The organism is Streptomyces sp. NPDC026515, assembly GCF_055567595.1.
In genome coordinates, this window is the sequence record NZ_JBVHQD010000001.1 from 1 (window position 1) to 57671 (window position 57671).

At 71.5% G+C, this 57671-nt stretch carries 48 protein-coding genes (1 of these 48 running past the window's edge); 22 read left to right on the plus strand and 26 right to left on the minus strand.

What is annotated here, in order from left to right:
* Positions 1 to 288: 288 nt before the first annotated feature.
* From ACZ4O3_RS00005 to ACZ4O3_RS00025, 5 genes are all read right to left on the minus strand, one after another.
* Positions 289 to 864 carry a TetR/AcrR family transcriptional regulator gene (locus tag ACZ4O3_RS00005; protein WP_467720619.1) on the minus strand — a complete coding sequence of 192 codons (576 nt, stop codon included), beginning with the start codon at positions 862 to 864 and terminating at the stop codon, positions 289 to 291.
* 86 nt (positions 865 to 950) lie between these two features.
* Positions 951 to 1436 carry a peroxiredoxin gene (locus ACZ4O3_RS00010; RefSeq protein WP_362727914.1) on the minus strand — a complete coding sequence of 162 codons (486 nt, stop codon included), beginning with the start codon at positions 1434 to 1436 and terminating at the stop codon, positions 951 to 953.
* Positions 1437 to 1622: 186 nt separating this feature from the next.
* A complete protein-coding gene (locus ACZ4O3_RS00015; RefSeq protein ID WP_467720620.1) occupies positions 1623 to 1973 on the minus strand; it encodes a response regulator transcription factor in 351 nt (116 codons plus the stop codon).
* Positions 1974 to 2309: 336 nt separating this feature from the next.
* Positions 2310 to 3104 carry an SDR family NAD(P)-dependent oxidoreductase gene (locus ACZ4O3_RS00020; RefSeq protein ID WP_467720621.1) on the minus strand — a complete coding sequence of 265 codons (795 nt, stop codon included), beginning with the start codon at positions 3102 to 3104 and terminating at the stop codon, positions 2310 to 2312.
* A gap of 179 nt (positions 3105 to 3283) precedes the next feature.
* Complete coding sequence (locus ACZ4O3_RS00025) at positions 3284 to 6037, minus strand: SpoIIE family protein phosphatase (RefSeq protein ID WP_467720622.1); 2754 nt, start codon at positions 6035 to 6037, stop codon at positions 3284 to 3286.
* Positions 6038 to 6448: 411 nt separating this feature from the next.
* Here ACZ4O3_RS00025 and ACZ4O3_RS00030 point away from each other — a divergent pair, with 411 nt between their 5' ends.
* The 9 genes from ACZ4O3_RS00030 to ACZ4O3_RS00070 all read left to right on the plus strand — a co-directional run bounded on the left by ACZ4O3_RS00030 (position 6449) and on the right by ACZ4O3_RS00070 (position 20975).
* Positions 6449 to 11908 (plus strand): HAMP domain-containing protein, encoded by a 5460-nt coding sequence (locus ACZ4O3_RS00030; RefSeq protein WP_362718121.1) that lies wholly within the window; start codon positions 6449 to 6451, stop codon positions 11906 to 11908.
* A gap of 274 nt (positions 11909 to 12182) precedes the next feature.
* Entirely contained in the window at positions 12183 to 12863 is a 681-nt protein-coding gene (locus ACZ4O3_RS00035) for a response regulator (RefSeq protein ID WP_362718118.1), read from the plus strand.
* 124 nt (positions 12864 to 12987) lie between these two features.
* Complete coding sequence (locus tag ACZ4O3_RS00040; RefSeq protein WP_467720623.1) at positions 12988 to 15759, plus strand: DNA translocase FtsK; 2772 nt, start codon at positions 12988 to 12990, stop codon at positions 15757 to 15759.
* A 275-nt stretch (positions 15760 to 16034) separates the two neighbouring features.
* Entirely contained in the window at positions 16035 to 16877 is an 843-nt protein-coding gene (locus ACZ4O3_RS00045; RefSeq protein WP_362726713.1) for a helix-turn-helix domain-containing protein, read from the plus strand.
* 91 nt (positions 16878 to 16968) lie between these two features.
* The gene (gene rimO, locus ACZ4O3_RS00050) at positions 16969 to 18441 is read left to right on the plus strand and encodes a 30S ribosomal protein S12 methylthiotransferase RimO (protein WP_467720624.1); all 1473 of its coding nucleotides are present in this window, start codon (positions 16969 to 16971) and stop codon (positions 18439 to 18441) included.
* Complete coding sequence (gene pgsA / locus ACZ4O3_RS00055; RefSeq protein ID WP_362722049.1) at positions 18438 to 19274, plus strand: CDP-diacylglycerol--glycerol-3-phosphate 3-phosphatidyltransferase; 837 nt, start codon at positions 18438 to 18440, stop codon at positions 19272 to 19274. Before rimO ends, pgsA begins: the two co-directional genes overlap by 4 nt.
* The gene (locus ACZ4O3_RS00060; RefSeq protein ID WP_362722046.1) at positions 19271 to 19816 is read left to right on the plus strand and encodes a CinA family protein; all 546 of its coding nucleotides are present in this window, start codon (positions 19271 to 19273) and stop codon (positions 19814 to 19816) included. The genes pgsA and ACZ4O3_RS00060 overlap by 4 nt, the downstream gene beginning before the upstream one ends.
* A 109-nt stretch (positions 19817 to 19925) precedes the next feature.
* Positions 19926 to 20300, plus strand: coding sequence for a helix-turn-helix domain-containing protein (locus tag ACZ4O3_RS00065; protein WP_046730366.1), 375 nt, complete (start codon positions 19926 to 19928; stop codon positions 20298 to 20300).
* A gap of 204 nt (positions 20301 to 20504) precedes the next feature.
* The gene (locus ACZ4O3_RS00070; RefSeq protein WP_362722043.1) at positions 20505 to 20975 is read left to right on the plus strand and encodes a Dps family protein; all 471 of its coding nucleotides are present in this window, start codon (positions 20505 to 20507) and stop codon (positions 20973 to 20975) included.
* Between the two features lie 328 nt (positions 20976 to 21303).
* On the opposite strand, the gene ACZ4O3_RS00075 is transcribed toward ACZ4O3_RS00070, so the two are convergent.
* The 3 genes from ACZ4O3_RS00075 to ACZ4O3_RS00085 all read right to left on the minus strand — a co-directional run bounded on the left by ACZ4O3_RS00075 (position 21304) and on the right by ACZ4O3_RS00085 (position 27990).
* On the minus strand, positions 21304 to 22068 hold the full coding sequence (locus ACZ4O3_RS00075) for an SDR family NAD(P)-dependent oxidoreductase (protein WP_467720625.1): 765 nt from the start codon (positions 22066 to 22068) through the stop codon (positions 21304 to 21306).
* 32 nt (positions 22069 to 22100) lie between these two features.
* On the minus strand, positions 22101 to 22943 hold the full coding sequence (locus tag ACZ4O3_RS00080) for an Fpg/Nei family DNA glycosylase (protein WP_467720626.1): 843 nt from the start codon (positions 22941 to 22943) through the stop codon (positions 22101 to 22103).
* 94 nt (positions 22944 to 23037) lie between these two features.
* Complete coding sequence (locus tag ACZ4O3_RS00085; protein WP_467720627.1) at positions 23038 to 27990, minus strand: ATP-dependent helicase; 4953 nt, start codon at positions 27988 to 27990, stop codon at positions 23038 to 23040.
* Between the two features lie 185 nt (positions 27991 to 28175).
* Between ACZ4O3_RS00085 and ACZ4O3_RS00090 the strand changes: the two genes are divergently transcribed.
* Genes ACZ4O3_RS00090 through ACZ4O3_RS00100 form a run of 3 tightly spaced genes read left to right on the plus strand, consistent with a single transcriptional unit; the run spans position 28176 to position 30116 of the window.
* On the plus strand, positions 28176 to 29054 hold the full coding sequence (locus tag ACZ4O3_RS00090) for an AraC family transcriptional regulator (RefSeq protein WP_384993208.1): 879 nt from the start codon (positions 28176 to 28178) through the stop codon (positions 29052 to 29054).
* 10 nt (positions 29055 to 29064) lie between these two features.
* Positions 29065 to 29811 (plus strand): AzlC family ABC transporter permease, encoded by a 747-nt coding sequence (locus tag ACZ4O3_RS00095; RefSeq protein WP_362728821.1) that lies wholly within the window; start codon positions 29065 to 29067, stop codon positions 29809 to 29811.
* Positions 29808 to 30116: an AzlD domain-containing protein gene (locus ACZ4O3_RS00100; RefSeq protein ID WP_362728823.1), complete on the plus strand. Its 309-nt coding sequence runs from the start codon at positions 29808 to 29810 to the stop codon at positions 30114 to 30116. Before ACZ4O3_RS00095 ends, ACZ4O3_RS00100 begins: the two co-directional genes overlap by 4 nt.
* Positions 30117 to 30156: 40 nt before the next feature.
* On the opposite strand, the gene ACZ4O3_RS00105 is transcribed toward ACZ4O3_RS00100, so the two are convergent.
* Positions 30157 to 31101, minus strand: a complete 945-nt coding sequence (locus ACZ4O3_RS00105) for a hypothetical protein (protein ID WP_467720628.1) — start codon at positions 31099 to 31101, stop codon at positions 30157 to 30159.
* An 80-nt stretch (positions 31102 to 31181) separates the two neighbouring features.
* On the opposite strand from ACZ4O3_RS00105, the gene ACZ4O3_RS00110 reads away from it, so the two are divergent.
* Both ACZ4O3_RS00110 and ACZ4O3_RS00115 read left to right on the plus strand, forming a co-directional pair.
* The gene (locus tag ACZ4O3_RS00110; protein ID WP_362728827.1) at positions 31182 to 31376 is read left to right on the plus strand and encodes a DUF3046 domain-containing protein; all 195 of its coding nucleotides are present in this window, start codon (positions 31182 to 31184) and stop codon (positions 31374 to 31376) included.
* A gap of 60 nt (positions 31377 to 31436) precedes the next feature.
* A complete protein-coding gene (locus tag ACZ4O3_RS00115; RefSeq protein ID WP_467720629.1) occupies positions 31437 to 32690 on the plus strand; it encodes an AI-2E family transporter in 1254 nt (417 codons plus the stop codon).
* Positions 32691 to 32741: 51 nt separating this feature from the next.
* On the opposite strand, the gene ACZ4O3_RS00120 is transcribed toward ACZ4O3_RS00115, so the two are convergent.
* The 4 genes from ACZ4O3_RS00120 to ACZ4O3_RS00135 all read right to left on the minus strand — a co-directional run bounded on the left by ACZ4O3_RS00120 (position 32742) and on the right by ACZ4O3_RS00135 (position 36192).
* Positions 32742 to 33551, minus strand: coding sequence for a hypothetical protein (locus tag ACZ4O3_RS00120; protein WP_467720630.1), 810 nt, complete (start codon positions 33549 to 33551; stop codon positions 32742 to 32744).
* A gap of 88 nt (positions 33552 to 33639) precedes the next feature.
* Positions 33640 to 34800 (minus strand): oxygenase MpaB family protein, encoded by a 1161-nt coding sequence (locus ACZ4O3_RS00125; RefSeq protein WP_362720684.1) that lies wholly within the window; start codon positions 34798 to 34800, stop codon positions 33640 to 33642.
* Between the two features lie 71 nt (positions 34801 to 34871).
* Positions 34872 to 35927 (minus strand): polyprenyl synthetase family protein, encoded by a 1056-nt coding sequence (locus ACZ4O3_RS00130; protein ID WP_362720681.1) that lies wholly within the window; start codon positions 35925 to 35927, stop codon positions 34872 to 34874.
* Entirely contained in the window at positions 35917 to 36192 is a 276-nt protein-coding gene (locus tag ACZ4O3_RS00135) for a polyprenyl synthetase (protein WP_467720631.1), read from the minus strand. The genes ACZ4O3_RS00130 and ACZ4O3_RS00135 overlap by 11 nt, the downstream gene beginning before the upstream one ends.
* A 430-nt stretch (positions 36193 to 36622) precedes the next feature.
* On the opposite strand from ACZ4O3_RS00135, the gene recA reads away from it, so the two are divergent.
* Positions 36623 to 37753, plus strand: a complete 1131-nt coding sequence (recA, locus tag ACZ4O3_RS00140; protein WP_384993185.1) for a recombinase RecA — start codon at positions 36623 to 36625, stop codon at positions 37751 to 37753.
* Positions 37754 to 37757: 4 nt separating this feature from the next.
* Positions 37758 to 38618, plus strand: coding sequence for a recombination regulator RecX (recX, locus tag ACZ4O3_RS00145; RefSeq protein ID WP_362731097.1), 861 nt, complete (start codon positions 37758 to 37760; stop codon positions 38616 to 38618).
* Between the two features lie 39 nt (positions 38619 to 38657).
* Here the strand turns inward: recX and ACZ4O3_RS00150 are convergent, their stop codons facing one another.
* The 8 genes from ACZ4O3_RS00150 to ACZ4O3_RS00185 form a co-directional block, all read right to left on the minus strand.
* Positions 38658 to 39059 (minus strand): rhodanese-like domain-containing protein, encoded by a 402-nt coding sequence (locus ACZ4O3_RS00150; protein WP_362731095.1) that lies wholly within the window; start codon positions 39057 to 39059, stop codon positions 38658 to 38660.
* Positions 39056 to 39610, minus strand: coding sequence for a cupin domain-containing protein (locus ACZ4O3_RS00155; protein WP_467720632.1), 555 nt, complete (start codon positions 39608 to 39610; stop codon positions 39056 to 39058). Before ACZ4O3_RS00155 ends, ACZ4O3_RS00150 begins: the two co-directional genes overlap by 4 nt.
* A gap of 76 nt (positions 39611 to 39686) precedes the next feature.
* Complete coding sequence (locus ACZ4O3_RS00160; protein ID WP_350779852.1) at positions 39687 to 39773, minus strand: putative leader peptide; 87 nt, start codon at positions 39771 to 39773, stop codon at positions 39687 to 39689.
* Between the two features lie 63 nt (positions 39774 to 39836).
* Positions 39837 to 41462, minus strand: a complete 1626-nt coding sequence (locus tag ACZ4O3_RS00165; protein WP_467720990.1) for an FAD-dependent monooxygenase — start codon at positions 41460 to 41462, stop codon at positions 39837 to 39839.
* A 237-nt stretch (positions 41463 to 41699) separates the two neighbouring features.
* Complete coding sequence (locus ACZ4O3_RS00170; RefSeq protein ID WP_362721500.1) at positions 41700 to 42611, minus strand: amino acid ABC transporter permease; 912 nt, start codon at positions 42609 to 42611, stop codon at positions 41700 to 41702.
* Positions 42608 to 43273 (minus strand): amino acid ABC transporter permease, encoded by a 666-nt coding sequence (locus ACZ4O3_RS00175; protein ID WP_362721520.1) that lies wholly within the window; start codon positions 43271 to 43273, stop codon positions 42608 to 42610. Before ACZ4O3_RS00175 ends, ACZ4O3_RS00170 begins: the two co-directional genes overlap by 4 nt.
* Positions 43274 to 43422: 149 nt before the next feature.
* Positions 43423 to 44262 (minus strand): glutamate ABC transporter substrate-binding protein, encoded by an 840-nt coding sequence (locus ACZ4O3_RS00180; RefSeq protein WP_362721503.1) that lies wholly within the window; start codon positions 44260 to 44262, stop codon positions 43423 to 43425.
* 59 nt (positions 44263 to 44321) lie between these two features.
* Positions 44322 to 45098, minus strand: coding sequence for an amino acid ABC transporter ATP-binding protein (locus ACZ4O3_RS00185; protein ID WP_362721506.1), 777 nt, complete (start codon positions 45096 to 45098; stop codon positions 44322 to 44324).
* A 319-nt stretch (positions 45099 to 45417) separates the two neighbouring features.
* Between ACZ4O3_RS00185 and ACZ4O3_RS00190 the strand changes: the two genes are divergently transcribed.
* Both ACZ4O3_RS00190 and ACZ4O3_RS00195 read left to right on the plus strand, forming a co-directional pair.
* Positions 45418 to 46104 carry a response regulator transcription factor gene (locus tag ACZ4O3_RS00190; protein WP_362721509.1) on the plus strand — a complete coding sequence of 229 codons (687 nt, stop codon included), beginning with the start codon at positions 45418 to 45420 and terminating at the stop codon, positions 46102 to 46104.
* A gap of 9 nt (positions 46105 to 46113) precedes the next feature.
* On the plus strand, positions 46114 to 47511 hold the full coding sequence (locus ACZ4O3_RS00195) for a sensor histidine kinase (RefSeq protein WP_467720633.1): 1398 nt from the start codon (positions 46114 to 46116) through the stop codon (positions 47509 to 47511).
* Between the two features lie 9 nt (positions 47512 to 47520).
* Here ACZ4O3_RS00195 and ACZ4O3_RS00200 read toward each other — a convergent pair whose 3' ends face one another.
* Entirely contained in the window at positions 47521 to 48519 is a 999-nt protein-coding gene (locus ACZ4O3_RS00200; RefSeq protein ID WP_467720634.1) for a TAXI family TRAP transporter solute-binding subunit, read from the minus strand.
* 91 nt (positions 48520 to 48610) lie between these two features.
* Between ACZ4O3_RS00200 and ACZ4O3_RS00205 the strand changes: the two genes are divergently transcribed.
* Positions 48611 to 49021 (plus strand): pyrophosphohydrolase domain-containing protein, encoded by a 411-nt coding sequence (locus tag ACZ4O3_RS00205; RefSeq protein WP_467720635.1) that lies wholly within the window; start codon positions 48611 to 48613, stop codon positions 49019 to 49021.
* Positions 49022 to 49029: 8 nt separating this feature from the next.
* On the opposite strand, the gene ACZ4O3_RS00210 is transcribed toward ACZ4O3_RS00205, so the two are convergent.
* Entirely contained in the window at positions 49030 to 50475 is a 1446-nt protein-coding gene (locus tag ACZ4O3_RS00210) for a hypothetical protein (RefSeq protein WP_467720636.1), read from the minus strand.
* A 192-nt stretch (positions 50476 to 50667) separates the two neighbouring features.
* Entirely contained in the window at positions 50668 to 51216 is a 549-nt protein-coding gene (locus tag ACZ4O3_RS00215) for a histidine phosphatase family protein (RefSeq protein WP_467720637.1), read from the minus strand.
* A 104-nt stretch (positions 51217 to 51320) separates the two neighbouring features.
* Here ACZ4O3_RS00215 and ACZ4O3_RS00220 point away from each other — a divergent pair, with 104 nt between their 5' ends.
* Both ACZ4O3_RS00220 and ACZ4O3_RS00225 read left to right on the plus strand, forming a co-directional pair.
* Positions 51321 to 52205: an isocitrate lyase/PEP mutase family protein gene (locus tag ACZ4O3_RS00220; protein ID WP_467720638.1), complete on the plus strand. Its 885-nt coding sequence runs from the start codon at positions 51321 to 51323 to the stop codon at positions 52203 to 52205.
* Positions 52206 to 52534: 329 nt separating this feature from the next.
* Positions 52535 to 53287, plus strand: a complete 753-nt coding sequence (locus ACZ4O3_RS00225) for an SDR family NAD(P)-dependent oxidoreductase (protein ID WP_467720639.1) — start codon at positions 52535 to 52537, stop codon at positions 53285 to 53287.
* A 46-nt stretch (positions 53288 to 53333) separates the two neighbouring features.
* Here ACZ4O3_RS00225 and ACZ4O3_RS00230 read toward each other — a convergent pair whose 3' ends face one another.
* Together ACZ4O3_RS00230 and ACZ4O3_RS00235 are read right to left on the minus strand one after the other, a co-directional pair.
* Positions 53334 to 54233 carry a LysR family transcriptional regulator gene (locus tag ACZ4O3_RS00230; protein WP_467720640.1) on the minus strand — a complete coding sequence of 300 codons (900 nt, stop codon included), beginning with the start codon at positions 54231 to 54233 and terminating at the stop codon, positions 53334 to 53336.
* 208 nt (positions 54234 to 54441) lie between these two features.
* Positions 54442 to 55797, minus strand: a complete 1356-nt coding sequence (locus ACZ4O3_RS00235; RefSeq protein ID WP_467720641.1) for a beta-1,3-glucanase family protein — start codon at positions 55795 to 55797, stop codon at positions 54442 to 54444.
* A gap of 485 nt (positions 55798 to 56282) precedes the next feature.
* Between ACZ4O3_RS00235 and miaB the strand changes: the two genes are divergently transcribed.
* Positions 56283 to 57671: the 5' portion of a tRNA (N6-isopentenyl adenosine(37)-C2)-methylthiotransferase MiaB gene (miaB, locus tag ACZ4O3_RS00240; RefSeq protein WP_384993140.1), read on the plus strand. Its footprint extends 141 nt past the window's final position; only the first 1389 of its 1530 coding nucleotides appear in the window; the start codon lies at positions 56283 to 56285; its stop codon lies beyond the right edge, outside the window.

Consider the following 57671-nt stretch of genomic DNA (forward strand, 5'->3'; position numbering starts at 1 on the left):
CAGCTCCACCGCGCTGAGAAGGGTCTTGGAAGCCATGAAGCCGAGGCCCAGCTGAAGGAACGGCTCAGGGGTGATCGGGTCGTTGACCGACATGTGTGTCTCCATTGGTATTGGAAGTTGAATGCTAAACAGATACCGGTGCACGTCGAGCCGTTGAGCCGTTGCGTGAGAGCCGGCGGGGGACGGAAAGAGCGCCCTGACCACCTCGGTTGCCTTTTCGGGCAGTGTCCGGAAGGGGCGCGCTCCGGTCCCGTGGAGACGGCGTCGACGCGGGCGTGCCCCTGGTGGTCAGTCCAGAGCGCGCATCGCGGTGGCCAGGGCGTCCTCCGCGAACTCCCGTCCCATGCGCCCCCGGCCGACGACGCGGAGTCCCTGCATGAACGTGGTGAGGAACCGGGCCAGCTTCCTCGGATCCTTGTCCGCGGCGATCTCGCCCCGCACCTGCGCCTGCTCCAGGGCGCCGGCCAGGGCGGACTCGATCTGCCGGAGGGCGGCGGTGACGCGGTCGGCGGCCGTCGGCTGGTCGCCGCACTGTGTGGAGGCGTTGACCACGAGGCAGCCGCGTGTGGGGTCGGTCAGATCGGCTTCGACGAGGGAGGTGAGCACTTTGCGGATCGCGACCCGGATCTCGGTCGTCCCGTCGACAGCCTTCTCCAGGTCGGCGGCCTGGAGAGAGGCGTAGCGGTCCAGGGAGCGGATGTAGAGCTGTTCCTTCGAGCCGAAGGCGGCGTAGAAGCTGCCGCTGCCGATGGACAGCTCCTGCAGCAGGTCCTGCAGGGAGGTCTCGGCGTAGCCGCGGCGCCAGAACAGGTCCATGGCGCGGTCCACGGCCTGGTCGATGTCGAACTCCCTGGTACGTGCCATGGAGTCAGCCTAACGCGCTATGTGGAATAGTCAATCAACTATGGTCGGCCTCGCGGTGCCCGGCCTCGCGGGGGCGGCGCCGGCGGTCAGCGCCGGGTGAGCGCCGCCAGTTCCCTCGTGATCGTTTCGGTGTCCTGGTAGGTGAGTCCGATACGGGCGACGTGCTTCCAGCGCACGATGCCGTCGGCGTCGATGACGAACACCGAGCGCTTGAGGCCCAGGCCCGGCATCTGGATGCCGTACGCCTGCACGACCGAGCGGTCGGTGTCGGCGAGCAGCGGGAAGCGCAGGTCGCGCTTGCGTGCGAAGCGCTCGTGGCTGTCGAGGTCGCTGAAGTTGACTCCCCACACGTTCGCCCCGAAGTCACGGAACCGGTCCAGGTCCGAGGTGTAGGAGCACAACTGCTTGGTGCAGACCGCCGACTCGTCGCCGGGGTAGAAGGCGAGCACGACGGGGTGGCCACGGTGTGCCGACAGTGAGTAGTCCTGTCGTTCGACAGTGCCACCGTCTCCCAGCAGTACTCCGCGGAGGGTGAAGTCGGGGGCGGGCGTACCGATCTCGGGCACGGGCATGTCGGGTCCTCTCGCAAGGGGGTGAGGCCGGGCGGCGGGCGCCCGGTGAGCTGTCCCACGAACTGTATAGAACGTTCTATCTCGCCGGAAGGGCTGTACCCCGGACTCGCCTGTAATGACGGTCACGCCGCGGGAGCCGGGGCGGGCGTGGGCCGGGGCCGCATGACGTGCGCCGTGCTCGGCCGCTCACAGAAGGCCGTGGCGCAGGGCGTAGGCAACCGCGTGCACTCGGTTGCGCAGGCCGTGGCGTGCGGTGACCTCGTGGATGACGTATTTGACGGTGCGTTCCGAGTAGTGCAGGGCCGCGGCGATCTCCGTGGTGCTGAGACCCGCGGCCAGTTGCCGCAGGACCGCGATTTCCCTGGCTGAGAAGGACGGCGGTTCGTCGGCGGTCTCGGCTGCCGCGGTGTCCCGTGGGCCGGCACGGCTCCGCTCGGGGTGTGGTCCGGGCACGGGCGGCGGCGGTGGCGCCGCGCCGCGTGCCGCGGTGCACGGCATCTCGGTGATGTCCGCGAGGGTGGTCCGCTCGCGGGACATGAAGGCCACGAGCCCCAGCCCCGCGGCGCGGACGAGTTGTGCGGCGGTGGGCCTGTGGGCCCACCAGGACGAGCCGCGGCGCCTCGGCGGGCCCCTTGGGGCAGTAGCGCCCGAGTGTCGCGAAGGTCTTCTCCTCCAGCTCGCCGGTGATGACCAGCAGGACGTCCGGCGGTTGCTCGGCGCCCGCCGCCAGGACGCGCACCCGTTCGTCGGCGGCGAGGTGCGCTTCGACGCCTTGAGCGGTCAGCCCGTCTTCCGCCAGGACGGTCACGTACATGGGGTGCGACGGTTCCGGGCCGCTCACCGGGCGTCCTTCCGGGTGTCCGCGGGGCCGCCTCAGAGCGTCTTGGTCTGGCCGCCGTCGATGACGACCTCGGCTCCGGTGATGTTGGCGGCGAGGGGGGAGGCGAGGAAGAGGGTGAGGTCGGCGACCTCGTGCGGTTCGGTGATCCGGCCGGTGGTGATGCCCATGCTCTGCGGTACGACGGTGTCGAGGGCTTCCTGCGCGGTGGTGCCGGCGGCGCTGGCGGTGGCGTCGGCGAAGCCTCCGGGTGCGGTCCAGAAGGGGGTGCGGACGGGCCCGGGGGAGACGGCGTTGACTCGGACGCCCTGGGGGGCGAACTCCTCGGACAGTGCCTTGTTCAGGTTGGTGAGCGCGGCTTTGGCCGCCGAGTAGTCGACCACCATCGGGAAGGGCAGCCGGGCGTTGATCGAGCTGATGTTGACGATCGCCGCGTCGCCGGCGGCGATCAGGTGGGGGAGTGCGGCACGGCTGGCGCGCACGGCGCTGAAGAAGGTCAGGCCGAAGACCTTCTGCCAGTCGTCGTCGGTGACCTTCAGGAAGGACTCGCGGGGCGCGGTGGCGCCGACGTTGTTGACGAGGATGTCGACACGGCCGTGGCGTTCCACGGCCCGCCGGACCAGGGTCTCGGCGCCTTCCGGGGTGGACAGGTCGACCGACACGACCGTGACGTCGTGTTCGGCTGCCAGCGTGTCCAGCTCGGGGGTGGAGGTGCGGCTGCCCGCCACGACCTTGGCGCCTTCGCGTACCAGGCCCGCGACGACGGCCAGGCCGATGCCCTTGCTGGCTCCGGTGACGACGGCGACCTTGCCCTTGAGGTGCAGTTCCATGACGAATCCTATTCTGGAGTGATCATTACACAATTTCGGTACGACAGGGGCGGGCAGTGTTCTGCCGGGCCGGAGCCGCTGTCGATGAAAGGAGCGTAGCAGGCAATCTTGAATGGGCAATCCAGAATCGGGATGGTGTCGCTCACTCGTCGGGGCGGAAGGTCCTCCCGCCCGTTCCCTCAGTCGTTCTGGAGACCGGGGACCCGCATCGCGAGAATCGCCATGTCGTCCGACGGGGCGTCGGACGCGAAGCGCTCCACCGCGCGCATGATGCGCGCGGCGACCGCACCCGCCGTCAGGCCCGTGCAGGTCGTGAGGACCTCCGCGAGGCCGTCGTCGCCGAGCATGCGCGTGCCCTCACGGCGTTCGGTCACGCCGTCCGTGACGCAGAGGAGGACATCACCGGGGTCGAGGGTGATCGTCTGCTCGTAGAGCTCAAGGTCCTCGATGACGCCGAGGAGCGGCTGGGGTTCGGCGGCGGCTTCCACCGTGCCGTCCTGGCGCAGGCGCAACGGCAGCGGATGGCCGGCGCACACCACCTTCATCTCCGCGCTGCCGTCCTCCCGCGGGCGCATCTCGCCGTACAGGAGGGTCAGGAATCGGCTGCGGGACCCCTCGTCCAGGATGGCCGAGTTGAGGCGCTCCAGGACCGCCGGGCCGCTGAGGCCCTCCCGGGCCAGCAGGCGCAGCGCGTGCCGCGCCAGGCCCGTCACGGCGGCCGCGTTGGGGCCCGTGCCGCAGACGTCGCCGATGGCGAAGCCGTAGGTGCCGTCGGAGATGGGGAAGACGTCGTAGAAGTCGCCGCCGACCTCGTTGCCCTCGCCGGCCGCGCGGTAGATGACCTCGACCTCGACGCCCTCGATGTGCGGGGTGCCCGGGGGCAGCAGGCTGCGCTGGAGGGCCTGGCTGATGGCCGTGCGCTCCGAGTAGAGGCGGGCGTTGTCCAAAGCCAGAGCGGCCCGGCGGGACAGGTCCTCGGCCAGTTCCAGGATCTCCTGGCGGAAGTGTTCGTCGGTGGGCTTGCCCAGGGTGAGCATGCCGATGACCCGGTTGCGCGCCACCAGGGGGAGGACGACGATCTCGCCGCCGACGGCCGAGGCGGTGGCGAGCGTCGGGCCGATGGCGGAGGAGACCTGGCGGGCGGGCCCGCCGGTCAGGCCCAGGCTGCGCATGGAACTGCGCAGGGCGGCCCGGTGAGCGTGCTCGCCGGGAGCGCTCCAGACCCGGGCGCCCGGAGTGGGTACCGGGTCCGGCGGGGGCACCTTGGAGAGCAACGACTTGATGCCGTCGATGAGTTCCTCGTCCTCGTGCAGGACGTACGACAGGTAGGGCTCGGAGGCCTGGTCGGCGATCGTGTATACCGCGCACCAGGTGGCGAGGGTCGGGACCGTCATCTGGGCCATCAGGGCGAGGGTCTGGTCCCTGTCCAGGGTGCCGGCGAGCAGGTCGGAGGCCTCGACCAGGAAGCTGAGCGAACCGCGGCGCAGCCGCTCCAGTTCGCCCAGGCGGGCCGACTCGACGGCCAGGGCGATGCGGTCGGCGGCGAACTGGAGGCGCAGCGCCTCCTCGTTGGAGTACCTGCCCGGGGACTCGGCGGCGACGCCCAGGGAGCCGGTCAGCCGGCCCTCCACCTTCAGCGGGACCGTGACGACCGAGCGCATGCCGGTGCCGCCCAGGAGCGGGACCGCGCCCGGAACGGCCGTGAGGTCGTCGTGGACGGCCGGCATGCGGGCCGAGCCGTAGCGGCCGGGACCGGCTTCGACGGGCACGCGCGCGAAGCGCTGCCGGGCGGACGGCAGCCCCGTGGAGGCGCGCACCTCCAACTCGGTCTCGTCGTCGGTCGCCAGGAGCAGGAACGCGGAGTCGCCGTCGAGCATGTCGCGGGCGCGCTCGACCGTGCGCTGGAGGAGACCGTCGAGGTCGTCGGGGGCCGGCGAGCCGATGAACACCTCGAACGGGTCGGCGCTCTGGCCGTCGGGGGCGCCGGTGCCGTCGGCGGGCAGGCGCAACGGGGTCTGCAGGACCGCGCGTTCGTGGTCGCGCACCAGCAGGCAGACGGTGGAGGGCTCGCCGCCGGTGTCGCGGACCCTCAGGTGCGAGGCGTAGACGGGGGTGACGCGGCCGTCGGCGCCGCGGATGCCGTAACTGCCCTCCCAGCGGGAGAGCTGCAGGGCCTCGGCGACGCCGGTGCCGGTGCCGGGGGTGTGCGGCCAGGCGGCGAGGTCGGTCAGCGGCTTGCCGGTGACCTCGGCCGAGGTGTGGCCGAAGATCTCCTCGGCGTCCTCGTTCCAGGCCGTGATCGAGCCCTTGCGGTCGATCTGGACGACCGCGACCCGGACCCGGCCGTCCGCGAGGGGCAGCAGGTCGGCGGGGAGGGACGGGCCTGCCGCGCGGGTGCCCACCGGACGCTCGGGAAGATCGAGCTGGAACCAGACGTTCTTGTACGTGGACGTGTACTCGACACCCCAGCGGGCGGCCAGGGCCGCGCACAGCTGCAGGCCGCGGCCGCCCTCGCGGTCGGGGCTGCCCATGTTGACGGCGGAGCCCTGGAGCGGGACCTCGCGCTCCGGGTAGCGGTCGGCGACCTCGATGCGTACCCCGTCGTCCGCGCGCAGGCACAGGACGTCGGCGTGGGTGCCGGCGTGCACCACCGCGTTGGTCACCAGTTCGCTGGTGAGGACCACGGCGTCGTCGACGACGTCCGCGAAGCCCCAGCCCTGGAGCGTGTCGCGGACGAAGGCGCGGGCGGTCGCGACCGATCGCCCGACGGGCTCGAAGCTGGCGGCCGCGCGCGCGGTGATCACAGAACTCCTCGACCGTGTCTCGACATGCGGGTTTCCCCGGCCGGCCGGCTCGTACCGCTGCTGCGGCATCCGCTCGCCCGTGGGCCGTGGCTCCGGGGTGTGTCCCCCGGGGATCACTCCGGTGGTCATGGTCTGCGGCCGCCCCTCCGAATGCCCGCTCGTTCTCGTGCCACCGCCCAGGCCGTATGAACCGGCGCGGCTGGACAGCCGCATGCAAGGTTACTTACCTTCGCCGTCCGAGCGGATGCCGGTCGCCAGTGTTCACGCCGCAGGGTGTGCGGACGATGTGCGAAGGTGCCGAACTGTTATGGCCTGGTTCGGCCGGGGTGAAACACTGGGCAAGCTTCTGATGAAGGTACGGGCAGGCTGAGTGCGTCGCGTGTCGGGCGGGCAGCAGCCCCTGGTGTGGCCGGATCCGATCCGGCAGGAATACGCGGCAGTAACGGGTACGCCGAAGTGGACGGTACGCCGACTGCGGCGGTATCCGAGCACAGTGGTACGGGCACAGTGGTGACGGTCGACCCCTGCGGGAGGGACACAGTGGAGTCTGGCGCAGCGACGCGGGGCACTAAGGCGCGCGCGAAGGGCGGACAGTCCCTGAGCGGTCGGCGGGGCGGCGGCGGGACCACGGAGGTGGATTCGGCCGCCCTGGACCGGTTGCTGGTGGCTCTCGTGGCGATGCGCGACGGGAACTTCCGCAAGCGGCTCACGGTGTCCGGTGACGGCGTGATGTCGGAGATCGCGGCGGTCTTCAACGAGGTCGCCGACCGCAATCTCCACCTCACGGGTGAGCTGTCACGGGTACGGCGGGTGGTCGGACGTGAGGGAAAACTCACGGAACGGCTGGAGACGGGAGCCTGCGAGGGTTCCTGGGCGACCGCCGTGGACAACTCCAACGCCCTCGTCGAGGACCTCGTGCGGCCGGTCTCCGAGGTGGGCCGGGTCCTGACGGCGGTGGCCGAGGGTGACCTGTCGCCGCGGATGGATCTGCGGTCGCCGTCGGCGGACGGCGCCGGGCACCCGCTGCGCGGCGAGTTCCTGAAGGTGGGCAGGACCGTCAACAACCTGGTCGACCAGCTGTCGACGTTCACCGACGAGGTCACCCGGGTGGCCAGCGAGGTGGGCACCGAGGGCAAGCTGGGCGGGCAGGCCCGGGTGCGCGGTATGTCCGGTTCGTGGCGGGACCTCACGGACTCGGTCAACACGATGGCGTACCGGCTGACGGCCCAGGTGCGGGACATCGCGCTGGTGACGACCGCGGTCGCCAAGGGTGACCTGTCCCGGAAGGTCACCGTCCAGGTCGCCGGCGAGATGCTGGAGCTGAAGGAAACCGTCAACACGATGGTGGACCAGCTGTCGGCCTTCTCCTCGGAGGTGACCCGCGTCGCCCGTGAGGTGGGTACGGACGGCATCCTGGGCGGTCAGGCGCATGTGCCCGGGGTCGCCGGCACGTGGAAGGAACTCACCGACTCCGTCAACACCATGGCCGGAAACCTCACGGCCCAGGTGCGCGGGATCTCCGAGGTGACCACCGCGGTCGCCAGCGGTGACCTGTCGCGCAAGGTGACCGTGCCGGCCCGTGGTGAGGTCGCGCAGCTCGCCGAGACGATCAACCAGATGACCGAGACGCTGCGGATCTTCGCGGACGAGGTCACGCGCGTGGCCAACGAGGTCGGTGCCGAGGGACAGCTCGGCGGGCAGGCGAACGTGCCGGGCGCGGCGGGCACCTGGAAGGACCTGACGGACTCCGTCAACACGGTCTTCCGGAACCTGACCACCCAGGTGCGGGACATCGCCGCGGTGACGACGGCGGTGGCCAACGGTGACCTCTCGCAGAAGGTCACCGTGGACGTGGCCGGCGAGATGCTGGAGCTGAAGAACACCGTCAACGGCATGGTCGACCAGCTGTCGTCGTTCGGTGCCGAGGTCACCCGCGTGGCGCGGGAGATCGGTGTCGAGGGTGAACTGGGCGGCCAGGCACAGGTGGCCGGGGCCGCCGGTACCTGGAAGGACCTGACCGACTCCGTCAACACGGCGTTCCGCAACCTCACCGGTCAGGTGCGCAACATCGCCCAGGTGACGACGGCGGTGGCCAACGGCGACCTCTCGCAGAAGGTCACGGTCGACGTCTCCGGCGAGATGCTCCAGCTGAAGAACACCGTGAACACGATGGTGGACCAGCTCTCCAGCTTTGCCGACCAGGTGACGCGGATGGCCAGGGACGTGGGCACGGAGGGCCGCCTGGGCGGTCAGGCCCGCGTGGACGGCGTCTCGGGCACCTGGAAGGAGCTCACGGATTCCGTCAACTTCATGGCCGGCAACCTCACCTCGCAGGTGCGTCAGATCGCCCAGGTGACGACGGCGGTGGCGCGGGGCGACCTGTCCCAGAAGATCGACGTGGACGCACGCGGTGAGATCCTCGAACTGAAGAGCACGATCAACACGATGGTCGATCAGCTCTCCGCCTTCGCCGACCAGGTCACCAAGGTGGCCCGCGAGGTGGGCACGGAGGGCCGGCTCGGCGGCCAGGCGCAGGTGCCCGGCGTGGCCGGCGTGTGGCGGGACCTGACGGACTCGGTGAACGGCATGGCCGGCAACCTCACCGCCCAGGTCCGCAACATCGCCCAGGTGGCGACCGCGGTGGCCCGGGGTGACCTGTCCCAGAAGATCACCGTCGACGCGCGCGGTGAGATCCAGGAGCTGAAGAACACCCTGAACACGATGGTCGACCAGCTGTCGTCGTTCGCCCAGGAGGTCACGCGCGTGGCGCGCGAGGTGGGCACCGAGGGCATTCTGGGCGGCCAGGCCGAGGTGCAGGGGGTGGCGGGCACCTGGAAGGACCTCACCCAGTCGGTGAACTTCATGGCGAACAACCTGACCATCCAGGTCCGCAACATCGCCGAGGTCACGACCGCGGTCGCGAAGGGCGACCTGTCGAAGAAGATCACCGTCGACGCGAAGGGCGAGATCCTCGAACTCGTCACGACCGTCAACACGATGGTCGACCAGCTGTCCAGCTTCGCCGAGCAGGTGACCCGGGTGGCCCGTGAGGTGGGCACCGAGGGCATCCTGGGCGGCCAGGCGCACGTTCCGGGTGTCACGGGCATCTGGAAGGACCTCAGCAACAACGTGAACCTGATGGCCAACAACCTGACCATGCAGGTGCGCAACATCTCCCAGGTCTCGGCGGCGGTCGCCAACGGCGACCTCACCCGGCAGGTCACCATCGAGGCGAGCGGTGAGGTGGCGCAGCTCGCCGACACCATCAACACGATGGTCAAGACGCTGAGTTCGTTCGCCGACCAGGTCACCAAGGTGGCCCGCGAGGTGGGCACGGACGGCATCCTCGGCGGTCAGGCGCACGTACCGGGTGTGGCGGGTACCTGGAAGGACCTCACCGAGTCGGTGAACGGCATGGCGTCCAACCTGACCGGCCAGGTCCGCAACATCGCGATGGTCACCACGGCCATCGCCAAGGGCGACCTGACCAAGAAGATCGACATCGACGCGCGCGGCGAGATCCTCGAACTCAAGACGACGATCAACACGATGGTCGACCAGCTGTCCAGCTTCGCCGAGGAGGTCACCCGGGTGGCCCGTGAGGTGGGCACCGAGGGGCAGTTGGGCGGTCAGGCACGCGTGCGAGACGTCGACGGCACCTGGCGTGACCTCACCGAGTCGGTGAACGAGATGGCCGGGAACCTGACCCGGCAGGTGCGTGCCATCGCGCGCGTGGCGACCGCGGTGACCCGTGGCGACCTGAACCTGAAGATCGACGTGGACGCCTCCGGCGAGATCCAGGAACTGCAGGACTACATCAACAAGATGATCGCGAACCTGCGCGACACCACGGTCGCCAACCAGGAACAGGACTGGCTCAAGGGCAACCTGGCGCGGATCTCCGCGCTGATGCAGGGCCGCCGCGACCTGGCGGACGTGGCCTCGCTGATCATGAGCGAGCTGACGCCGGTGGTCACCGCCCAGCACGGCGCGTTCTTCATGGCGATGCCGCTGGTCGACGGCAAGGATCTCGGCGACGAGACGGAGGACGCCTACGAACTGCGCATGCAGGGGTCCTACGGCTACTCGATGGGCTCCATGCCGACCTCGTTCCGGCCCGGTGAGGCGCTGATCGGCACCGCCGCCCAGGAGAAGCGCACGATCCTGGTGGAGAAGGCGCCCACGGGCTACCTGAAGATCTCCTCGGGGCTCGGGGAGGCCCCGCCGGCGCAGGTGATCGTGCTTCCGGTGCTGTTCGAGGGCAACGTCCTGGGCGTGATCGAGCTGGCGTCCTTCACGCCGTTCACGCAGATCCAGAAGGACTTCCTCAACCAGATCGCCGAGATGATCGCGACCAGCGTCAACACCATCTCCGTGAACACCAAGACCGAGGTGCTGCTGAAGCAGTCGCAGGAACTGACCGAGCAGTTGCGGGAGCGGTCGGCGGAGCTGGAGAACCGGCAGAAGGCCCTCCAGGCGTCCAACGCCGAACTGGAGGAGAAGGCCGAGCTGCTGGCCCAGCAGAACCGTGACATCGAGGTGAAGAACACCGAGATCGAGGAGGCCCGGCAGGTCCTGGAGGAGCGTGCCGAGCAACTCGCCGTCTCCATGCGGTACAAGAGCGAGTTCCTCGCCAACATGTCGCACGAGCTGCGCACTCCGCTCAACTCGCTGCTGATCCTGGCCAAGCTGCTCGCCGACAACGCCGAGGGCAACCTCTCGCCGAAGCAGGTGGAGTTCGCCGAGACCATCCACGGCGCCGGCTCCGACCTGCTCCAGCTGATCAACGACATCCTCGACCTGTCCAAGGTCGAGGCGGGCAAGATGGACGTCTCCCCGACGCGTATCGCGCTCGTGCAGCTGGTGGACTACGTGGAGGCCACCTTCCGGCCGCTGACCGCGGAGAAGGGCCTGGACCTGTCGGTGCGGGTCTCCCCGGAACTGCCCGCCACCCTGCACACCGACGAACAGCGGCTCCTGCAGGTGCTGCGCAACCTGCTGTCCAACGCGGTGAAGTTCACCGACTCCGGCTCGGTGGAGCTGGTGATCCGGCCGGCGAGCGGCGACGTCCCGGTGGGGATCAGGGAGCAGCTCCTGGAGGCCGGTTCGCTCAGCGATCCGGACGCGCCGCTGATCGCCTTCTCCGTGACCGACACCGGGATCGGCATCGCGGCCAGCAAGATGCGGGTCATCTTCGAGGCCTTCAAGCAGGCCGACGGCACGACCAGCCGCAAGTACGGCGGTACGGGCCTCGGACTGTCGATCTCGCGGGAGATCGCACAGCTGCTCGGCGGTGAGATCCACGCGCAGAGCGAGCCGGGCCGCGGCTCGACGTTCACCCTGTACCTGCCGCTGCACCCCAGCGAGCTGCCGCCGCAGGGCTACCAGCAGGCCGTGCCCGCGCTGGAGGCGGGGGACCTGGTCGCCTCGCAGAACCACGGCTCGGAGCTGTCCGGTGCGGACGTCGAGACGCCGGCCGAGGTGAAGTCGTACCAGGAGACCCAGAACGGTGCCGCGGCGCTCTTCCGGCGCCGGCGCCGGGCCACTCCCCAGATCGCCGAGTCCTGGCCCGTGCTGGCCGAGCAGGAGGCGACGACCGCGGCGCCGCGCCGGGGCGTACGGTTCGCCGGGGAGAAGGTGCTGATCGTCGACGACGACATCCGCAACGTCTTCGCGCTCACCAGCGTCCTGGAGCAGCACGGACTGTCGGTGCTGTACGCCGAGAACGGCCGCGAGGGCATCGAGGTCCTGGAGCAGCACGACGACGTCGCGGTCGTCCTGATGGACATCATGATGCCGGAGATGGACGGTTACGCGACGACCACGGCGATCCGCCGGATGCCGCAGTTCGCCGGGCTGCCGATCATCGCGCTGACCGCCAAGGCGATGAAGGGCGACCGGGAGAAGGCGATCGAGTCCGGCGCCTCCGACTACGTCACCAAGCCGGTGGACCCCGATCACCTGCTGGCGGTGATGGAGAAGTGGATGCGCGAGGAGTGACCGGAGCGAGCGGGAGTGTTGTGAACGTTCCGGGAACCTTCCGTGTGTACGGGGGGTCGCTGACGCAGGGTTGTCGAGGCCGTGTAGAAGTGCGGGATCGGGGGAACCTTCTGGTCTCCGGCTGCGTTTCTGCTACGTGCACAGTGACATCGCGGTGACAGGGTGTGGCGACAGGCGGGGTGCGGCTACCATGACCGGCACAAGGACGGGCGGCGAAAGGGAGTCGTCCCCTGGGGCGGCGCCCGGTGCACATCCGGGGCGAGGAGGGCGGGCCATGGTGCAGAAGGCCAAGATCCTCCTGGTCGATGACCGGCCGGAGAATCTGCTGGCGCTGGAGGCCATCCTCTCTGCGCTCGATCAGACACTGGTGCGGGCATCGTCCGGGGAGGAAGCGCTCAAAGCACTGCTCACGGACGACTTCGCGGTCATTCTGCTGGACGTCCAGATGCCAGGCATGGACGGTTTCGAAACCGCGGCACACATCAAGCGGCGGGAGCGGACCCGGGACATCCCGATCATCTTCCTCACCGCCATCAACCACGGCCCGCACCACACCTTCCGGGGGTACGCGGCCGGCGCGGTGGACTACATCTCCAAGCCCTTCGACCCGTGGGTGCTGCGCGCCAAGGTCTCGGTCTTCGTCGAGCTGTACATGAAGAACTGCCAGCTCCGTGAGCAGGCCGCGCTGCTCCGGCTCCAGTTGGAAGGCGGCGGCAAGGGCGCGGTCACGGGCAAGGAGTCCGCAGGGCTGCTCGCCGAGCTGTCGGCGCGCCTCGCGGCCGTCGAGGAGCAGGCCGAGGCGCTGTCCAAGCAGCTGGACGACGAGTCCGCGGACGCGGCGGCGGTGGCCACGGCGGCCCATCTGGAGCGCAAACTCACCGGTCTGCGCCGGGCGCTGGACGCCCTCGAACCGGGCACCGCAGGCGGCCCTTCGCCGCTTCCCTCGCAGAACTGACCACGACGGCGGCCCCAGTTGCCCATGAGCGCGCGTCAGTTCCGCGCCCCCGCAAGGGCGACACGAACGGGTGAAGCAGTGGGCACGCGTGTCCCCTGTCGCATCCCCCGGTAATCTCACACCCATGGCCTCACGTCCCTCGGCAGCCAAGAAGCAGCCCCCGAAGAAGGCCGCTCCCTCGAAGGCTCCGGCGAGAAAGGCCGCCGCGAAGAAAGCCCCGGCCAAGAAGGCGCCCGCGAAGAGGGCCGCGGCGAAGAAGGCCGCGCCCGCGCCCAAGCCGGCGCCGAGCCCGACCGGGGGCGTCTACCGCCTGGTGCGCGCCCTCTGGCTCGGTGTCGCGCACGCCGTCGGCGCCGTCTTCCGCGGCATAGGACAGGGAGCCAAGAACCTGGACCCGGCCCACCGCAAGGACGGCGTCGCCCTGCTGCTGCTGGGCATCGCCCTGATCGTCGCCGCCGGCACCTGGGCCGACCTGCGCGGCCCCGTCGGCGACCTGGTGGAGATCCTGGTCACCGGCGCCTTCGGCCGCCTCGACCTGCTGGTGCCGATACTGCTCGCGGTGATCGCCCTGCGGTTCATGCGCCACCCCGAGCAGCCGGAGGCCAACGGCCGGATCGTGATCGGCCTCTCCGCGCTCGTCATCGGCGTGCTCGGCCAGGTCCACATCGCCTGCGGCTCGCCGGCCCGCAGCGACGGCATGCAGGGCATAAGGGACGCCGGCGGCCTCATCGGCTGGGCGGCGGCGACCCCGCTGACGTACACCATGACCGAGGTCCTCGCCGTCCCGCTGCTGGCGCTGCTCACGGTCTTCGGGCTGCTCGTCGTCACCGCCACCCCGGTCAACGCGATCCCGCAGCGGCTGCGCGCGCTCGGCGTCCGCCTCGGACTGCTGCACGACCCCGAACCCGACGAGTACGGCGAGTACGGCGACGACGAGCGCTACGACGAACAGTGGCGCGAAGCGCTGCCCCCGCGCTCCCGGGGACGCTCCGGCGCCCCCCAGCACGCCGACCCGGACATCGCCGAGCAGGAGGCCCTCGCCAAGCGCCGGGGCCGCCCGCGCCGCTCCGCCGTGCCGCAGCCCGAGATGGGCCGTCAGATGGACGCCGTGGACGTCGCGGCGGCGGCCGCCGCCGCGCTCGACGGCGCGGTCATGCACGGCATGCCGCCCTCGCCGCTCGTCGCCGACCTCACCCAGGGTGTCAGCGTCGGGGACCGCGAGGAGACCACGCCCACGCCCGTGCCGGCCCCGAGCGGCGGTCCGACCCCGAGCCCGAGCCCGAGCACGAGCCCCGTCCCGGCCGCGCGTCCCAAGCAGGAGAAGCTCAAGGTCGAGCAGGTCGTCGCAGACCTGACCAAACCGGCCCCCGAGCAGCCCCGCGACCTGCCGCCGCGCGCCGAGCAGCTCCAGCTCTCCGGCGACATCACCTACTCGCTGCCCTCCCTGGACCTGCTCACCCGGGGCGGGCCGGGCAAGTCGCGCAGCGAGGCCAACGACAAGGTCGTCGCCTCGCTCTCCAACGTCTTCTCCGAGTTCAAGGTGGACGCACGCGTCACCGGCTTCACCCGCGGCCCGACCGTCACCCGGTACGAGGTCGAGCTCGGCCCGGCCGTGAAGGTCGAGCGGATCACCGCCCTCACCAAGAACATCGCGTACGCCGTCGCCAGCCCGGACGTGCGGATCATCAGCCCCATCCCCGGCAAGTCCGCGGTCGGCATCGAGATCCCCAACACCGACCGGGAGATGGTCAACCTCGGTGACGTGCTGCGGCTCGCCGAGTCCGCCGAGGACGACGATCCGATGCTGGTCGCCTTCGGCAAGGACGTCGAGGGCGGCTACGTCATGCACTCGCTGGCGAAGATGCCGCACATGCTCGTCGCCGGCGCCACCGGCTCCGGCAAGTCCTCCTGCATCAACTGCCTGATCACCTCGGTCATGATGCGGGCGACCCCGGAGGACGTCCGGATGGTCCTGGTCGACCCCAAGCGGGTCGAGCTGACCGCCTACGAGGGCATCCCGCACCTGATCACGCCGATCATCACCAACCCGAAGCGGGCAGCCGAGGCACTGCAGTGGGTCGTACGCGAGATGGACCTGCGCTACGACGACCTGGCCGCCTTCGGCTACCGGCACATCGACGACTTCAACGAGGCGGTGCGCAGCGGCAAGCTCAAAACGCCCGAGGGCAGCGAGCGCCAGCTCCAGGCGTACCCGTATCTGCTGGTGATCGTCGACGAGCTCGCCGACCTGATGATGGTCGCCCCGCGCGACGTCGAGGACTCGATCGTCCGGATCACGCAGCTGGCACGGGCGGCCGGTATCCACCTGGTGCTCGCCACCCAGCGGCCGTCGGTCGACGTCGTCACCGGTCTGATCAAGGCGAACGTGCCCTCCCGGCTCGCCTTCGCCACCTCCTCGCTCGCCGACAGCCGCGTCATCCTCGACCAGCCCGGCGCCGAGAAGCTGATCGGCAAGGGCGACGGCCTCTTCCTGCCGATGGGGGCCAACAAGCCGACCCGTATGCAGGGCGCGTTCGTGACCGAGGCCGAGGTCGCGGCTGTTGTCCAGCACTGCAAGGACCAGATGGCGCCGGTCTTCCGCGACGACGTCACGGTGGGCTCCAAGCAGAAGAAGGAGATCGACGAGGACATCGGCGACGACCTGGACCTGCTGTGCCAGGCCGCCGAGCTGGTCGTCTCCACCCAGTTCGGCTCCACCTCCATGCTCCAGCGCAAGCTGCGGGTGGGCTTCGCCAAGGCGGGCCGGCTCATGGACCTCATGGAGTCGCGCGGGGTGGTCGGGCCGAGCGAGGGGTCCAAGGCGCGTGACGTTCTGGTGAAACCCGATGAGCTGGACGGAGTCCTCGCTGTGATCCGTGGGGAGTCTGAGGGGTAGGTCTGTCCGAGGGCTTCGGGCGCCCGCAGGCCGGAGGAGGCGTGTCGTGATCCACCCGTTAGAGACCGTCGGGCAACCGTTTCCCTTTGACGCACGTCAAGTTGAGCGAGAGGAAAGGTGTGTACCCCAGCCTGGGGCGGACACCCGACCCGTCATCGGGATGTCCGGCCATACCGATGGCGTACAAAGTCCCGCCGCCCGGTTGCCCCACCCTTTCGTACCCCCCATAGACTGAACTTCCAGCACAGGTGGCTACACGCTCGAAAGGCGCCCCCGTGTCCATCGGCAGCAACTCCCCTGAAGACGAGCGTCCGTTCCCAGACGTGTCCGAGGAAAACCGCCCCTCCGTAGGCCGAGCCCTCAAGCAGGCCCGTATCGCCGCCGGGCTGACCGTCGACGAGATCAGCGGGAGCACCCGGGTCCGTATCGTCATCGTGCACGCGATCGAGGCCGACAACTTCGCCCCCTGTGGCGGCGACGTCTACGCCCGCGGGCACATCAGGACCCTCGCCAGGGCCGTCGGCCTCGACCCCGAACCGCTGCTGGCGCAGTTCGCGGCCGAACACGGTGGTGGGCGGCCCGCGCCGACGCCTGCCGCCCCGCTGTTCGAGGCGGAACGTATCCGCCCCGAGCGTCGCGGACCCAACTGGACGGCGGCCATGGTCGCGGCGATCGTCGTCGTGATCGGTTTCGTCGGCTTCACCGCCTTCAAGGGCGGCGATGGCGACGACGCCAAGCGGTCGGTCGCCGAGGGGGCCACCCCGACGACCAGCAAGCCGGCCTCGCCGACCCCGAAGGAGAGCAAGCCCGGCAAGGCGCCCGCGCCCTCCGACAGCGCGATCGCCGCCGCACCCCAGGACAAGGTCACCGTCCAGGTCAGCGCGGCGAACGGACGCAGCTGGATCTCGGCCAAGGACCACAACGGCCGGATGCTCTTCGACGGGCTGCTGAAGAAGGGCGAATCCAAGACCTTCCAGGACAGCACCAAGATCAACCTGATCCTCGGCGACGCCGGAGCCATCCAGCTCTACGTCAACGGCAAGAAGATCGAGGACCAGTTCCGGCCCGGAGCCGTGGAGCGCCTGACCTACACCAAGGGTGACCCGGAAGTCGGATAACCGTTCGGCCGAGCACGTACACAAGGGGTTGGCCATGATCGGCCAGCCCCTTCGACGTGGGCTGTCGGCGGGACGAAGTAGTCTTGAGCCCATGCCTGAACGCCGTACCGTCGCACTAGTCACTCTCGGCTGCGCCCGTAACGAGGTGGACTCGGAGGAGCTCGCAGGCCGTTTGGAGGCGGACGGCTGGCAGCTCGTCGAGGACGCCGAGGAAGCGGACGTCGCCGTCGTCAACACCTGTGGATTCGTCGAGGCCGCGAAGAAGGACTCCGTCGACGCCCTCCTCGAGGCCAACGATCTCAAGGGCCACGGCAGAACCCAGGCCGTGGTGGCGGTGGGCTGCATGGCCGAGCGGTACGGGAAGGAACTCGCCGAGGCGCTGCCCGAGGCGGACGGCGTGCTCGGCTTCGACGACTACGCCGACATCTCCGACCGACTGCAGACCATCCTCAACGGCGGCATCCACGCCTCGCACACCCCGCGCGACCGCCGCAAGCTGCTGCCCATCAGCCCGGCCGAGCGGCAGGACTCCGCCGCGGCGGTCGCACTGCCCGGGCACGGCCCGTCCGACCTCCCGGAGGGCCTGGCGCCCGCCTCCGGCCCCCGCGCGCCCCTGCGCCGCCGGCTGGACGGCTCCCCGGTCGCCTCGGTCAAGCTCGCCTCCGGCTGCGACCGGCGCTGCTCCTTCTGCGCCATCCCCTCCTTCCGCGGCTCCTTCATCTCACGCCGCCCCAGCGACGTGCTGAACGAGACCCGGTGGCTGGCCGAACAGGGTGTCAAGGAGGTCATGCTGGTCTCCGAGAACAACACCTCCTACGGCAAGGACCTGGGCGACATCCGCCTGCTGGAGTCCCTGCTGCCGGAGCTTGCCGAGGTCGACGGCATCGAGCGGGTACGCGTCAGCTACCTCCAGCCGGCCGAGATGCGCCCCGGCCTGATCGACGTCCTCACCTCCACCCCGAACGTCGTGCCCTACTTCGACCTGTCCTTCCAGCACTCCGCTCCGGGCGTGCTGCGGGCCATGCGCCGTTTCGGCGACACCGACCGCTTCCTGGAACTGCTCGACACCATCAGGTCCAAGGCGCCGCAGGCCGGTGTCCGCTCCAACTTCATCGTCGGCTTCCCCGGCGAGTCCGCCTCCGACCTGGCCGAGCTGGAGCGCTTCCTGACCGGCGCACGGCTCGACGCGATCGGCGTCTTCGGGTACTCCGACGAGGAGGGCACCGAAGCCGCGACGTACCAGAACAAGCTGGACGAGGACCTGGTCGCCGAGCGGCTCGCGCGGATCTCCCGGCTCGCCGAGGAACTCGTCTCGCAGCGGGCCGAGGAGCGCGTCGGCGAGACCGTGCACGTCCTCGTGGAGTCCGTCGGCGACGAGGAGGGCGTCCACGGCCGGGCGGCCCACCAGGCCCCGGAGACGGACGGGCAGGTGCTGCTCACGAGCGGCGAAGGACTGCGGGTCGGCCGTATCGTCGAGGCGAAGGTGGTCGGTACCGAGGGTGTCGACCTGGTGGCCGAGCCGCTGCTGGGCTCGCCCGTGTGGAGTGAGGAGGCCGGCAGATGACCGGAGTCCCGGCGTCCGCCGCGGGCGGCTCCTCCGGCGCACAGGGCGCCCGAGGCTCCGCCGCCACCTCCGGCGCCGCTCCGGATCTCTCCGGCCCGCCGAACGCCGGTGTCCACAACGCCGCTGCCGTGGACCTCTCCGGGCCGGGCAACGCCGGTGCCCCGCAGCCCGGCGCCGGGGATTCCGGTTCCCGTGACGGCGAGCGGTCCGTGCGGGGCGGGAAGATCGCCGCCGCCGCTGTCAACCAGGCCAGCCTGTGGAACGTCGCCAATCTGCTGACCATGCTCCGGCTGGTCCTGGTCCCCGGCTTCGTCGCCCTGATGCTGGCCGGCGGCGGATACGACCCGGCCTGGCGCTCGCTCGCGTGGGCCGCGTTCGCCATCGCCATGATCACCGACCTGTTCGACGGCCATCTGGCACGGACCTACGACCTGGTCACCGACTTCGGGAAGATCGCCGACCCCATCGCCGACAAGGCGATCATGGGTGCGGCGCTGATCTGCCTCTCCTCGCTCGGCGATCTCCCCTGGTGGGTCACGATCGTGATCCTCGGCCGGGAACTCGGGATCACTCTGCTTCGTTTCGTGGTCATCCGCTACGGCGTGATCCCGGCCAGCCGCGGCGGCAAGCTCAAGACCCTCACCCAGGGCATCGCCGTGGGGATGTACGTGCTGGCACTGACGGGGTGGCTGGCGACCCTGAGGTTCTGGGTGATGGCAGCGGCCGTCGTCCTGACGGTCCTGACGGGCCTCGACTACGTGAGACAGGCCATTGTGCTGCGACGGCAGGGAATCGCCGAGCGCGCGGCGGCGTTGGAGGAAACAGAAGCGTGAGTTCCACGGCCGCCGAACTGGTGCGACTACTGACGGTGAGGGGGCAGACCCTGGCCGTCGCCGAGTCGCTGACCGGCGGCCTGGTGGCGGCGGAGATCACCACGGTCCCCGGGGCGTCCAAGGCCTTCCGGGGCTCGGTCACCGCCTACGCCACCGAGCTCAAGCACGAGGTGCTGGGAGTCGATGCCACCCTGCTGGCCCAGCGGGGCGCGGTGGATCCGCAGGTCGCGGCCCAGATGGCGGCCGGGGTGCGGAAGGCGCTGGGTGCCGACTGGGGCCTCGCGACCACCGGGGTCGCCGGCCCCGAACCCCAGGACGGCCGCCCGGTCGGCACGGTTTACGTGGCCGTGGACGGCCCCCTTGCGGCCGGTTCCGGTTCCGCCGCTGGCGGAAAAGTGGAGGCCCTGCGGTTGAACGGCGACCGTGCGGAAATTCGTAGAGAGAGTGTACGGAGCGTACTCGCACTGCTTCTGAGGGAGCTTGCGAGCGAACAGACCGGGAATGAGCGGACACAGGATACGGAACAGAACGGGGGGTTTTGATGTTTGCAGCCCTGAGTGAACACGACATCGCTCCCCGCACGGCCGCGGCGCAAGGCGGTACGGTGGGGCGAGAAGGATGCGGCTACGCGGTCCGAGGAGGGAGCCACCGATGATTCTGCTCCGTCGCCTGCTGGGTGACGTGCTGCGTCGGCAGCGCCAGCGCCAGGGCCGTACTCTGCGCGAAGTCTCCTCGTCCGCCCGAGTCTCACTCGGCTATCTCTCCGAGGTGGAGCGGGGGCAGAAGGAGGCTTCCTCCGAGCTGCTCTCCGCCATCTGCGACGCGCTGGACGTACGGATGTCCGAGCTCATGCGGGAAGTGAGCGACGAACTCGCCCTCGCCGAGCTGGCCCAGTCCGCTCAGGCCACCGAGTCCGTGCCCACGTCGGTTCGCCCGATGCTGGGTACCGTTTCGGTGACCGGTGTGCCACCGGAACGGGTGACCATCAAGGCGCCCGCCGAGGCAGTGGACGTGGTCGCCGCGTGACGCCTGTGCGGGCGTAGACCGACGCGGCGCCGACCCGGCGCCGAAGAAGCGTACGAGGCCCTGGCCGGAGCCTCTCCAGGCAGATCTGGAGAGGCGCGGCCGGGGCTTTCGCGTGCCTGCCGACGGGATGCGTCCATTTGCCGGTATCCGGTCGTGCGGTCATGGTGGGAGGACCGACAGGGGGCGAAACGACCGGAGAGACGCATGTACGTCGTGAAGAGCCCGCTGTCCGACGCGGACCTGAAGACCGTGGCCGAGGCGCTCCAGGGCGCCCTCGTCGATCTCGTGGACCTGGCGCTGATCGCCAAGCAGATCCACTGGAACGTGGTCGGCCCCCGCTTCCGCACCGTCCACCTCCAGCTCGACGAGGTCGTCGCCACCGCGCGGACGCACTCCGACACGGTCGCCGAGCGGGCGTCGGCGCTGGGCGTCTCACCGGACGGACGCGCGGTCACGGTGGCCGCCGGCAGTGGCATCGACACGGCCCCGGCGGGCTGGGTCAAGGACTCGGACGCGGTGGGTGCCCTGGTCGACGCGCTGGGCGCGGTGATCACCCGGATGCGGGAGCGGGTCACGGCGACCGCGGAGCCGGACCCGGTCTCCCAGGACATCTTCATCGGGATCACCGCGGACCTGGAGAAACACCACTGGATGTTCCAGGCGGAGAACACGTAGCAGTGGCCCGGCACCGGCCGTCGGCGGTTGCATCGGTGAGCCCTCAATGCGCCTCCCCGGTGGACCGGGCGGCGTTCTAGCGTCCGGCTGGAGGTGGCGGCCATGATGGGACGGATAGTGCGCTGGGGGGTTGCCCTGGGTTTCGCGGCCGTGTGGTGGTGGGCCGTGCTGCGCATCACCTTCGCCGACGGCGCCGGTGCTCTGGAGGGGACCGTGGCCGCCGGGGGATGGGGGCTGAGCCTGCTGCCGGTGAACTGTGTGCCGCGGACCCGGGCGGCCGGGGCCATGGGCCCGGGGCGGTGGCGGGCCGCCTGGCGGACACCGGGCGCTACCAGGGCATCGCGACCCCTCCGTTCGGGCGCAGGATCTGGCCCGTCGTGAACGAGGAGGCGTCGGACGCCAGATACAGCACGGCGTGCGCGACGTCCGCCGCCTCGCCGACCCGGCCCAGGGGCGACAACCGGGCCATCCACTCCTCCGTCTGCCGCTGCTCCTCGCCGTCGTCGCGCTCTGTCATGGGAGTGCGGGTCCAGCCCGGGGCGACCGCGTTGACGCGGATGCCCTGCCGGCCGACCTCGTTCGCGAGCGTCTTGGTCAGCTGGACCACGGCCGCCTTGGAGGCGCCGTAGCAGAGCAGGCCGGGGCCGCCGGTGTCGATGGCGCCCGACGCCATGGTGATGATGCTGCCTCCGGTCCGGCGGGCGAGCATCAGGCCCGCCGCCTCCTGGCAGGAGTGCAGAACGCCCTTGAAGTTGACGTCCAGCACCCGGTCGAGGTCCTCGTCGGTGGTCTCGAGGACCGGGCTGCGGTGCATGATCCCGGCGATCGCCGCCATGACGTCCAGCCGCTCGCAGGACCGGACCGCCTGTCCCAGCTGCGCCCGGTCGGTGACGTCGACGGTGTGGGTGTGGGCGGTGCCGCCACCGTCCTTGATCATCTTTGCCGTCTCGTCCAGGCCTTCCGCGTTCCGGTCGGCGCAGTGCACGGTCGCACCCGCTTCGGCGAGCAGCACGGCGGAGGCCCGGCCGATACCGCCGGCGGCCCCGGTGACGAATGCGGTGCGTCCGGTGAGGTCGTACGCCTTGAGGGACATGAGGGGACGGTACGAGCGTCTCTGACGGATCGTCAATTCCCTGTGCGGGGGCGGCTTCGCGGGGTGCGGTGGGGACCCGGCGCGGGGGCGGGGCCGGTCTGGCAGGCGGGGCACCAGTAGGTGGGGCGCTCGCGGGAGCCGTCGCCCTGCTCAGCCACGCGGATCGGGGTGTGGCAGCGCAGACAGGGGCGGAACGCGCGGCCGTAGACGAACAGGTCCTGGTCGCGCAGGCCCGTGGTCCGGCGGACCGGACGGTCGCGGTTGACCTCCAGGAGCCGCTTGGCGAGCTCTGGGAGTTTCGCGGCGCGGTCGGCGGGGAGCGCGCCGACGGGGAGCCAGGGAGTGGCGCCGATCAGGAAGCAGAGCTCGCTCTTGTACACGTTGCCGATACCGGCGAGGTTGCGCTGGTCGAGCAGGGCCTCGCCGAGTTGCCGGGTGGGGTCGGCGAGCAGGTTGGCGAGGGCGCGGCCGGGATTCCAGTCGGGACCCAGCAGGTCGGGGCCGAGGTGGCCGACCGCGTGTTCCTCCTCGCCGGTGCGCAGGAACTCCAGGACCTGGAGGCGGTAACCGACGGCCGTGCGGTCGGCGGTGCCGAGGATGGCCCTGATCTGGTGGCCGGGTCCGCCCTTCCAGCGCTCGCCGTTCCCGTAGATCTTCCACGCGCCCTCCATCCGCAGGTGCGTGTGCAGGGTCAGGCCGCCGTCGAAGCGGGTGAGCAGATGTTTGCCGCGCGGGGTGGTGCCGAGCACGGTACGGCCGGTCAGGTCGACGGTGGCGTATGCGGGGACCCGGAAGTCGCTGCGGGTCAGCACCTGGCCGGCGAGTGCGTCGTGCAGGCGCCGGGCGGCCTGCCAGACCGTGTCACCTTCGGGCATGGGTCAAGGGTGACACGGGGGCGTTCGGCATGGGCCGGGAGCAGCGGGGGCGCAGGCGGCGCACCAGGGGCGTGCTGTGCATGTTCCCGCCCGTTCAAGCTCGCAGGCGCAGGCCGCGCGGGGTCGCGATGAAGCCCGCCCCTTCCAGCAGGGCGCCCAGCGGCGAGGTCAGCGCGGTGGCGCCGTTGACGCGCTCCACCGTCACCGTGCCCAGGGTGCCGGCGCGGGCGGCGCCGGCGAGGGCCTCGGCCGCCGTACGCAGCCGGAGGTCGTCGGCCGCGTCCGTGTCCGGGGCGGAGGGCCAGGCCAGCAGGGTCTTGCCGCCGCGCTCCATGTAGAGGGTCAGCTCGCCGTCCACCAGGACGACCAGGGAGCCCGCCTTGCGGCCCGGCTTGTGCCCGGCACCGGTCGGGGGCTCCGGCCAGGGAAGGGCGGCGCCGTAGGCGTTGGCGGGGTCGGCGGCGGCGAGGACCACCGCTCTGGGGTCGGGGTCGACCGTACGGGCGTGCCGGTTTCCGTAGGCGTAGGGGTTGGTGGTGCTGCCGCCGCGGGGTCCGCCGTACCCCGGGGCCGCGAAGGGGTCGGCGGGGGCGAGGTCCCTCGGGGAGACGTAGTCCCCGGGGGCGCTGGGCGGCTCGGGAGGCCAGCCGAAGTCGCCGTCCATGCCCTGGAGATCGGCCTCGTCGATGGGGCCGAGGGGAGTCTCGGCGCCGAAGCCGCCCGGGTGGCCCGGGCCGTCGTGCGCGAAGCCGGCGGACATGTCCCGGGCGCCGTTTGCGAAGGCGGTGCCCGGGAGTGCCTCGCCGCGATCGCGGGCGTTGGAGACCGCGCGCAGCCGGTCCACCGCGCCGTCCATCGCGAACTGGGCCGCGCCGAGCCCCTCGACGACATAACCCCGGCGGGCCTGCCCGCTGTCCTCGAACGCCGACAGGATGCGGTACACCGCCGAGAAGCCGCCCTCGACGCCCTCCGCGGCGACCGCTCCCCGCGTGACCACGCCGTGCCGGTCGAGCAGGGTGCGGGCCAGGGCGTGGGCGCGCACGGTGGTGTCCGGCTCGCGCTGCGGGAGCAGGGACCAGCGGCCGGCGACGGTCGGCGGCCCGGTACGGGAGGCGGTGCGGGCGGCGGCCGTCAGGGAGCCGTAGCGGCCGCGCGGGACGGTGCGCTTGGCGCGGTGCGCGGTGGCGCCCGCGGTCCGGCCCGAGCCCAGCAGGGAGCGCATCGGCGCCAGCGTGTCGTTGGTGAGCCGACCCGACCAGGCCAGGTCCCAGACCGTGTCGGCCAGTTGGGGGTCGGTGGCGTCGGGATGGGTGGTGGCGCGCACCTGGTCGGCGATCTGACGGAAGAACAGGCCGTAGCCGCCGGAGAGGGTGTCCAGGACGGACTGGTGCAGAGCCGTCAGCTCCAGGGGGTGCGGCGGAGGCAGGAGCAGTGGGGCCGCGTCCGCCATGTACAGCGAGACCCAGCCGTCCTTGCCCGGCAGGGCGCCCGCGCCCGCCCACACGATCTCCCCGGCGGCGGTGAGTTCGTCGAGCATCGAGGGCGTGTAGCCGGCCACCCGGGACGGCAGGACCAGCTTCTCCAGCGCCGACGCCGGCACCGACGCGCCCTGCACCTGCTCGACGGCGCGCACCAGCCCGTCGACGCCGCGCAGCCCGTGCCCCTTGCCGATGTGCTGCCACTGCGGCAGGAACTGGGCGAGCGCGGCCGGTGCCACCGGCTCCAGCTCGTGCCGCAGAGCGGCCAGGGAACGGCGGCGCAGCCTGCGCAGCACGGCCGCGTCGCACCACTCCTGGCCGATGCCCGCCGGATGGAACTCGCCCTGCACCGTCCGTCCGCCCGCGGCCAGCCGCTGCAACGCGCCCTCCGTCACCGCCACCCCGAGCCCGAACCGGGCCGCCGCCGTGGCCGACGTGAACGGGCCGTGCGTGCGCGCGTACCGGGCGAGGAGGTCGCCGAGGGGGTCCTTCACCGGCTCGGTGAACGCCTCTGGGACACCCACCGGCAGCGCGGTGCCGAGGGCGTCGCGCAGCCGGCCCGCGTCCTCGATCGCCGCCCAGTGGCCGGCGCCGGAGATCCGGACCCTGATCGCGCGGCGGGCCCCGGCCAGCTCCTCGGCCCACTGCGGTTCGGCGCCCCGCTCGGCCAGCTCGGCGTCCGTGAGCGGCCCGAGCATCCGCAGCACGTCGGCCACGCCTTCCGGGTCCTTGATCCGCCGGTCCTCGGTGAGCCACTGGAGCTCGCGCTCCAACTCGGTCAGCACGTCCGCGTCGAGCAGCTCGCGCAGCTCCGCCTGGCCCAGCAGCTCCGCCAGCAGCCGGGAGTCCAGGGAGAGCGCGGCCGCGCGGCGTTCGGCGAGCGGCGAGTCGCCCTCGTACAGGAACTGCGCGACGTATCCGAAGAGCAGGGAGCGGGCGAACGGGGACGGCTCCGGGGTGGTGACCTCGACCAGCCGCACCTTGCGGGATTCGAGGTCGCCCATCAGCTCGACGAGCCCGGGGACGTCGAAGACGTCCTGGAGGCACTCGCGGACCGCTTCCAGGACGATCGGGAAGGACCCGAACTCGCTCGCCACCTGCAGCAGTTGGGCGGCCCGCTGGCGCTGCTGCCACAACGGGGTGCGCTTGCCGGGACTGCGCCGGGGCAGCAGCAGCGCGCGGGCCGCGCACTCCCGGAAGCGGGAGGCGAACAGGGCCGAGCCGCCCACTTGGTCGGTGACGATCTGGTCGACCTCGCCCTTGTCGAAGACGACGTCCGCCGCGCCGACCGGCGCCTGGTCGGCGTCGAATTCCGTGCCGGCCTTCGTGGGGGCCTGGTCGAGCAGGTCGAGGCCCATCAGATCGGCGTCGGGCAGCCGCAGCACGATGCCGTCGTCGGCGTGCATGACCTGCGCGTCCATGCCGTACCGCTCGGAAAGGCGGGCGCCGAGGGCCAGCGCCCAGGGGGCGTGCACCTGGGCACCGAAGGGGGAGTGGACGACGACTCGCCAGTCGCCCAGTTCGTCGCGGAAGCGCTCCACGACGATCGTCCGGTCGTCGGGGACATGGCCGCAGGCCTCGCGCTGTTCGTCGAGGTACGACAGCACGTTGTCCACCGCCCAGGCGTCCAGGCCTGCGGCGAGCAGGCGCAGCCGGGCGTCGTCCTTGGGGAGCGAGCCGACCTCGCGCAGGAACGCGCCCACCGCGCGGCCCAGTTCGAACGGGCGGCCCAGCTGGTCGCCCTTCCAGAAGGGCAGCCGGCCGGGCACTCCGGGGGCGGGGGAGACCAGAACGCGGTCGCGGGTGATGTCCTCGATGCGCCAGGAACTGGTGCCCAGGGTGAAGACATCACCCACCCGGGACTCGTACACCATCTCCTCGTCCAGCTCGCCGACCCGGCCGCCGCCCTTCTTGGGGTCCGAGCCGGCGAGGAAGACCCCGAAGAGGCCGCGGTCGGGGATCGTGCCGCCGGAGGTGACGGCGAGCCGCTGGGCCCCGGGACGGCCGGTGACCGTGCCCGCGACCCGGTCCCAGACCACCCGGGGGCGCAGCTCCGCGAAGGCGTCGGACGGATAGCGGCCCGCGAGCATGTCGAGGACCGCGGTGAACGCCGACTCCGGGAGCGAGGCGAACGGAGCCGCCCGGCGGACCATGGCGAGCAGGTCGTCGACCTGCCAGGTGTCCAGCGAGGTCATCGCGACCAGCTGCTGTGCCAGCACGTCGAGGGGGTTGGCCGGCACCCTCAGGGACTCGATGGAGCCGGTGCGCATCCGTTCGGTGACCACCGCCGCCTGCACCAGGTCGCCCCGGTACTTGGGGAAGACCACGCCGGTGGAGACCGCGCCGACCTGGTGTCCCGCGCGACCGACGCGCTGCAGGCCGGAGGCGACCGAGGGCGGCGACTCGACCTGGACGACCAGGTCCACCGCGCCCATGTCGATGCCCAGTTCAAGGCTGGAGGTGGCCACCACCGCGGGCAGCCGGCCGGCCTTGAGATCCTCCTCGACCAGGGCGCGCTGCTCCTTGGAGACCGAGCCGTGGTGCGCCCGGGCGATGACCGGCGGAGCGCCCTGGGCGGCGCCCGAGCCGCCCATCAGTTCGGCGGGGGAGTGGTGCTCGTCCAGCGGCTCACCGGTCACGCGCTCGTAGGCGATCTCGTTGAGCCGGTTGCACAGCCGCTCCGCGAGCCGGCGCGAGTTGGCGAACACGATGGTCGAGCGGTGGGCCTGCACCAGGTCGGCGATCCGCTCCTCCACCTGCGGCCAGATCGACGGCCGGTCCCCGGCGTCCTTGCCTTCGGTCGCCGGGGAGCCGCCCAGCTCGCCCATGTCCTCCACGGGGACGACGACGGAGAGGTCGAACTCCTTGCCGGACCGGGGCTGGACGATCTCCACCTTGCGGCGCGGCGAGAGATAGCGGGCCACCTCGTCGACCGGGCGGACCGTCGCCGACAGGCCGATGCGGCGGGCCGACTTCGGCAGCAGCTCGTCCAGCCGCTCCAGGGAGAGCGCGAGATGCGCGCCGCGCTTGGTGCCGGCGACCGCGTGCACCTCGTCCAGGATCACCGTCTCGATGCCGGTCAGCGCGTCGCGCGTGGCCGACGTCAGCATCAGGAACAGCGACTCCGGGGTGGTGATCAGGATGTCCGGCGGCCGGGTGGACAGGGCACGGCGCTCGGCGGCCGGGGTGTCGCCGGAGCGGATGCCGACCTTGATCTCCGGCTCGGGCAGCCCGAGCCGGACGGACTCCTGGCGGATGCCGGTCAGCGGACTGCGCAGGTTCCGCTCGACGTCGACCGCGAGGGCCTTCAGGGGTGACACGTACAGCACCCGGCAGCGCTTCCTCGGGTCGGCCGGGGGCGGGGCCGAGGCCAGCTGGTCCAGGGCGGCGAGGAAGGCGGCCAGCGTCTTGCCCGAGCCGGTCGGGGCGACCACCAGCACGTCCGAGCCCTCCCCGATGGCCTGCCACGCGCCCGCCTGGGCCGCGGTGGGCGCGGAGAACGCCCCCGTGAACCAGCCGCGGGTCGCGGGGGAGAAGCCGTCGAGGGCTCGGTGCGCGGATTTCGCCATGCGTCCATCCTGCACCCGGCCACTGACAGCCGGCCCTGACCTGTGGAGACGCGGAAGTGCGGGCTGTGGCGGATGGGGGGGTGGGGAGAGGACGCGGAGCCCCGGAGCCGGGTGGCCGGGCGAACCGGGAGCCGAGGTGCGGGGCGAGTGCGCTGGGGTGCGGCGGAGCGGTCGACAATGGGGGCATGACGGGATCGGACGAGCGGGCGCGGCACTGGCGGTACGAGGCGCTGCCCGACGTCGATCTGCTGCGTGCCCGGTATGTCCGCAAGACCTTCGTCCGGCACACCCACGAGCACTTCGTGATCGCCGGGATCGCGGACGGTGTGGAGGTCTTCCGGCACCGGGGATCCGACGTGACCGTCGGCGCCGGGGCGCTCGCCCTCGTCAACCCCGACACCGCGCACACCGGCCGGGCCGGGGTCCCCGAGGGCTGGCGGTACGGGGCGGTCTACCCGTCCCCGGAACTGGTGGCGGCGATCGCCACGGAGACCACCGCGCTGCGGGGCACCCCCGGCTTCGTCAGCCCGATGCTCGACGACCCCTACTGCGTCGCCCTGGTGCACCGGGTGCTGCGCGCCGCCGACGAGGGCAACGCGCTCGCCGCCGACACCCTGCTGCGGGTCGTGGTGACCCGGCTGCTGCGCACGAACGGCGGCCCGCTGCCGCAGCGGAAGGTCCGCACCGCCGGCACCCTGCTCGCCGCACGCGCGCGTACCGTGCTGGAGGAGCGGATGGCCGAGCCGCCGACCCTGGAGCGGCTCGCCACCGACCTCGGCACCAGCCCCTTCGCACTGCTCCGGGCGTTCCGCGACGCCTACGGCATGCCTCCGCACACCTGGCTGACCGACGCCCGGGTGCGCCGCGCCCGGCTGCTGCTGGACGCGGGCACCGCACCCGCCGAGGCGGCCGTCACCGTCGGCTTCACCGACCAGCCGCACCTCAACCGGCACTTCGCCCGGATCGTCGGCGTCCCGCCGGGTGCCTACCAGCGCGAGCGCGGATCCGGGGCGCGTCCGCGCGGGCGCAAGAACGTACAAGACGCGCGGGACGGCGGTACGTAGCGTCCTGGGCGTGGCACAGCAGACAGCACTCGCAGACATACGGGACGAAGGCGAGCCGAAACCGGACTCCGCCGTCGTCCGGGACGCCCTCGGGGTCGGCGTCGCCGTAGGACTCTCCGGGTTCGCCTTCGGGGTGACCTCCGCCGGCAGCGGGCTCGGCCTGCTCCAGACCTGCGCACTCAGCCTCCTGGTCTTCACCGGCGCCTCCCAGTTCGCCCTGGTCGGGGCGCTCGCGGCCGGCGGCAACCCGCTCACCGCGGCCGCCGGCGCCTTCTTCCTGGGGATACGCAACGCCTTCTACGGCCTGCGGCTGTCACAGGTGCTGGCCCTTCCGGGCGCGCTGCGGCCACTGGCCGCCCAGTGGGTGATCGACGAGACCACCGCGGTGACGCTCGCCCAGCCGACACGACGCGCCGCGCGGATCGGCTTCACCGTCACCGGACTCAGCCTGTACGTGCTGTGGAACCTCACCACCCTGCTCGGCGCACTCGGCGCCAAGGCGGTCGGCGACACCGACGCCTGGGGCCTGGACGCGGCCGGACCCGCCGTCTTCCTGGCGCTGCTCGCCCCCATGCTGAAGGCCACCACCGACCGCGCGGTCGCCGCCCTCGCGGTGCTGCTGGGGCTCGGGCTGCTGCCCGTGCTGCCCGCCGGGGTGCCGGTCCTGGCCGCCGCGCTGGCGGCACCGGCCGCCCTGTACGTCTCAGGCCGCCGGTCCGGTCGCACCCGTGACGTCGCTTCCGAGGAGACCCGTTGAACGCCTGGATCGCGATCGGCGCGACCGTCCTCGGCTGCTACGCCGTCAAGCTCGCCGGCCTGCTGGTACCCGCGGACGTCCTGGAGCGGCCGGTGGTACGGCGGCTCGCCGCACTGCTGCCGGTGGCCCTGCTCGCCGCGCTCACGGCCCAGCAGGCGTTCGCCGACGGGCACACGCTCGTGCTGGACGCCCGGGCCGCGGGGCTCGGGGCCGCCGCCGTGGCGCTGGTGCTGCGCGCGCCCTTCCTGGCCGTCGTCGGCGCGGCCGTGCTGGTGACGGCGGGGGTACGGGCCCTCGCGGGCTGAGCACGCGCGCGTGAGACGCGTCACCCCAGGAAGAGGACCGTCACCCCACGAAGTGGCCGTACGCCTTGAGTGTGCGCAGTGCCTCGATCGTCACCATCGGGCGGGCCTCCTGGGTGACGGCCGGCGTCCACTGGAGCCAGCCGATCGGCCAGCCGCCGTCCTCCTGCTGCCCGGCGGCGAGATGGTCCAGCGAGCGCGCCATCTCCTCGTCGGTGAACCACGCCCGCGCGAGCGAGTGCGGGGACTTCGCGAAGTCGTGCGGGAAGTGGTGCTCGTCGGGGGCGTAGCCGGGCGCCACCGGGTACGCGTCCAGCTTCTCCGGGTCCAGCGCGGCCAGCCGGTGCTCGCGCACCAGGCGGCCCAGCCGGTCGGCGGCGGCCTCCGCGCGGGCACGGTCGGGCACCGCGTCCAGGAAGGCGACCGCGGCCTGGACCTCGTAGGGATGCGACTTCTCCAGGGAGTCCACGGCCTCCCAGCAGAAGTCGGTGGCCCGGAAGAGCCAGGCGTGCCACACCTCGTTGCGGTGCAGCAGCCCCACCACCGGCCCGGTGGCGAGAAGCTCGCTCGGCGGGTCGTCGGTGATCGGGATGAACGGGGCGGCGGGATAGCCCCGCTGGCTCGGACGGACCGCCGGGAGCGCGCCGTCCGCGGTGGAGACGGACGTCAGATAGCGGCACACCCGTTCCGCCCGCTGGCCGCCGCAGCGACCCAGGGCGTCCAGGACGGCGAGCGCGTGCGCGGTGTGCAGCGGCTGGCTCACCGGACCGCGCAGGTCGGGCTCCAGGGCGTGCCCGTACCCGCCGTCCTCGTTGCGATAGGCGTCCAGCGCCGTCTCCACGGGATCGGGGTCGCCGTTCAGGAAGTGGTGGGCGAACAGGCGCTGCTCCAGCACGCGCGCGGTGAGCCACATGAACTGTTCGGCACGGAAGAGCGGGGAGTGCGCCGGGGGAGTAGGGGGGAGCGGGGACGCTCCGGTTTCGGCCATGCGTCAGACCGTAGGGCGGAAAGCGGTCTCGGCAAGCGGTCACGGGCAGGGCCCACTCTCAGGGGCGGGATACTGGTGTCATGCGGTTGACGGTCTTCTGGCAGCGGATGGCGGAACACTTCGGTTCCGGGTACGCCGAAACGTTCGCACGTGATCATGTGATGACGGAGCTCGGCGGACTCACGGTGCACGAGGCGCTGGACGCCGGCTGGGAGGCCAAGGAAGTGTGGCGCGTGGTCTGCACGGTCATGAACGTTCCCGGGGAGAAGCGCTGAACGTGCACAAAGGTCGGATACGGGCCACGCGTTGTCAGTGGCGTCGGCGAGACTTGCACCGTGACACCCACTGACGACGACGGGCGGACCGCCCAGGACGCATCCCCGGCAGACACGACGCCGCCCGCCGGACCCCCGGCCGCCGGCGCCGCGCTGCGGGGTGCCCGCATGCCGCGCTGGCTGCCGCGCGCCATGGTGCTGGCACTCGCCCTCGTCGCCGCCTTCCAGCTGGGCAGCTGGGCCTTCCACCAGCTGACCGGCCTGCTGATCAACATCCTCATCGCGTTCTTCCTGGCGCTCGCCATCGAGCCCGCGGTGAGCTGGATGGCCTCCCGTCGCATGCGCCGCGGACTCGCGACCTTCCTGGTCTTCCTGGGCCTGGCCATCGTCACCGCGGGATTCGTCACGCTGCTCGGCTCGATGCTGGCCGGCCAGATCATCAAGATCGTCGAAGACTTCCCGGACTACCTGGACTCGGTCATCAACTGGGTCAACCACACCTTCCACACCGACGTGAAGCGGGTCGACGTCCAGGAAGGCCTGCTGCACTCCGACTGGCTGCGCAAGTACGCGCAGAACAGCGCGGCCGGGGTGCTCGACGTCTCCGGACAGGTGCTCGGCGGCCTCTTCCAGCTGCTGACGATCACCCTGTTCGCCTTCTACTTCGCCGCCGACGGCCCCCGGCTCCGCCGCACCCTGTGTTCCGTGCTGCCGCCCGCCCGCCAGGCCGAGGTGCTGCGTGCCTGGGAGATCGCCGTCGACAAGACCGGCGGCTATCTGTACTCGCGCGGGGTGATGGCGCTGATCTCCGGCATCGCCCACTACATCCTGCTGGAGGCCCTGGGCGTGCCGTACGCGCCCGTGCTCGGTGTCTGGGTGGGCCTGGTCTCGCAGTTCATCCCCACCATCGGCACCTATCTCGCGGGCGCGCTGCCGATGCTGATCGCGTTCACCGTCAATCCCCTGTACGCGGTGTGGGTGCTGGTGTTCGTCGTGATCTACCAGCAGTTCGAGAACTACATGCTCCAGCCCAAGCTGACCTCCAAGTCCGTCGACATCCACCCGGCGGTCGCCTTCGGCTCGGTCATCGCGGGCACCGCGCTCCTCGGCGCCGTCGGCGCCCTGATCGCGATCCCGGCGGTCGCCACGCTCCAGGCCTTCCTGGGTGCCTACGTGAAGCGGTACGACGTCACGGACGACCCCCGGGTGAACGGCCGCCCCCGACGCGCCCCGGCCGGCCCCGGGCTGCTCACGCGCGTGCGGCACGCGATATGGCAGCGGCCGGCCGAGGACTCCCGGGAGGGCTCGGCCTGACGGCCGCCGCAGCCGGTGACCGCCACCGCGATCGGTGATGGCCCGCCGTGGTCAGTAGGTGAGCACCGCCCACACCCCGGCGGCGGCCACGGCGGCCGCGTAGCAGCCCACCGCCGTGGCCACGATCCGCCACCTGACCTGTTCGCTGCAGGACGTGCGGGACAGCAGCCAGGCCAGCGCGGGCAGGACCAGCACGGCGTGCAGACTGACCCCGTGCAGCGGCTTGAGCGGGGCCGTCGAGCCGTACGCCGCCTCCTGGTGGCCGGTCCGGACGAGCAGCACCCCGCGCGCGATCATCGCGGCCCCCGAGGCCAGCGCCACGAGCAGGACCGCGAACCCGGAGCGCACGGCGAGCGCCATGCCCTCGGGACCGGCCGGCCGCCGCCGGAACGACACCACGGCGAAGACGGTGAGCAGCACCACCAGGACCCCGCCGCCCACCGCGAGCGTCATCGACACCGCCGTGTCGAACGGCGTCTCCATGTCCAGGTGCGAGGGCACCCGGCGCCACGCCTGCAGGGTGATCCCGCCGACCTCCACCACACAGTCCGCCGCGAACACCACGAGCAGCACGGTCCGCAGCCGCTCGCCGATCCTCAGGTACGAGTTGACCCAGGTGACCGCGATCAGCGTCAGCCCGAAGGAGAGCCCGAACGTGACCGGCTTGCGCCAGGAGACCGGGCCGTACCAGGGGCCGCCGTCGACCGCGAACACCACCAGGTGCACCAGACCGGAGAAGACGAGCAGCACACCGGTGGCATGACACAGACGCTCGGCGGGGCGGACCCCGCGCGGGCGGCTCGCCGGCGGGTCGGGGGGCGGGCTCTCCAGGGAGGGCGGACTTTCCAGGGGTGAGGGCATGCGACCACCCTCCCGGAGGCCGGCCGCGCGGTCGTCGTCCGGCCGAAGACAGCGGCCGTACGCCGGGAGGAGCAGGCGGGCGGAGGAATCAGGAGACCGTGGCGGCCGGCGGGGTCCACCGCCGGGTGCGGGGCACCGCGCCCGGCACGCCGTAGTCCTTCCTGAGGTGCTCCGGGATCGCGTAGTGCATGACGCGGCCACGGGTGAGGGAGGACAGTTCGAAGACGGCCGTGAGATGGCCGAGGCGGTCCAGGGCCCAGGCGCCCAGCGGTGAGCGGTCCTCGATGGTCTCCAGAACGCCGAGAAGGTGCGGTACGGCCTTCACCACGGTGTCCCACGGCGTGCGCGGCACCTCCAGCCAGTCCGCGCAGGTGTCGCCGACGAGATGGCGGACGAGGGCCGGGACGATCGGGTCGAAGAAGGTGCCGGGGACGACCTCCTCGTAGAGTTCGATGAGCTGCCGGGTCAGGTGGACGCCCTCTTCGGAGGGACCCATGTACCGGATCATGTACAGGTCCAGGAAGCCGCGGGCCTCGTCGAGGGTCTTGGGAACGGCCTCCTGGTCGACGCCGAGCATGGCGCCGACCACCCGCCACGCGTAGTAGTACGCCTCCGCGCCCTCCGTGGACAGATGGATGCCCAGCCGGTGCAGGCTGTCGAGGACCAGCAGCGAGAAGAACATCTGCCCGCCGATCATGTCCTCCTGGCAGATGGGCGTGCCCAGCGCCTCGGTGTCCCAGCGGTTCTCGCGCTTGAGGTGGTGCCGGATGGAGGCGTGCAGCAGGCGCACCTTCTGGGCGGCGGGGACGAAGCGGCCGCCGGCCTCGAAGGCGTCGGGCTGCATCAGGTAGACGGTGAACTGGCCGGTCTCCGCCATGCGTTTCGAGGGGTACGCGAGCCCGTGGGTGGCCGACAGCAGCTTCGCCACGCGCGGGACGACGTAACAGGCGGGCATGGAGGCGAAGGAGAGCGCGGTCGCGATGTGCACGTTGTTGTCGATGAAGAACAGCCGGGCCTTCTCCATCTCGCCCCAGTCCACCCACGACGGCGGGACCCGGGTGGCCTCCAGGTACTCCCGCGCGACGTCGGGCAGCCCGTCCGGCAGGGGAGCGCCGGCGGTGGAGACGTAGCGCATCAGGGTGTTGAACGTGCCCACCTCCCCGCGCTCGAAGAGTGCGGCGACCGTGGCGTCGGCGAGTTCGTCACCGGCGTGCCGCAGGGCGTCCAACGATGCCTCGGTATGGGTCACGCGGGGCTCCTTGTCTTCACGGGTCTTTTCGCGGGTCTCGTCGTGGCTGACCTGGCGGTGGGGGCGGGGTGTCAGGACAGGCGGACCGCCGCCGAGTGGGCCAGCGCGGTCAGGGCCCCCGTGGCGGGGGCCGGTACGGCCAGTGAACGGAGGACGTCGAGCGCTTCCGCGACCCGCGCGCCGATCATGTGCTCGATCCGGTCGGGCGCCCCGAGCCGGCACATCACCTCGCGGACCGTGTCCAGACCCTCCGCACCCAGGTCGCCCCGGCCGAGCAACGCGCCGAGCCGCTCCCGGTCCTCGGCGTGGGCGAGCCGCCAGGTCTCCGCCAGCAGCGCGGTGGGCCGGTGGCCGCGCACGTCGTCGGCGTTGGCCTTCCCGGTGTGCTCCGGTTCCCCGAACAGGCCGAGCAGGTCGTCGCGGAGCTGGAACGCCTCGCCCAGCGGCAGCCCGTACGCGGAGTACCCCGCCCGCAGCCGCTCACCGGCCCCGGCCAGGGCACCGCCGATCAGCAGGGGCTGTTCGACGGTGTACTTGGCGGTCTTGTAACGGATCACCTTCAGCGAGGCGTCCGTGTCCGGACCGGTGCCGGTGCGCAGGATCTCCAGGCACTCGCCCGCGATCAGCTCCCGGGCCAGCAGCGACCACAGGGGCCGGCCCCGGGCGAGATAGGCGGCGGGCAGGCCGCAGGTCGCGAACAACTGCCCGGCCAGCGACATCAGCAGATCGCCCACGAGCATCGCCAGCGACCGCGCGGTGCCGTCGGCACCCGGCCGAGCCGGTACGGCGGTCCGCAGGGCGACATGTGCCGTGGGGCGTCCGTGCCGCAACGGGCTGTCGTCGATGAGGTCGTCGTGGACGACGGCGGCGGCGTGCACCAGCTCCATGGAGGCAGCCGCCCGCACCAGCGCGTCGCTGTCCGGCTGCCCCACCGCACGCCAGCCCCAGTAGCAGAACGCCGCCCGCAGCCGTTTGCCGTCCGCGACCGCCGCTTCCAGCTGCCCGGCCACCGGGCCCAGCAGCGGGTCGATCGCCGCGAACAGGTCGGCCTCCTGGGCGACGAATTGGTGCAGTACCTCGTCGACGCGGTTCTTGAAGGCGGTCGGATCCCAGCGGTCAGTCGACATCGGCGGTCCGCCGGGCGAGGGCGTGCCGGGCGAGGATCTCCAGATGGGCCGGGGGAACGGTCGCGTACCGGTCCAGCACCAGGCGTCCGCGCGCGGTGAGGTCGTGCTCGGCCTCCGCCGCCAGCGCGCCGGCGTCGGAGCGGCGCAGCAGCCCCCGTACCGTGCCGACGGCGGTGCCCAGCGTGCTCACCGCCAGATCGGCCAGTCCCGCCGCCAGCAGTACGGCCTGTTCGTCCAGGCCGGGTCGTCCCGTCTCACGTGTCATGCGCTCTCCCACCCACGCCACACAGGGGCGCCGCCTGTCGGCCGCCTCTTCGAGGATCGCGGCACGAGGGGGCCGGACATGCGGAAACTCGCGATCGGGTGAACCCTCGCCCGGCAGTGCGGATTGCCGTGGCGGGTGGCCCGGACACCTCACGGAGGCGGTCCGGCGTGGCCGGTGTGCGGTGGGTGAGTGCCGTGCGGGGAAGTACAGGAGTACCGCGTGGTCCGCTTGACACGAAAATCGAACATCCATTCTTATGGAGGCTCCGGCGAGGTTCTCGACGGGGGGTCCGAGTGGCGGTCCGGCATGGTCCGGGCGGGTTTGTCCCTGAGTTGTCCACAGGCCGGACCGGCGTCGGGGCGCATTGTCAGTGGCAGGCGTTAGCGTCTTTGACGTGAAGCGATCGACTCAAGCAAACCGGGTGGAACCCATGGCAGGTACCGACCGCGAGAAGGCTCTCGAAGCCGCACTCGCACAGATTGAACGGCAGTTCGGCAAGGGCGCGGTCATGCGCATGGGTGACCGGACGAAGGAGCCCATCGAGGTCATCTCGACCGGGTCGACCGCGCTCGACGTCGCCCTCGGCGTCGGCGGCCTGCCGCGCGGCCGGGTCGTGGAGATCTACGGACCGGAGTCCTCCGGTAAGACGACCCTGACCCTGCACGCCGTGGCCAACGCGCAGAAGGCGGGCGGTCAGGTCGCGTTCGTGGACGCGGAGCACGCCCTCGACCCCGAGTACGCGCAGAAGCTCGGCGTCGACATCGACAACCTGATCCTCTCCCAGCCCGACAACGGCGAGCAGGCCCTGGAGATCGTGGACATGCTGGTCCGCTCCGGCGCCCTCGACCTCATCGTCATCGACTCCGTCGCGGCGCTCGTCCCGCGTGCGGAGATCGAGGGCGAGATGGGCGACAGCCACGTCGGTCTCCAGGCCCGCCTGATGAGCCAGGCGCTGCGGAAGATCACCAGCGCGCTCAACCAGTCCAAGACCACCGCGATCTTCATCAACCAGCTCCGCGAGAAGATCGGCGTGATGTTCGGCTCCCCGGAGACCACGACCGGTGGCCGCGCGCTGAAGTTCTACGCCTCGGTGCGGCTCGACATCCGCCGCATCGAGACCCTGAAGGACGGCACGGACGCGGTCGGCAACCGCACCCGCGTCAAGGTCGTCAAGAACAAGGTGGCCCCGCCCTTCAAGCAGGCCGAGTTCGACATCCTCTACGGCCAGGGCATCAGCCGCGAGGGCGGCCTGATCGACATGGGCGTGGAGAACGGCTTCGTCCGCAAGGCCGGTGCCTGGTACACGTACGAGGGCGACCAGCTCGGCCAGGGCAAGGAGAACGCGCGCAACTTCCTCAAGGACAACCCCGACCTGGCCGACGAGATCGAGAAGAAGATCAAGGAGAAGCTGGGCGTCGGTGTCCGCCCGGAGGCGCCCGCCGCCGAGCCGGGCGCGGACGCGGCGGTCGTCACCGCGGCCACGGGCGACGCGGCGAAGACGGTGCCCGCCCCGGCCGCCGCAAAGGTCACCAAGCCCAAGGCCGCCGCCGCCAAGAGCTGACGCCGTGACACGACGAACCGACTGGGCCGACCACGAGTACATGTCCCCCGGTGCCCCACGGGGGAGGGGAACCGGGGACGGCTCCGGGGCCTACGGCGCAGGCGGCGGCAGGTACGGGGACGCGACACGGGGGATCGATGGCTCGTACGGGCGTGACGGCTCGTACGAGGACGACGGCCCGCCCGACTCGTACAGCGCGTACGAGAACGGCACGCACGACGGCCCGGACGGGCCTCGCGGACACGGATCACCCGGCCGTGGCGCGCGGCGGCCCGGGACGCGCCGTCGGCGTGGCTCCGGGGAGCCGTCAGGTGAGGACGGGGGTTCCTCCTCCTTGTCGAGGGCCGAGCAGGGGGAGCCACCGGCGGGCCCGGCTGAGCGGGCGCGGGCGATCTGTCTGCGCCTGCTCACCGGGAGCCCGCGCACCCGGAAACAGCTCGCGGACGCCCTGCGCAAGCGGGAGATCCCGGACGACGTCGCCGAGGAGGTGCTGTCGCGGTTCGAGGAGGTCGGGCTGATCAACGACAGCGCGTTCGCGGACGCGTGGGTGGAGTCCCGGCATCATGGCCGCGGGCTGGCCCGGCGCGCGCTCGCGCAGGAACTGCGGACCAAGGGCGTCGACTCGACGCTCATCGACGAGGCCGTCGGCCGGCTCGACTCCGAGCAGGAGGAGGAGACGGCCCGCGAACTCGTCGCCCGGAAGCTCCGCTCCACCCGCGGTCTCGACCGCGACAAACGCCTCCGCCGCCTCGCCGGCATGCTCGCCCGTAAGGGATACCCCGAGGGCATGGCTCTCAGAGTGGTCCGGCGGGCTCTGGAGGAGGAGGGCGAGGACACGGATGTCCTTGAGGGCGGGGACTTCTGACGGGCGGTTCGGACCGCCCCGCTGAGTGCGGGGCGGTGATCAGGGCGTGACCGGTAGTCCCGCCGCCTTCCAGGCCTGGAAGCCGCCGGTCAGGTCCGTCGCCCGGTGCAGGCCCAGCTGGTGCAGGGAGACAGCGGCCAGGCTGGAGGCGTACCCCTCGTTGCAGATCACGACGACCCGGAGGTCGTGGTCGGTGGCTTCGGGAGCCTTGTGGCTGCCCTGGGGGTCCAGTCGCCACTCCAGCTCGTTGCGCTCTATGACGAGGGCGCCGGGGATCACCCCGTCCCGCTCGCGCAGCGCCGCGTACCGGATGTCCACCAGCAGGGCGTCTCCGGTGCGTGCCGCCTCGTACGCCTCGTGCGCTGCCACGCGCCGGTAGCCGGCCCGCGCCTGCTCCAGCAACTCGTCGATTCCCAGGGGATGTTGTCCGGCGGCGCTCACTGCCAGTCCTCCGGGCGCTCGACCTGCTCCAGCCGCAGCACCGGTCCGCTGCGGCTGTAGCGGCGGATCCGCGGCAGCGGCGGGTAGTAGGCGTGGACGGAGACGGCATGGTGCTCGGCGGACTCGTTGAGTACCTCGTGGACATGGTCGCGGCCGAAGGAGCGGCCCTTCCCGGCGGGCAGCCGGCGCTCCCGGTCGACGTCCTCGGAGAGCTCCAGGGTCTTCCAGCCGTCGGTGGGCAGCCGGGTGGCGAGCGAGTTCTCCCGCAGTTCGCCGGCGGCGGTGAGGAAGGCGCCGACCGATTCGGCGTGGTCGTGCCAGCCGGTGCCGGACCCGGGCGGCCAGCCGATCAGCCAGGCCTCGCTGCCGCCGGGACCGTCGAGCCGTACCCAAGTGCGGCCCTCCGGGTCGAGCGGGAGCGAGGAGATCAGCTCGGTGTCGGCGGCCGTCCGCCGGACGAAGTCGAGGAGGTCCGCCTGGGTGGGGGCGGCGCCGGGCGCGGAGGCGGACGGGGAAACGGGGGAGGACGGGGTGGAGAGAGAGGCAGACACGTGCACCGTTCCTGATGAAGATTCGCCGAAGGGGGGCGCGGACGGCGCCCCGGAGAAGGAAGGAGAAAAAGCGAATTCAGCAGGACGGAAGACACACGCAGCCCGCATAGCGGACCAGGTCGACATGGACCTTCCGCCACAGGCGCACAGTGGTGTCGTTCACGTTGCGGAGTACACCACGCCGGTGGGGGCGGGTCAACTCACTGTCAGCATGTGGACCGCGCGGTCACCGCGCACCGGATCCGGCCTGTGCCTCCGCCTCCGCTTCCGTCTTCTCCGGGTCCTTGCCGCCCAGCGTCGCCTCGGCGGCCGCGTACAGATCGGCCGGCCGGACCCCGTTGAGGGCGGTGACCAGATGGCCGTCGGGGCGCACGAGCAGCACGGAGTGCGCCGGTGCGCCCGGGTAGGCCTCCGCGACCAGCAGCTCGGCGGGGTGTGGCAGCGCGGCCACGGCCGCGGCGAGCCGGGGCATGATCCCGGCGGAGACCCAGTGCTTGCGGTCCCACACCCCCGTACCGGGCGCGATGAGGACGACGAGCAGTGCGCCGCGGCCGAGCCGTGAGCGCAGCTGCACGAAGGTGCCGTCCTCCGCGGTGACCCGGACGTCGCTGACCGGCGCTCCCAACGGGGTGCCGACCGGGATCTCGTGCTCCAGGTGCCGAGGGTCGAGCGGCGAGTCGGCGTACGCCCCCGGCGCGCCGAGCGGGCCGTGCCCCAGGTGACCATCGGTGAGGAGCGCGTCGTGCCCCCTGGCCGTGCCCGGCACCATCCCGCGCAGCCCGCCGCCGCCGCGCAGCAGCGGCAGCACCTGGTCGGCGGCGCGCAGCCGGGCGGCGACCGCCGCCCGCCGCTCGCTCTGGTAGCTGTCCAGCAGGGCCTCGTGCGGGCCGTGGTGCCAGGCCGGGGCCAGCTTCCAGGCGAGGTTGTCCACGTCCCGCAGGCCCTCCTCCAGCCCGTGCGTGCCGAACGCCCCGAGGAGATGCGCCGCGTCCCCGGCGACGAACACCCGGCCCACCCGCCACCGCCTGGCGAGACGGTGGTGGACGGTGTGCACTCCCGTGTCGAGCAGGTCGTACGGCGGGGTGGTGCCGTCCGCCCAGCCCGCCAGGGTCTCGCGGATCCGGTTCACCAGCAGCTCGGGGGTGACCAGGTCCTTGCCGGGCGGCAGCAGCCAGTCCAGGCGCCAGGCGCCGTCCGGGAGGGGGCGGGCGGTCACCTCCGCGGCCGAGGGCCCGGACATCCGCCACGGCGGGGTCCGGTGGAGCAACGCCTGGCCGGGCCACGGAAGTTCCGTGCGCAGCGCGGCGACCGCATGCCGCTCCACCGCCGTACGGCCCGGGAAGCGGATGTCCAGGAGCTTGCGCACGGTCGAACGGGGTCCGTCGCATCCCACCAGGTAACTGCCGCGCCACCAGGTGCCCTTGGGGCCACGGGTGTGCGCGGTGACACCGGACCGTTCCTGCTCCACGCCGTCCAGCCTGCTGTCCGTGGCGACCTTGACCAGCGGCTGATCGGCGATCGCGGCGCGCAGCGCGTGGGTGAGCGTGTGCTGGGCGATGTGCAGCGGAGACGGTTCGCCGGCCGCGTCGTCGAAGACGACCTCGCGCATCACCTGCTTGCGGCGCATCGAGCGCCAGCCGGTCCAGCGGGTGCCCAGCTCGTCCAGCGGGGCGCCGGACAGCCGCGCCAGCAGGGCGGAGGTGTCCTCGCGCAGCACCACCGTGCGGGCCGGCCGCGGTTCGTCCTTGCCCGGACCCTCGTCCAGGACGACGGACGGCACCTCCTGACGGGCCAGCGCCAGGGCGAGCGTGAGCCCGACGGGCCCCGCTCCTACGATGATCACCGGGTCCACGGCGCGGCGCCCCCTGCCCGTACGCAAGTCCCGACGGAGACGGATGAACAGGTTGTTGGAGCAGGGTGCACGATCACAGAACGTATGCAACAGACTGGGCGCCAGCCGGTCAAGCGGCGCACCCGGGGACACGTCAGCATGGTGGGCGCGCGGGCCCGCCGACGGCCCGGAGAACGACGGAGGCAGCGATCATATGATCGCTGCCTCCGTCGTTCTCCGGGCCGGGCCGACCGTGTGTCAGGCGTTGGCTCCGCCCGCGCCCGTGGCGTAGGTGCCGCTGATCTCCGCGGCGTTCAGGTCGACGACCTCCTCGGCACCCAGGACCGCGCCCGTGCCGCGCTTGCTGCGCCGCAGCCGGCGCTCCAGCCAGGAGGCGAACGTGGTGAGGGCCAGGTTCAGCAGGATGAAGATGATCGCCACGACGATGAAACTGGGGATCACGTTGGCGTAGTTGGCGGCCAGCGTGCCGCGGGCGTTGAGCAGGTCGGTGAACTGGAGCATCACACCGCCCAGCGCGGTGTCCTTCACGATCACCACGAGCTGGCTGACGATGGCCGGCAGCATCACGGTGACCGCCTGCGGCAGCAGGATGCCGGTCATGGTCTGCCCCTTGCGCAGACCGACCGCGTAGGCCGCCTCCGTCTGCCCCCTGGGCAGCGCCAGGACGCCGGCCCGTACGACCTCGGCGAGCACCGAGGCGTTGTAGAGCACCAGGCCGGTGATGACCGCGTACAGCGGCCGTTCGTCGCTGCTCACGTCGGTGGAGCGGACGTAGAACTCCATGGCGAACAGCATCAGCAGCAGGACCGGGATAGCGCGGAAGAACTCCACGACGGCGCCGGCCGGGATGCGTATCCACGCGTGGTCGGACATCCGGGCTATGCCGAAGACCGCGCCCAGCGGCAGGGCGATGACCATGGCGAGCGCCGCGGCCTTGAGGGTGTTCCCGAGCCCCGGCAGCAGGTACGTGGTCCACGCCTCGGAGGTGGTGAACGGCTGCCAGAGGTCCCACTTCAACTGGCCCTTGTCGTCCATCTTCTGCCAGACCCACCAGAGCAGGAGGCCGAGCAGCAGCACGAAGACGACGGAGAGCAGGACGTTGCGCCGCTTGGCGCGGGGCCCGGGGGCGTCGTACAGGACCGAGCTCATCGCTTCACCGCCAGGCGCTTGGCGAGCCAGCCGAGGAACAGGCCGGTCGGGAGGGTCAGGACCACGAAGCCGAAGGCGAAGACCGCGCCGATGGCCACCGTCTGGGCCTCGTTCTCGATCATCGTCTTCATCAGGGCGGCGGCCTCGGCGACGCTGATGGCGGCCGCCACGGTGGTGTTCTTGGTCAGGGCGATCAGGACGTTGGCCAGCGGGCCGATCACGGCGCGGAAGGCCTGCGGCAGCACGATCAGCCGCAGGGTCTGCGAGAAGTTCAGGCCGATCGCGCGGGCCGCCTCGGCCTGCCCGACGGGCACCGTGTTGATGCCGGAGCGGATCGCCTCGCAGACGAAGGCCGCGGTGTAGGCGATGAGACCGAGCACGGCCAGCCGGAAGCCCTGGACCGCGAAGTCCTCGGCGCCCAGGGTGACGCCGAAGATGTCGGCGAGGCCGAGCGAGGTGAAGATGATGATGACCGTCAGGGGGATGTTCCGGACGATGTTGACGTAGGCCGTGCCGAACCCGCGCATCAGCGGGACCGGGCTGACCCGCATCGCGGCCAGCAGGGTGCCCCAGACCAGGGAGCCCACGGCGGAGAAGACGGTCAGTTTCACCGTCGTCCAGAACGCCCCTAGGACGTCGTAGCCTTGAAGAAAGTCGAACACGATTTCCCGCGCTTCCGGGTGTGTGGCGTAGGTGGAGGGCATGGCGCGCCGCCGCCAGGGGAAGCGGCGGCGGCGGCGCGCCCGAGGAACCGTGCGACCTGCCGGATCCCTGCGTCGGCGAAGTTCCGCGGGGCGCGCGGAACCGCGCCTTACTTGACGATCACGCCGATCTTCGGGGCGGGCTCGTTCTTGTACTCGGCCGGGCCGAAGTTGGCGTCGACCGCCTTCTGCCACGAGCCGTCGCCGACCATCTTCTCCAGCGCCTTGTTGATCTTGTCGAGGGTGGCGGAGTCGCCCTTCTTGACGCCGACGCCGTAGTTCTCGTTGCTCAGCTTCAGGCCCGCGAGCTTGAACTGGCCCTTGTACTTGTCCTGCGCGGCGAAGCCCGCGAGGATCGAGTCGTCCGTGGTCACGGCGTCGACGGACCCGCTCTGGAGGCCGGCGATGCACTCCGAGTAGGTGCTGACCTCCTTGAGGTTGGCCTTCGGGGCGATCGTGTCGTGGAGGTTCTGCGCCGAGGTCGAACCGGTCACGGAACAGAGCTTCTTGCCGTTGAGATCTGTGCCCTTGGCGATCGTCGAGTCCTTCTTGACCAGCAGGTCCTGGTGGGCCAGCAGGTACGGGCCGGCGAAGTCCACCTTCTGCTTGCGCTCGTCGGTGATCGAGTAGGTGGCCGCGATGAACTTCACGTCACCGCGCGCGAGGGCGTTCTCCCGGTCGGCGCTCTTGGTCTGCACGAACTCGATCTGGTCCGGCTTGTAGCCGAGCTGTCCGGCGACGTACGTGGCCACGTCCACGTCGAAGCCCGAGAAGGAGCCGTCCGGCTCCTGGAGGCCGAGGCCGGGCTGGTCGTACTTGATGCCGATCTTGATCTTGCCGCCGCCGGAACCCTTGCTGTCGTCGTCCTTGTCGCTGCCGCCGCACGCCGTGGCGGACAGGGCGAGCGCGAGCACGGCGGCCGAGACGGCGGTGACCTTGCGGAGCTGCATGATGAACATCCCTCGTTCGGTGAAGACGACTGTGAAAAGGAAGCGGGTCCCGCGGCGGCTCAGTGGTGCAGGATCTTCGACAGGAAGTCCTTGGCCCGGTCGCTGCGCGGGTTGCTGAAGAACTGGTCGGGCGTGGCCTCTTCGACGATCCGGCCGTCCGCCATGAAGACCACCCGGTTCGCGGCCGAGCGCGCGAAGCCCATCTCGTGGGTGACGACGATCATGGTCATGCCGTCCTGGGCCAGCTGCTGCATGACCTCCAGGACCTCGTTGATCATCTCGGGGTCCAGGGCCGAGGTCGGCTCGTCGAAGAGCATGACCTTCGGGTCCATCGCCAGCGCCCGCGCGATCGCCACGCGCTGCTGCTGGCCACCGGAGAGCTGTGCGGGGTACTTGTCGGCCTGGGTGCCCACGCCGACCCGGTCGAGCAGGGTGCGGGCCTTCTCCTCGGCCTGCTTCTTGTCCGTCCTGCGGACCTTCACCTGACCGAGCATCACGTTCTCGAGCACCGTCTTGTGCGCGAAGAGATTGAAGGACTGGAAGACCATGCCGACGTCGGCGCGCAGCCGGGCCAGCTCCTTGCCCTCCTGGGGCAGCGGCCTGCCGTCGATCGTGATCGTGCCGGAGTCGATGGTCTCCAGGCGGTTGACGGTGCGGCAGAGAGTCGACTTACCGGACCCGGAGGGCCCGATGACCACGACGACCTCGCCGCGGGCGATCGTCAGGTCGATGTCCTGGAGCACGTGCAACGCGCCGAAGTGCTTGTTGACGCTCTTCAGGACGACCAGTTCGCCGGTCGCGGCCACGTCTTCCTTGGCCGCCGATACTTCGGTCATCGCTATCGGGCTCCGTCCTCCTCGGTTTCGGAGGAATGTAGTGAGCCCGGATGACCAGCGTCATTACATCTGAGGGAGATCTGAGCATCACGATCCGATAGCATTCGAGCACATGTCGTAGTGGGCGTGTCCTGTGCGCGTATCGGCCGGGTAACGGAACCCGCGCGCCGCCGAATCCCACTTGACGCCGTCGTCGTCCATCAGCGTGACTGCCATCGTGCACGCGTGCGTGCGCGCGATTTCTACCGGGCGCGGGTTCCGCGCGGGCAAGTCGAGAACGAACCAGGACGAAACGAACGTTGAACCGGAGGGGGCCGGGATGAGACTGCTGCTCGTCGAGGACGACAACCACGTCGCCGCCGCACTCTCCGCGGTCCTGGCCCGGCACGGGTTCTCCGTCACCCACGCCCGCAGCGGCGAGGAGGCCCTCCAGGCGCTCGTCCCGGAGGGCGACTGCTACGACGTCGTCCTGCTCGACCTCGGACTGCCCGACCAGGACGGATACGAGGTCTGCGGAAAGATCCGCAAGCGCACCAGCACCCCGGTCATCATGGTCACCGCCCGTGCCGACGTCCGCTCCCGCATCCACGGCCTCAACCTGGGCGCGGACGACTACGTGGTGAAGCCGTACGACACCGGGGAACTGCTCGCCCGGATCCACGCCGTCAGCCGGCGCACCCACCACGAGGACGGTCCGGCCGACGGCGACGACGCGCTCCGGCTCGGCCCCGTCCACATCGAACTGCCCACCCGCCAGGTCATCGTGGACGGCAAGGCCGTCCAGCTCACCCGCAAGGAGTTCGACCTACTGGCGCTGCTCGCCCAGCGGCCCGGTGTGGTCTTCCGCCGGGAACAGATCATCAGCGAGGTCTGGCGCACCAGCTGGGAGGGGACCGGGCGCACCCTGGAGGTGCATGTCGCCTCCCTGCGCGCGAAGCTGCGCATGCCCGCGCTCATCGAGACGGTACGCGGCGTGGGCTACCGGCTCGTCACCCCGGCCGGGTAGCGGGCCCGGGTGCGCACACGTCTGCTCCCGCTGCTCATCGTGCTGATGGCGGCCGTCCTGCTCGCGCTCGGCGTCCCCCTCGCCGTCAGCGTGGCCGCCGCCCAGCAGCAGAAGGTCGTCGTGGACCGGATCGACGACACCGCGCGGTTCGCGGCCCTCGCCCAGTTCGTCGACGGCACCACCGTCGTCTCACGGCCCGTGCGCACGGACGACCGGCAGGAGACCCTGCACCGCGAACTCATCAGCTACTACGAGGTGTACGGCATCCGCGCGGGCGTCTTCTACCGCAACGCGTCCTCCATGGCCAACGCGCCCGACGACTGGGTGCTGCCGAAGACGGGCGAGGTGCGCGCCGCCTACGACGAGGCACTGCTCAGCCGGCGCAGCCACGACCCGCAGCAGGTCTGGCCCTGGCAGCGCAACCGGCTCGTGGTGGCCTCGCCGGTGATCCGCGACGGCGATGTCCTTGCCGTGGTGGTCACCGACTCGCCCACCGGGCCGATGCGGTCACGGACCCTGCGCGGCTGGCTGCTGATCGGCGCCGGCGAGAGCGCCGCGATGCTGCTCGCCGTCGGTGCGGCGCTGCGGCTGACCGGGTGGGTGCTGCGGCCCGTACGGGTGCTCGACGCCACCACCCACGCGATCGCCAGCGGCCGGCTCAAGTCCCGGGTCGCGGCGGCCGGCGGTCCGCCGGAACTCAGGCGGCTGGCCCGGGCGTTCAACGAGATGGCGGACAACGTCGAGGACGTGCTGGAGCAGCAGCGCGCGTTCGTCGCCGACGCCTCCCATCAGCTGCGCAACCCCCTGGCGGCGCTGCTGCTGCGCATCGAACTGCTCGCCCTCGAACTCCCCGAGGGCAACGAGGAGATCGCCTCGGTCCGCACCGAGGGCAAGCGGCTCGCCCACGTGCTCGACGACCTGCTCGATCTGGCCCTGGCCGAACACGCCGAGGCGGACCTGATGCTGACGGACATCGGGCGGCTGGCGGCGGAGCGGGTCGCGGCGTGGGCACCGGCCGCGACGGCGAAAGGGGTCCGGCTGAGCGGGGAGTGCCCGGCGACCACCGGGTGGGCCGACCCGATCACGCTGTCCAGTGCGCTGGACGCGGTGATCGACAACGCGGTGAAGTTCACGCCCGAGGGGGGTTCGGTGGAGGTGGGCGTCGCGGCCGACGGCGATGTGTCGACGGTCGTGGTCACCGACACCGGTCCGGGGCTGACGGACGAGGAACTCGCACGCGTGGGGGACCGGTTCTGGCGGAGCGGACGGCATCAGAACGTGAAGGGGTCGGGCCTGGGGCTGTCGATCACGCGGGCGCTGCTGGCGGCGGGCGGGGGCTCGTTGGCGTACGAGCACCATGAGCCGCGGGGGCTGCGGGTGACCGTTTCGGTGCCGCGGAGCAGGTGAGGAACCTCCTCAGGGTTTCACCGAGCGGTAGTACCGCCGTGCGCCCTCCTGGAGCGGCAACGGGTCCGTGTAGATGGCGGTGCGCAGGTCCACCAGCTGGGCCGAGTGGACGTGGGCGCCGATGTCGTCCCGGCTCTTGATGACCGTACGGGTCACCCACTCGGTGAGACGCGGATCCATGTCCTTGCGGGTCATCAGAAGGTTGGAGACCGCGATCGTCGGCACCGTCGTGCCCTGCTGCACCGACGAATAAGCCGACTCGGGCATGTTCGTCGCCCGGTAGTAGAGCGCCGCCTGGCCCTCGGAGTGCAGCTTGCTGACGAGGCTGCCGTCTATCGGCACGAACCTGAAGCTGAACTTCTCCGCGAGGTCCAGCAGACCCTTCGTGGGCAGTCCGCCCGACCAGAAGAACGCATCGATCTTGCCCTGCCGCAGCCGGTCGGGTCCGGTGTCGATGCCGTCGGCCAGCGGGGTGATGTCCTTCGCGGGGTCGATCCCCGCGGCCTTGAGCACCCGGTTGGCGATCAGCCTCACACCCGAGTCGGGCAGTCCTATCGCCACCCGCTTGTGCCGCAGCTGCGCGACGCTGGTGATGCCGGAGTCGCGTGCCACGACGAGCTGGACGTAGTCGTCGTAGAGCCGTGCCACCCCGCGCATCCGGCCGGCGCCCCGGCCTCTGTTCAGGTTGTACGTCTCCACCGCGTCGGCCGCCGCTATGGTGAAGTCCGCCTGGCCGGTCGCCACCCGCTGGACGTTCTCGTACGACCCCGCGCTCTGGATCAGCTTCACCTTCAGGCCCGGCATGTCCCGGCCCAGCTCGGTGCGCAGCCGTTTGCCGTACTCCTGGTAGACCCCGCGCAGCGTTCCCGTGCTGAAGGTGATCGTGCCGCTCGGCGGCTTCTCGCCCAGCGGCAGCAGCCACCACAGCAGCAGGCCGAACGCGACGGCGGCGGCCGCCGAGCCCCGCAGAGCGCGACGCCGGCCGACCCGGGGAAACACCTTTGACATGCGCGCGATCCTGCCAGCCGGTCCCGTTCCTGACCAGGGCCGGGCGCTCGGCGGACCGGGAGTGTCAGTGGCGGCCGCTACAGTCGTTCGCATGACCAGCTCCTTGCCCGCCTCCCTCGTCCGAGAGTTCCACCGCGCCTTCGGCCTGGACACCCGCACCACGCCGGCGGAGGTCTCCCCCGAGCTGGCCGCGCACCGGGGGGAGCTGCTCGCCGAGGAAGCCGCGGAGGTCGCCGAGGTGGCCGTCGCCGGGCCCCTCGACCGGCTCGCGCACGAACTGGCGGACGTGGTCTACGTGGCGTACGGGACCGCTCTGGTGCACGGTATCGACCTCGACGCGGTGATCGCCGAGATCCACCGGTCCAACATGAGCAAGCTGGGGCCCGACGGACAGGTCGCCCGCCGGGCCGACGGCAAGGTGCTGAAGGGTGAGCACTACCGGGCTCCGGACGTCTCGGCCGAGCTGCGCCGCCAGGGCTGGATACCGGGCGGCGAGGCCTGACCCAGGGCTCAGAGCGTGCCGCCCGCCAGCTTCCACTCGCGGTGCAGGGCGCCCAGCGGGATGCTCCGCTGCAGCACCGGCGTACCGAAGACCGACAGCTGGAGGCGCAGCGTGCCGGAGAGGTCGACACCGCCGTACAGGCTCCAGGCGCCCTGGGCGTCCGCACCCGGGGTCACGGACGCGTCGGTGACCGTGCCGGAGGCCTCGCCGCGCAGATAGGGGGCCAGGTCGGCGGTGACGCCCACGGTCCCGTAGAGGCCGACCGAGGCTTCGGCGCCCAGGGCGGTCCTGACGCTGCCGGCGGTGGTCATCGAGGTGCGCACCGGCGTGCTCGTCATGTCGGAGCTGCTCACCGGCGTCCAGCCCTGGGCCGCGCCGAAGGTGCCGCCCGCCCTGAAGTCGCCCTTGAGGCTCTGCTCCACGTCGACGGTGATCCTGCCGTCGCCGGAGATCTGGAGGTAGCAGGTCAGGTCGAGGTTGACCACGACGGGGACCGGGCCGACCTGGAGGACGGGGTCGGCGTGCAGTTCGGCGAAGGGGACGCGCAGCGGGGTGGCCGTGGCCGCCGCGGCCCGGCCCCGGACCGCCCAGCCGGAGTTCCAGTCGCCGGAGACACCGAGGTAGGCGGAGCCGGGCGCACTGCCGGTGCCCGCGCCGCCGTAGGCGAAGTGGACCTGCGGGGTGACCTGGACGAAGCCGGACACCGTGGCCGAGGCGGAGGCCGGAGCGCCCGCGGCGGTCGGGATGTCGGCGTCGACGTCCAGCCGGAGGCTGCCGAGCGGCACGGTGGCGCCCTTCGGGCCGACGCGCACGTCACCGGACCTGGCCCAGGACACCTTGACGTCGGGGAGCAGTGCGTCCACGTCGAAGGCGTCCGGGGCGACCGGCACGGTGCCCTTCGCGGTGTCGTCGCCGAGCAGGGCGTCGAGCGTGGCGGGCTCGGTCTGCACCTCGGTGCCCCCGGCGGTCTCGCCGATCACCCGGGTGACCTTGGCGAGCAGTCCGTCCGGAGCGCCGGGCGCGGGGGCGCTGGCGATCACGTCACCGACGGCGGCCTGCCCGGCCGCGGCCGACGCCGAGGGCGCGGGTGACGCCGAGGTGCCGGGTGACGCGGTCGGGGCCGCCGGCTTGCCCTTGGCGACCTCGGATATGACGGCTCGTCGGGTCCTGCCGTCGTAGGAGCTGACGGTGAGCGTGGTGCGGTGAGCCGGGCGGCCCGATCCCGGCGAACCGGTGGCCGCGGTCGGGGTCGCGGCGGGCGCGGCGGCGACGGCAAGCGCCTTGCCGTCCGTGCGGGCGGCGGCAGTGGTGTCGTCGGAGATCCGCGCGGTGTCCTGGGAGTGGTCGGCGGCGGAACTCTGGTGCTGGGGTGCGGAGCAGCCCACGGTGAGAAGGAGGGCGGTCACGGCGAAGGCGGGCAGGAGGGCATGCCCGGGCCTCGTGCGTCTGCGCAAGGTCGGTCCTGAGGGTGGGGGGTGAGGAAGAGACACCAACGGTGGTTACCGACAGGTAGAACCGGGCGGTAACTCGATGTGGCCCCGAGCATGCCACGGCCGCCGACACCTGGCCTCCACAATCCGGCCACAGCCCGACGTGACCTGAACCACGACGACTTCAGGCCGCCGTGGCCACTTCAGGGGCAGGGCCTAGGCGCCGGCCTGGCCGAGGCGCAGGTTCCAGCGGCCGGGGCCGCCCGTGACCTCCGTCGCCGCCAGTGGCGGGACGTCCACGCGCCAGAACGCCGACTCCGGAGCTCCGAGCGCGTGCAGCACCACGGCCCGTACCACCTCCGGCTCCACCACCGCGATCGTCCGGCCGGTGGTGCGGCCCGCCGTCTCCAGCCACCCGGTCACCCGCGCGCAGAACTCCCGTACCGTTTCGCCTCCGTGCGGCGCGGCCCCCGGGTCGGACAGCCAGCGGACCAGTGCCTCGGGCTCGGCGGCGCCGACCTCCTCCAGGGTCCGGCCCCGCCAGCGGCCCGCGTCCAGGCCCGACAGCGCGGGCTCCGCCACGGCGTCCAGCCCCAGTGCGGCGGCCGTCTCACGGCAGCGCACGCTGGGTGAGCTGACGGGCCGCCCGGCGGGCAGGGGCAACGCCACGGACTCCGGGTTCTCGATGGAGTCACCGTCGTCGAAGCGGGCCCGCCGCATCGAGGGGGTGATCGCCGGGGCTACGAGGACGACTCGGCAGGTCACGGGGCGGTTCCTCCTGGACGTCCATCGAGAACGGGTGCCGGACGGGCACGACAGTACGCCGTGCGGCGGCGCCGTTGTCAGTGGCGGCTGACAGGCTGGGCGTCGTGGACACTCAACGTCGTGAACTGGCGGCACGCTTCGTCGAACTGCATCGGGAGGGCTGCTTCCTGCTCCCCAACGCCTGGGACGCGGGAAGTGCCCGCGTCCTGGAGTCGGCCGGTTTCCCGGCCGTGGCCACCACCAGCGCGGGGGTGGCCTTCTCGCTGGGCCGCCCGGACCATGACTACGTCGACCCGTCGTCGGCCGGGGACCGGGTCGGCCGTACGGCCATGATCGGCCGGATCGGTGAGATCGCCGCCGAGGTACGGATCCCGGTGAGCGCGGACCTGGAGGACGGGTTCGGTGAGGCGCCCGAGACCGTGGCCGAGACCATCTCCATGACCCTCACGGCCGGAGCCGCCGGCGGCAACGTCGAGGACTTCACCGGCGACCGCTCCCGCCCGCTCTACGACCCGGAACTGTCGGCGGACCGCATCCGCGCCGCCCGGGAGGCCGTCGACACGACCGGTGAGCCGTTCGTCCTGGTCGGCCGCACCGACGTGCTGCTCACCGGAGGAAAGCTCGACGCGGCCGTCCAGCGGGCCAACGCCTACCTGGCGGCCGGCGCGGACTGCGCCTTCGTGCCGGGCGCGGCGGACGCGGAGACGATCGGCACCCTGGTGCGCGAGATCGACGGCCCGCTGAACGTGGTGATGGGCCTGACCGGCAATGCCTTCTCGCTGGCCGACCTGCGCGACCTCGGGGTGCGGCGGGTCACGGTGGGCGGCAGCATCGCCCGGGCGATGTACGCGCAGCTGCTCGGCGCGGCGAAGGAGCTGGCGGACCGGGGCACCTTCTCCTACGCCGAGCACCAGATCACACAGACGGATTTGAACGAACTCTTCCGGCGGAGGCCCGAGTCGGACCCGCCCCTGCCCGCCACGGGCTGACCCGCCCCGGGCGTCCGCCGGGTAGGTGTCCCGCCGCGGCTCGGCCGGACTCGCGCCGCCGGCGCCGGTACGCGCCGACCGGGAACACCCAGATCTCGCTGACCGCGGGGAACGGCGCGACGGCGGGCCGGAGCCGCGCGAACGCGGTACGGCAGGGCCGGTGACGGCCGGAACACGGGACCGGTCCGCGCCCTTATGGGGGCCATCGGATCAGCCGATGGCCGGGCCGGAAGCCACGGGGTTCCCGGGCGCTTGAGAACTTCCGTCACCTCACGGACGAGGCGACGGGGCGACCGGGTCGCCCCGCACTGCACATCTGAGGACATCTCATGGGATCTGTTTCTCTGACCGGACGCGTGGCCCTGCTGACCGGTGCCACCAGCGGTATCGGCGCCGCGACCGCCGCCCTGCTCGCCGAACGGGGCGCCCACGTGCTGGTCGCGGGACGGGACGCGGTGCGCGGTGACCAGGTGGTCACGGCCGTACGGGAACGCGGTGGCAAAGCCGACTTCCTGGCGGCCGAGCTGCGGGACGCCGACTCGGTACGGCAGCTGGCCGGGCGGGCCGTCGAACTGGGCGGCGGCCGGGTGGACATCCTCGTCAACAGCGCGGGCATCTTCCCGTTCGGTTCGACGGCCGACACCCCGGCCTCCGATGTGGACGCGGTCTACGACCTGAACGTGAAGGCGCCGTTCTACCTGGTCGCCGAGTTGGCACCGGGCATGGCCGAGCGCGGGCAGGGCGCGATCGTCAATGTCAGCACGATGGTCGCCGAGTACGGCGTCGCGGGCATGGCGCTGTACGGGTCGAGCAAGGCGGCGGTCAACCTGCTGACCAAGGCATGGGCCGCCGAGTTCGGCCCGCGGGGCGTGCGGGTGAACGCCGTGGAGCCCGGCCCGACCCGTACCGAGGGCACGGCCGCCATGGGCGACGCCCTCGACGCCCTGGCAGCACAGGCGCCCGCCGGCCGGCCCGGCGAGCCAGGGGAGATCGCCGAGGCGATCGCCTACCTGGCGAGCGACGCGGCCGGCTTCGTACAGGGCGCGATCCTGCCGGTCGACGGCGGCCGCACGGCCGTCTGACATCCGGGAGCGGACGCGTCCCACGTCGGTGCCGGCGACGCGTGATTCACTCCCGTACCGCCCGGTCCAGGGCCGTGATGAAGCGGCCCAGGTCGCGGCGGCGGGAGTCGGACGGCCACACCGCCCAGGTGCGGCGCACCAAGGGGTGGCCGATCAGCGGTGACCAGGTCACGTGGCCGGGCAACGGCTGCGGCCAGCCCGGCGGAGCCAGTGCGAAGGCCTGTCCGGAGGCGACGGCGGCCAGCTTCACGTCGGCGATCAGCGCCTGACCGTCGGGCGCCTCCGGACCGAGATCGAGACCGTGCCCGCGCAGGATCGCGGTCAGCTCGTCGAACCAGGCGGGGCTTCCGGCCCGCGGGAACCCGACCCAGCGCAGTGTGCCGAGCGCGTCGAGCGGGATGCCGTCGGGCCCGGCCAGCTCGGCGGCCTGGTCGGCGGCGATCAGTACGCCGAGCTTCTCCCGTACGACGAGGAGCGCGTCGAACTCCGGCCCCGACGGCCGCTCGCGGAGGAAGCCGACATCTAGCTCACCGGCGCGCAGCGCGGTCAGCTGTTCGGCCGTGGACAGGTGCCGAGCCTGTACCCGCGTCTCCGGATGCGCCTCGGCGAGTTCGGCGAGCGCCGCGTCGAGCAGCCCGGACGCCAGCTCAAGAGGGATGCCGATGCGTAGCGCTCCGCCGCCCGGACCCGCGTATTCAGCCATCACGCGCAGCGCCCGATCGTGTTGGGCGAGCACCGCTCGTGCCTCGCCGGCCAGCGCCGTTCCCGCCTCGGTGGCCCGCACCCCGCCGTGTCCGCGTACCAGCAGCCGCACACCCAGCTGCCGTTCCAGCCCGCTGATCGTCTGGGACAGGGCGGGCTGACTCAGATGCAGCCGCCGGGCGGCAGCGGACAGCCCGCCCTCCTCCACCACCGCCACGAACGCCCGCAGCTCCCGCAACTCCATGCCGCCATGCCATCACGCCCGCCGACGAGAGTCACGCGCCGGACAGAGGGCCGGGCCGGCGGCGTCGGTGCGGCGCCGGGGCCCCGGCGCCGGCAGCCGACGGGCCCCGCCGGGTCGGGTGTGACCCGGCAGGGCCCGTCGGGCGGTGGGGATGTGGGGGATACGGGGTCCGAGGGAGATGGGTTCGACGCCCGTGCCGCCGGATCTGCTACCAGCCGACGGCGACCACCAGCCACTGCGGGTCGGCGTGGGAGATGAAGGAGGACTGGCCCGACACGTCGTCGTAGGGGAAGCCGTAGGCGAGGTGGTTGATGGCGTTGTCGTGCCAGAACCTGGCGTAGTAGTTCGCCGGGGCCGCCGTGTAGAACCTGGCCGGGTCGGACTGCTGGGAGGCCGGCAGGGTGGCGACATGGCGGTTGAGGGCGGCGCACATGTCCGGGTTTCCCGCCAGGGAGGCCGCGCAGCCGAAGATGTCGGAGGTGGCCGCGGTCACGCCCACCGACTGGGCGTAGGAGGTGAAATAGTTCGCGTTGGCACCGCCCGCGCGGAAGCTCGGGTCGCTGCCGGGGGCGATGATCCGGTACGGCGCCTGGGTCTGGGCCAGTACGTCGAACTGGGAGGGTACCGCGTCGGCGAATCGCTGGAACGTGGCGGCGCGGTCCTCGGCGAAGGTCTGCCGGTTCTCGCCGACCTCGACGTCGTAGCCGTCCTTGCTGTGCAGACGCATGGCCAGCTTCAGGCCGAAGGCGTCGACCCGGGTGGTGTTGCCGTTGAAGACGTTGTTGCCGACCGTGAACTCGATGAAGTCGTAGTACGCACTGGTGGGTGAGCCGAGGTAGAAGTACATGCGGCCGGCGGAGTTGGCCGGCATGTCGAGGTAGGGCTGCTCGGCGATGGAGTGCGTCTGGCCGTTGAAGCTCCAGTACACCTGGCTGTCGGGGTACTTGCCGTTGGTGCGGTTGAGGATCTTCACCTCGACGGCATTGTGCGCCGCCGGGATGTCGGCGGTGCTGCCCCAGAAGTCGTCCGGAGGGGTGGTGGACCCGGGGCCGTAGACCTGGAACTCCCACAGGGAGTAGCCGTACGGGGTGGCCCGCGCGGTGCCGTAGAGGCGGACGTAACGGCCGCTGCCGGTGATCGTCAGGTTCTGGGTGCCGCCGGTGGCGGTGCTGGTGGAGTGGACGGTGGTCCAGGTGGCGGCGTCGGTGGAGGTCTGGATCTGGAAGGCGGTCGCGTAGGCGGCCTCCCAGGTCAGGGTGACCCGGCTGAGCTGCTGGACGGATCCGAGGTCGACCTGGAGCCACTGCGGGTCGGAGAAGGCCGACGACCAGCGGGTGCCGGTGTTGCCGTCGACCGCCGCACTCGCGGGGAAGGACGCGTTCTCGGTCGACGAGGCGGTCGCCGGTCTGCCCTGGGACAGCAACTGGTCCGCGGCGTGCGCGGGGGACGGCGCGAGGACCGCGAAGAAGGCGGCGATCAGGACGACGGCCAGGCCGAGAGCCGCGCGGGGGCGTACGGCGCCGGCCGGTGGTCTGCGGGTGGGGGCGCCTGCGGAACTCTGCATGCGATGTCTCCTCAAGCCGTTTCGGCGTGTGTGGGGATGGAGCAACAGCAGTCATGAGAGCGCTCCCTCGGGTTGTAGACCCACCGATGTGCACCGTCAACAACTGAAGCCGAAATCAATGCAGTTGCCACCCGTCGACTTCTCGGCGCTGATCCGGCAGCTGGTGTGGCGCAGCACGCGCGCCCAGCCTTCAGTTCCCGACCGTTCGGACGGCTCCGGATCTCCCGCTTCTACAACCCTTGACATGACCGGTATGGACCTTCGCCCGCCGTCCCGCGGGCGCCCGAGGAGATCACGAGAGGGCCGTGGCCGTGTCGCCCGGGCCCGGCCGGAACCGGCCGGTGCGCCGGATCCCGCGCCGACACGCACCGTGGGCGCCGCGGGCACCGCGGGCGGCGTCCCGGAGCGACCGCGGGCCGATGCCGTGCGCGGCATGAGCGACGATGCCGGGGTGGGGCACTGAGAAGACCGCCTACCCTTTAGGCATGACCAGCAACAGCGACCGGAGCCCGGCAGTGGACCCTCGTTCATCTAAAACCTACGAAATCCGCACCTACGGGTGCCAGATGAACGTCCACGACTCCGAGCGATTGTCCGGGCTGCTGGAGGGCGCGGGGTACGTGCGCGCGCCCGAGGGGGCGGACGGCGATGCCGACGTCGTCGTCTTCAACACCTGCGCCGTCCGGGAGAACGCCGACAACCGGCTCTACGGCAACCTCGGCCGCCTCGCCCCGATGAAGACGAAGCGCCCCGGCATGCAGATCGCGGTCGGCGGCTGCCTCGCCCAGAAGGACCGCGACACCATCGTGAAGAGGGCCCCCTGGGTCGACGTCGTCTTCGGTACGCACAACATCGGCAAACTGCCGGTCCTCCTGGAGCGCGCCCGGGTGCAGGAGGAGGCGCAGGTCGAGATCGCCGAGTCGCTGGAGGCCTTCCCCTCCACGCTGCCGACCCGGCGCGAGAGCGCGTACGCGGCCTGGGTGTCGGTCTCCGTGGGCTGCAACAACACCTGCACCTTCTGCATCGTCCCGGCCCTGCGCGGCAAGGAGAAGGACCGGCGCACCGGCGACATCCTGGCCGAGATCGAGGCGCTGGTCGGTGAGGGCGTCTCCGAGATCACCCTGCTCGGCCAGAACGTCAACGCGTACGGCTCCGACATCGGCGACCGCGAGGCCTTCAGCAAGCTGCTGCGCGCCTGCGGGGGCATCGAGGGCCTGGAGCGGGTGCGCTTCACCTCCCCGCACCCCCGTGACTTCACCGACGACGTGATCGCCGCCATGGCCGAGACGCCGAACGTGATGCCGCAGCTGCACATGCCGCTGCAGTCCGGTTCGGACACCGTGCTCAAGGCGATGCGCCGCTCCTACCGGCAGGACCGGTACCTCGGGATCATCGAGAAGGTCCGGGCCGCCATCCCGCACGCCGCGATCACCACGGACATCATCGTGGGCTTCCCCGGCGAGACAGAGGAGGACTTCGAGCAGACCATGCACGTGGTCCGCGAGGCCCGCTTCACCCAGGCCTTCACCTTCCAGTACTCCAAGCGGCCCGGCACCCCGGCCGCCACCATGGAGAACCAGATCCCCAAGGAGGTCGTCCAGGCGCGCTACGAGCGTCTCGTCGCCCTCCAGGAGGAGATCTCCTGGGACGAGAACAAGAAGCAGGTCGGCCGCACCCTGGAGCTGATGGTCGCCGAGGGCGAGGGCCGCAAGGACGGCGCCACCCACCGTCTGTCCGGCCGCGCCCCCGACAACCGCCTGGTCCACTTCACCAAGCCCGACCAGGAGGTCCGGCCCGGCGACGTCGTCACGGTCGAGATCACCTACGCGGCCCCGCACCACCTCCTCGCCGAGGGCGCCGTCCTGGACGTGCGC

Bases quoted from the DNA above. Each gene is read 5' to 3' on its own strand.
- ACZ4O3_RS00005 (WP_467720619.1), bottom strand. From the start codon at position 864: ATGGCACGTACCAGGGAGTTCGACATCGACCAGGCCGTGGACCGCGCC.
- ACZ4O3_RS00010 (WP_362727914.1), bottom strand. From the start codon at position 1,436: ATGCCCGTGCCCGAGATCGGTACGCCCGCCCCCGACTTCACCCTCCGC.
- ACZ4O3_RS00015 (WP_467720620.1), bottom strand. From the start codon at position 1,973: ATGTCCCGCGAGCGGACCACCCTCGCGGACATCACCGAGATGCCGTGC.
- ACZ4O3_RS00020 (WP_467720621.1), bottom strand. From the start codon at position 3,104: ATGGAACTGCACCTCAAGGGCAAGGTCGCCGTCGTCACCGGAGCCAGC.
- ACZ4O3_RS00025 (WP_467720622.1), bottom strand. From the start codon at position 6,037: ATGACCACCGGAGTGATCCCCGGGGGACACACCCCGGAGCCACGGCCC.
- ACZ4O3_RS00035 (WP_362718118.1), top strand. From the start codon at position 12,183: ATGGTGCAGAAGGCCAAGATCCTCCTGGTCGATGACCGGCCGGAGAAT.
- ACZ4O3_RS00040 (WP_467720623.1), top strand. From the start codon at position 12,988: ATGGCCTCACGTCCCTCGGCAGCCAAGAAGCAGCCCCCGAAGAAGGCC.
- rimO (WP_467720624.1), top strand. From the start codon at position 16,969: ATGCCTGAACGCCGTACCGTCGCACTAGTCACTCTCGGCTGCGCCCGT.
- pgsA (WP_362722049.1), top strand. From the start codon at position 18,438: ATGACCGGAGTCCCGGCGTCCGCCGCGGGCGGCTCCTCCGGCGCACAG.
- ACZ4O3_RS00065 (WP_046730366.1), top strand. From the start codon at position 19,926: ATGATTCTGCTCCGTCGCCTGCTGGGTGACGTGCTGCGTCGGCAGCGC.
- ACZ4O3_RS00070 (WP_362722043.1), top strand. From the start codon at position 20,505: ATGTACGTCGTGAAGAGCCCGCTGTCCGACGCGGACCTGAAGACCGTG.
- ACZ4O3_RS00075 (WP_467720625.1), bottom strand. From the start codon at position 22,068: ATGTCCCTCAAGGCGTACGACCTCACCGGACGCACCGCATTCGTCACC.
- ACZ4O3_RS00080 (WP_467720626.1), bottom strand. From the start codon at position 22,943: ATGCCCGAAGGTGACACGGTCTGGCAGGCCGCCCGGCGCCTGCACGAC.
- ACZ4O3_RS00085 (WP_467720627.1), bottom strand. From the start codon at position 27,990: ATGGCGAAATCCGCGCACCGAGCCCTCGACGGCTTCTCCCCCGCGACC.
- ACZ4O3_RS00090 (WP_384993208.1), top strand. From the start codon at position 28,176: ATGACGGGATCGGACGAGCGGGCGCGGCACTGGCGGTACGAGGCGCTG.
- ACZ4O3_RS00105 (WP_467720628.1), bottom strand. From the start codon at position 31,101: ATGGCCGAAACCGGAGCGTCCCCGCTCCCCCCTACTCCCCCGGCGCAC.
- ACZ4O3_RS00110 (WP_362728827.1), top strand. From the start codon at position 31,182: ATGCGGTTGACGGTCTTCTGGCAGCGGATGGCGGAACACTTCGGTTCC.
- ACZ4O3_RS00120 (WP_467720630.1), bottom strand. From the start codon at position 33,551: ATGCCCTCACCCCTGGAAAGTCCGCCCTCCCTGGAGAGCCCGCCCCCC.
- ACZ4O3_RS00130 (WP_362720681.1), bottom strand. From the start codon at position 35,927: ATGTCGACTGACCGCTGGGATCCGACCGCCTTCAAGAACCGCGTCGAC.
- ACZ4O3_RS00135 (WP_467720631.1), bottom strand. From the start codon at position 36,192: ATGACACGTGAGACGGGACGACCCGGCCTGGACGAACAGGCCGTACTG.
- recA (WP_384993185.1), top strand. From the start codon at position 36,623: ATGGCAGGTACCGACCGCGAGAAGGCTCTCGAAGCCGCACTCGCACAG.
- ACZ4O3_RS00170 (WP_362721500.1), bottom strand. From the start codon at position 42,611: ATGAGCTCGGTCCTGTACGACGCCCCCGGGCCCCGCGCCAAGCGGCGC.
- ACZ4O3_RS00180 (WP_362721503.1), bottom strand. From the start codon at position 44,262: ATGCAGCTCCGCAAGGTCACCGCCGTCTCGGCCGCCGTGCTCGCGCTC.
- ACZ4O3_RS00185 (WP_362721506.1), bottom strand. From the start codon at position 45,098: ATGACCGAAGTATCGGCGGCCAAGGAAGACGTGGCCGCGACCGGCGAA.
- ACZ4O3_RS00190 (WP_362721509.1), top strand. From the start codon at position 45,418: ATGAGACTGCTGCTCGTCGAGGACGACAACCACGTCGCCGCCGCACTC.
- ACZ4O3_RS00200 (WP_467720634.1), bottom strand. From the start codon at position 48,519: ATGTCAAAGGTGTTTCCCCGGGTCGGCCGGCGTCGCGCTCTGCGGGGC.
- ACZ4O3_RS00205 (WP_467720635.1), top strand. From the start codon at position 48,611: ATGACCAGCTCCTTGCCCGCCTCCCTCGTCCGAGAGTTCCACCGCGCC.
- ACZ4O3_RS00225 (WP_467720639.1), top strand. From the start codon at position 52,535: ATGGGATCTGTTTCTCTGACCGGACGCGTGGCCCTGCTGACCGGTGCC.
- ACZ4O3_RS00230 (WP_467720640.1), bottom strand. From the start codon at position 54,233: ATGGAGTTGCGGGAGCTGCGGGCGTTCGTGGCGGTGGTGGAGGAGGGC.
- ACZ4O3_RS00235 (WP_467720641.1), bottom strand. From the start codon at position 55,797: ATGCAGAGTTCCGCAGGCGCCCCCACCCGCAGACCACCGGCCGGCGCC.